Source organism: Salibaculum griseiflavum (assembly GCF_003129565.1).
In the GTDB taxonomy this organism is placed as follows: Bacteria; Pseudomonadota; Alphaproteobacteria; order Rhodobacterales; family Rhodobacteraceae; genus Salibaculum; species Salibaculum griseiflavum.
In genome coordinates this window covers 1-55673 of record NZ_QETF01000003.1, presented here as the reverse complement: position 1 = coordinate 55673, position 55673 = coordinate 1, and the positions used below count along the sequence as shown (strand labels likewise).

General features: G+C 62.9%; 57 protein-coding genes (1 of these 57 running past the window's edge). 31 read left to right on the top strand and 26 right to left on the bottom strand.

Features of this window, described 5'->3' with window-relative positions; translation table 11 throughout:
- Together DFK10_RS03770 and DFK10_RS03765 are read right to left on the bottom strand one after the other, a co-directional pair.
- Positions 1-725, bottom strand: partial view of an EcsC family protein gene (locus tag DFK10_RS03770; RefSeq protein ID WP_235866758.1) — the 5' portion only. The gene continues 88 nt to the left of window position 1, outside the view; only the first 725 of its 813 coding nucleotides appear in the window; it begins with the start codon at positions 723-725; its stop codon lies off the left edge, out of view.
- Positions 726-755: 30 nt separating this feature from the next.
- The gene (locus DFK10_RS03765; protein WP_109386759.1) at positions 756-1241 is read right to left on the bottom strand and encodes a GNAT family N-acetyltransferase; all 486 of its coding nucleotides are present in this window, start codon (positions 1239-1241) and stop codon (positions 756-758) included.
- Between the two features lie 76 nt (positions 1242-1317).
- Here DFK10_RS03765 and DFK10_RS03760 point away from each other — a divergent pair, with 76 nt between their 5' ends.
- From DFK10_RS03760 to DFK10_RS03750, 3 genes are all read left to right on the top strand, one after another.
- Complete coding sequence (locus DFK10_RS03760) at positions 1318-1926, top strand: flavin reductase family protein (RefSeq protein ID WP_109386757.1); 609 nt, start codon at positions 1318-1320, stop codon at positions 1924-1926.
- 165 nt (positions 1927-2091) lie between these two features.
- The gene (locus DFK10_RS03755; RefSeq protein WP_109386755.1) at positions 2092-2958 is read left to right on the top strand and encodes an S-methyl-5'-thioadenosine phosphorylase; all 867 of its coding nucleotides are present in this window, start codon (positions 2092-2094) and stop codon (positions 2956-2958) included.
- A 21-nt stretch (positions 2959-2979) separates the two neighbouring features.
- Complete coding sequence (locus tag DFK10_RS03750; protein WP_109386753.1) at positions 2980-3510, top strand: adenine phosphoribosyltransferase; 531 nt, start codon at positions 2980-2982, stop codon at positions 3508-3510.
- A gap of 1 nt (position 3511) precedes the next feature.
- Here DFK10_RS03750 and DFK10_RS03745 read toward each other — a convergent pair whose 3' ends face one another.
- The 3 genes from DFK10_RS03745 to DFK10_RS03735 form a co-directional block, all read right to left on the bottom strand.
- Positions 3512-3934: a DUF1178 family protein gene (locus DFK10_RS03745; RefSeq protein WP_109386751.1), complete on the bottom strand. Its 423-nt coding sequence runs from the start codon at positions 3932-3934 to the stop codon at positions 3512-3514.
- Positions 3935-3996: 62 nt separating this feature from the next.
- A complete protein-coding gene (locus DFK10_RS03740) occupies positions 3997-4464 on the bottom strand; it encodes an NUDIX hydrolase (RefSeq protein WP_109387108.1) in 468 nt (155 codons plus the stop codon).
- A gap of 101 nt (positions 4465-4565) precedes the next feature.
- Positions 4566-5480 carry a hydrogen peroxide-inducible genes activator gene (locus DFK10_RS03735; RefSeq protein WP_109386749.1) on the bottom strand — a complete coding sequence of 305 codons (915 nt, stop codon included), beginning with the start codon at positions 5478-5480 and terminating at the stop codon, positions 4566-4568.
- Between the two features lie 116 nt (positions 5481-5596).
- Between DFK10_RS03735 and katG the strand changes: the two genes are divergently transcribed.
- Positions 5597-7768: a catalase/peroxidase HPI gene (katG, locus tag DFK10_RS03730; RefSeq protein WP_109386747.1), complete on the top strand. Its 2172-nt coding sequence runs from the start codon at positions 5597-5599 to the stop codon at positions 7766-7768.
- A 51-nt stretch (positions 7769-7819) separates the two neighbouring features.
- Here the strand turns inward: katG and DFK10_RS03725 are convergent, their stop codons facing one another.
- The 10 genes from DFK10_RS03725 to DFK10_RS03680 form a co-directional block, all read right to left on the bottom strand.
- Complete coding sequence (locus DFK10_RS03725; RefSeq protein ID WP_109386745.1) at positions 7820-8803, bottom strand: cyclodeaminase; 984 nt, start codon at positions 8801-8803, stop codon at positions 7820-7822.
- A complete protein-coding gene (gene eutB / locus DFK10_RS03720; protein ID WP_109386743.1) occupies positions 8793-9797 on the bottom strand; it encodes a hydroxyectoine utilization dehydratase EutB in 1005 nt (334 codons plus the stop codon). Before eutB ends, DFK10_RS03725 begins: the two co-directional genes overlap by 11 nt.
- Before the next feature lie 38 nt (positions 9798-9835).
- Positions 9836-10717, bottom strand: a complete 882-nt coding sequence (locus tag DFK10_RS03715) for a 2-oxo acid dehydrogenase subunit E2 (protein WP_109386741.1) — start codon at positions 10715-10717, stop codon at positions 9836-9838.
- Between the two features lie 9 nt (positions 10718-10726).
- Positions 10727-12151 carry an NAD-dependent succinate-semialdehyde dehydrogenase gene (locus DFK10_RS03710; protein WP_109386739.1) on the bottom strand — a complete coding sequence of 475 codons (1425 nt, stop codon included), beginning with the start codon at positions 12149-12151 and terminating at the stop codon, positions 10727-10729.
- Between the two features lie 17 nt (positions 12152-12168).
- Positions 12169-13470 (bottom strand): biotin/lipoyl-containing protein, encoded by a 1302-nt coding sequence (locus DFK10_RS03705; protein ID WP_109386737.1) that lies wholly within the window; start codon positions 13468-13470, stop codon positions 12169-12171.
- Positions 13460-14455, bottom strand: coding sequence for an alpha-ketoacid dehydrogenase subunit beta (locus DFK10_RS03700; protein ID WP_109386735.1), 996 nt, complete (start codon positions 14453-14455; stop codon positions 13460-13462). The genes DFK10_RS03705 and DFK10_RS03700 overlap by 11 nt, the downstream gene beginning before the upstream one ends.
- An 11-nt stretch (positions 14456-14466) precedes the next feature.
- Complete coding sequence (locus DFK10_RS03695) at positions 14467-15444, bottom strand: thiamine pyrophosphate-dependent dehydrogenase E1 component subunit alpha (RefSeq protein WP_109386733.1); 978 nt, start codon at positions 15442-15444, stop codon at positions 14467-14469.
- A 98-nt stretch (positions 15445-15542) separates the two neighbouring features.
- Positions 15543-16853 (bottom strand): M24 family metallopeptidase, encoded by a 1311-nt coding sequence (locus DFK10_RS03690; RefSeq protein WP_109386731.1) that lies wholly within the window; start codon positions 16851-16853, stop codon positions 15543-15545.
- A 65-nt stretch (positions 16854-16918) separates the two neighbouring features.
- A complete protein-coding gene (locus DFK10_RS03685) occupies positions 16919-17728 on the bottom strand; it encodes an SDR family NAD(P)-dependent oxidoreductase (RefSeq protein ID WP_109386729.1) in 810 nt (269 codons plus the stop codon).
- Between the two features lie 24 nt (positions 17729-17752).
- A complete protein-coding gene (locus DFK10_RS03680; protein ID WP_328589336.1) occupies positions 17753-19459 on the bottom strand; it encodes an extracellular solute-binding protein in 1707 nt (568 codons plus the stop codon).
- Between the two features lie 330 nt (positions 19460-19789).
- Here DFK10_RS03680 and DFK10_RS03675 point away from each other — a divergent pair, with 330 nt between their 5' ends.
- From DFK10_RS03675 to DFK10_RS03640, 8 genes are all read left to right on the top strand, one after another.
- A complete protein-coding gene (locus tag DFK10_RS03675; RefSeq protein ID WP_109386725.1) occupies positions 19790-20752 on the top strand; it encodes a sugar ABC transporter substrate-binding protein in 963 nt (320 codons plus the stop codon).
- Between the two features lie 73 nt (positions 20753-20825).
- A complete protein-coding gene (locus DFK10_RS03670) occupies positions 20826-21623 on the top strand; it encodes an SDR family oxidoreductase (protein WP_109386723.1) in 798 nt (265 codons plus the stop codon).
- 39 nt (positions 21624-21662) lie between these two features.
- Complete coding sequence (locus DFK10_RS03665; protein ID WP_109386721.1) at positions 21663-22637, top strand: ABC transporter permease; 975 nt, start codon at positions 21663-21665, stop codon at positions 22635-22637.
- A 14-nt stretch (positions 22638-22651) separates the two neighbouring features.
- Positions 22652-23653 (top strand): ABC transporter permease, encoded by a 1002-nt coding sequence (locus DFK10_RS03660; protein ID WP_109386719.1) that lies wholly within the window; start codon positions 22652-22654, stop codon positions 23651-23653.
- Positions 23650-25161: a sugar ABC transporter ATP-binding protein gene (locus DFK10_RS03655; RefSeq protein ID WP_109386717.1), complete on the top strand. Its 1512-nt coding sequence runs from the start codon at positions 23650-23652 to the stop codon at positions 25159-25161. The genes DFK10_RS03660 and DFK10_RS03655 overlap by 4 nt, the downstream gene beginning before the upstream one ends.
- A 1-nt stretch (position 25162) precedes the next feature.
- Positions 25163-26032 (top strand): NAD(P)-dependent oxidoreductase, encoded by an 870-nt coding sequence (locus DFK10_RS03650; protein ID WP_109386715.1) that lies wholly within the window; start codon positions 25163-25165, stop codon positions 26030-26032.
- Entirely contained in the window at positions 26029-26745 is a 717-nt protein-coding gene (locus DFK10_RS03645) for a ThuA domain-containing protein (RefSeq protein ID WP_109386713.1), read from the top strand. The genes DFK10_RS03650 and DFK10_RS03645 overlap by 4 nt, the downstream gene beginning before the upstream one ends.
- 23 nt (positions 26746-26768) lie before the next feature.
- Positions 26769-27389: a uracil-DNA glycosylase family protein gene (locus DFK10_RS03640; RefSeq protein ID WP_235866757.1), complete on the top strand. Its 621-nt coding sequence runs from the start codon at positions 26769-26771 to the stop codon at positions 27387-27389.
- Here DFK10_RS03640 and DFK10_RS03635 read toward each other — a convergent pair.
- Positions 27386-28000 carry a GcrA family cell cycle regulator gene (locus DFK10_RS03635; RefSeq protein WP_109386711.1) on the bottom strand — a complete coding sequence of 205 codons (615 nt, stop codon included), beginning with the start codon at positions 27998-28000 and terminating at the stop codon, positions 27386-27388. The two genes, DFK10_RS03640 and DFK10_RS03635, sit on opposite strands and share 4 nt — an antisense overlap.
- 134 nt (positions 28001-28134) lie before the next feature.
- Between DFK10_RS03635 and DFK10_RS03630 the strand changes: the two genes are divergently transcribed.
- The 5 genes from DFK10_RS03630 to argF all read left to right on the top strand — a co-directional run bounded on the left by DFK10_RS03630 (position 28135) and on the right by argF (position 32352).
- Complete coding sequence (locus DFK10_RS03630; RefSeq protein ID WP_109386709.1) at positions 28135-28938, top strand: ABC transporter permease; 804 nt, start codon at positions 28135-28137, stop codon at positions 28936-28938.
- A gap of 87 nt (positions 28939-29025) precedes the next feature.
- Complete coding sequence (locus DFK10_RS03625; RefSeq protein ID WP_109386707.1) at positions 29026-29526, top strand: ClbS/DfsB family four-helix bundle protein; 501 nt, start codon at positions 29026-29028, stop codon at positions 29524-29526.
- 189 nt (positions 29527-29715) lie between these two features.
- The gene (locus DFK10_RS03620; protein WP_109386705.1) at positions 29716-30894 is read left to right on the top strand and encodes an aspartate aminotransferase family protein; all 1179 of its coding nucleotides are present in this window, start codon (positions 29716-29718) and stop codon (positions 30892-30894) included.
- The gene (locus DFK10_RS03615) at positions 30887-31369 is read left to right on the top strand and encodes a GNAT family N-acetyltransferase (RefSeq protein WP_217810050.1); all 483 of its coding nucleotides are present in this window, start codon (positions 30887-30889) and stop codon (positions 31367-31369) included. The genes DFK10_RS03620 and DFK10_RS03615 overlap by 8 nt, the downstream gene beginning before the upstream one ends.
- Before the next feature lie 56 nt (positions 31370-31425).
- On the top strand, positions 31426-32352 hold the full coding sequence (gene argF / locus DFK10_RS03610; RefSeq protein WP_109386701.1) for an ornithine carbamoyltransferase: 927 nt from the start codon (positions 31426-31428) through the stop codon (positions 32350-32352).
- A 9-nt stretch (positions 32353-32361) separates the two neighbouring features.
- Here argF and DFK10_RS03605 read toward each other — a convergent pair whose 3' ends face one another.
- Both DFK10_RS03605 and DFK10_RS03600 read right to left on the bottom strand, forming a co-directional pair.
- On the bottom strand, positions 32362-33831 hold the full coding sequence (locus tag DFK10_RS03605) for an inorganic phosphate transporter (RefSeq protein WP_109386699.1): 1470 nt from the start codon (positions 33829-33831) through the stop codon (positions 32362-32364).
- A gap of 109 nt (positions 33832-33940) precedes the next feature.
- Positions 33941-34390 carry an NUDIX hydrolase gene (locus tag DFK10_RS03600; RefSeq protein WP_235866756.1) on the bottom strand — a complete coding sequence of 150 codons (450 nt, stop codon included), beginning with the start codon at positions 34388-34390 and terminating at the stop codon, positions 33941-33943.
- Between the two features lie 132 nt (positions 34391-34522).
- Here DFK10_RS03600 and gndA point away from each other — a divergent pair, with 132 nt between their 5' ends.
- Positions 34523-35929: an NADP-dependent phosphogluconate dehydrogenase gene (gene gndA, locus DFK10_RS03595; protein WP_109386695.1), complete on the top strand. Its 1407-nt coding sequence runs from the start codon at positions 34523-34525 to the stop codon at positions 35927-35929.
- A 93-nt stretch (positions 35930-36022) separates the two neighbouring features.
- On the opposite strand, the gene hrpB is transcribed toward gndA, so the two are convergent.
- Positions 36023-38431: an ATP-dependent helicase HrpB gene (gene hrpB, locus DFK10_RS03590; protein ID WP_109386693.1), complete on the bottom strand. Its 2409-nt coding sequence runs from the start codon at positions 38429-38431 to the stop codon at positions 36023-36025.
- 107 nt (positions 38432-38538) lie between these two features.
- Between hrpB and meaB the strand changes: the two genes are divergently transcribed.
- The 4 genes from meaB (at position 38539) to DFK10_RS03570 (ending at position 40965) form a co-directional block, all read left to right on the top strand.
- The gene (gene meaB, locus DFK10_RS03585) at positions 38539-39519 is read left to right on the top strand and encodes a methylmalonyl Co-A mutase-associated GTPase MeaB (RefSeq protein ID WP_109386691.1); all 981 of its coding nucleotides are present in this window, start codon (positions 38539-38541) and stop codon (positions 39517-39519) included.
- Between the two features lie 157 nt (positions 39520-39676).
- Positions 39677-39964, top strand: a complete 288-nt coding sequence (gene rpmB, locus DFK10_RS03580; RefSeq protein WP_109386689.1) for a 50S ribosomal protein L28 — start codon at positions 39677-39679, stop codon at positions 39962-39964.
- Between the two features lie 110 nt (positions 39965-40074).
- On the top strand, positions 40075-40422 hold the full coding sequence (locus tag DFK10_RS03575; protein WP_109386687.1) for a hypothetical protein: 348 nt from the start codon (positions 40075-40077) through the stop codon (positions 40420-40422).
- A 60-nt stretch (positions 40423-40482) separates the two neighbouring features.
- Positions 40483-40965 carry a copper chaperone PCu(A)C gene (locus DFK10_RS03570; protein WP_109386685.1) on the top strand — a complete coding sequence of 161 codons (483 nt, stop codon included), beginning with the start codon at positions 40483-40485 and terminating at the stop codon, positions 40963-40965.
- A 61-nt stretch (positions 40966-41026) separates the two neighbouring features.
- On the opposite strand, the gene DFK10_RS03565 is transcribed toward DFK10_RS03570, so the two are convergent.
- Positions 41027-41716 carry an NAD-dependent deacylase gene (locus DFK10_RS03565; protein ID WP_109386683.1) on the bottom strand — a complete coding sequence of 230 codons (690 nt, stop codon included), beginning with the start codon at positions 41714-41716 and terminating at the stop codon, positions 41027-41029.
- Positions 41717-41779: 63 nt separating this feature from the next.
- On the opposite strand from DFK10_RS03565, the gene DFK10_RS03560 reads away from it, so the two are divergent.
- The gene (locus DFK10_RS03560; RefSeq protein WP_109386681.1) at positions 41780-42220 is read left to right on the top strand and encodes a low molecular weight protein-tyrosine-phosphatase; all 441 of its coding nucleotides are present in this window, start codon (positions 41780-41782) and stop codon (positions 42218-42220) included.
- Here the strand turns inward: DFK10_RS03560 and DFK10_RS03555 are convergent.
- From DFK10_RS03555 to DFK10_RS03545, 3 genes are all read right to left on the bottom strand, one after another.
- Positions 42189-42521 carry a hypothetical protein gene (locus tag DFK10_RS03555; protein WP_235866755.1) on the bottom strand — a complete coding sequence of 111 codons (333 nt, stop codon included), beginning with the start codon at positions 42519-42521 and terminating at the stop codon, positions 42189-42191. The genes DFK10_RS03560 and DFK10_RS03555 overlap by 32 nt on opposite strands.
- 137 nt (positions 42522-42658) lie before the next feature.
- Positions 42659-43366, bottom strand: coding sequence for a UTRA domain-containing protein (locus tag DFK10_RS03550; protein WP_109386677.1), 708 nt, complete (start codon positions 43364-43366; stop codon positions 42659-42661).
- Positions 43363-44727, bottom strand: coding sequence for a formimidoylglutamate deiminase (locus DFK10_RS03545; RefSeq protein ID WP_109386674.1), 1365 nt, complete (start codon positions 44725-44727; stop codon positions 43363-43365). The genes DFK10_RS03550 and DFK10_RS03545 overlap by 4 nt, the downstream gene beginning before the upstream one ends.
- Positions 44728-44806: 79 nt before the next feature.
- Here DFK10_RS03545 and hutI point away from each other — a divergent pair, with 79 nt between their 5' ends.
- From hutI to hutU, 4 genes are read left to right on the top strand one after another with little or no spacing between them, the layout of a single operon-like run.
- Complete coding sequence (gene hutI / locus DFK10_RS03540) at positions 44807-46000, top strand: imidazolonepropionase (protein WP_109386672.1); 1194 nt, start codon at positions 44807-44809, stop codon at positions 45998-46000.
- On the top strand, positions 45997-47520 hold the full coding sequence (gene hutH / locus DFK10_RS03535) for a histidine ammonia-lyase (RefSeq protein ID WP_109386670.1): 1524 nt from the start codon (positions 45997-45999) through the stop codon (positions 47518-47520). Before hutI ends, hutH begins: the two co-directional genes overlap by 4 nt.
- On the top strand, positions 47517-48311 hold the full coding sequence (gene hutG / locus DFK10_RS03530; protein WP_109386668.1) for an N-formylglutamate deformylase: 795 nt from the start codon (positions 47517-47519) through the stop codon (positions 48309-48311). The genes hutH and hutG overlap by 4 nt, the downstream gene beginning before the upstream one ends.
- A 3-nt stretch (positions 48312-48314) precedes the next feature.
- Positions 48315-49982, top strand: coding sequence for a urocanate hydratase (gene hutU, locus DFK10_RS03525; protein WP_109386666.1), 1668 nt, complete (start codon positions 48315-48317; stop codon positions 49980-49982).
- Between the two features lie 440 nt (positions 49983-50422).
- Here hutU and DFK10_RS03520 read toward each other — a convergent pair whose 3' ends face one another.
- Positions 50423-50689, bottom strand: coding sequence for a hypothetical protein (locus DFK10_RS03520; RefSeq protein WP_146193221.1), 267 nt, complete (start codon positions 50687-50689; stop codon positions 50423-50425).
- A 267-nt stretch (positions 50690-50956) separates the two neighbouring features.
- On the opposite strand from DFK10_RS03520, the gene DFK10_RS03515 reads away from it, so the two are divergent.
- Together DFK10_RS03515 and DFK10_RS03510 are read left to right on the top strand one after the other, a co-directional pair.
- On the top strand, positions 50957-51430 hold the full coding sequence (locus DFK10_RS03515) for a YbjQ family protein (protein WP_217810049.1): 474 nt from the start codon (positions 50957-50959) through the stop codon (positions 51428-51430).
- Entirely contained in the window at positions 51427-51729 is a 303-nt protein-coding gene (locus DFK10_RS03510) for a hypothetical protein (protein WP_109386662.1), read from the top strand. Before DFK10_RS03515 ends, DFK10_RS03510 begins: the two co-directional genes overlap by 4 nt.
- Positions 51730-51901: 172 nt before the next feature.
- Here DFK10_RS03510 and DFK10_RS03505 read toward each other — a convergent pair whose 3' ends face one another.
- Positions 51902-52453 (bottom strand): recombinase family protein, encoded by a 552-nt coding sequence (locus tag DFK10_RS03505; protein ID WP_109386660.1) that lies wholly within the window; start codon positions 52451-52453, stop codon positions 51902-51904.
- A 747-nt stretch (positions 52454-53200) separates the two neighbouring features.
- On the opposite strand from DFK10_RS03505, the gene DFK10_RS03495 reads away from it, so the two are divergent.
- On the top strand, positions 53201-54454 hold the full coding sequence (locus DFK10_RS03495; protein WP_146193220.1) for a hypothetical protein: 1254 nt from the start codon (positions 53201-53203) through the stop codon (positions 54452-54454).
- 152 nt (positions 54455-54606) lie between these two features.
- Here DFK10_RS03495 and DFK10_RS03490 read toward each other — a convergent pair whose 3' ends face one another.
- On the bottom strand, positions 54607-55140 hold the full coding sequence (locus DFK10_RS03490) for a YecA/YgfB family protein (RefSeq protein ID WP_109386654.1): 534 nt from the start codon (positions 55138-55140) through the stop codon (positions 54607-54609).
- A gap of 53 nt (positions 55141-55193) precedes the next feature.
- Between DFK10_RS03490 and DFK10_RS03485 the strand changes: the two genes are divergently transcribed.
- Positions 55194-55577, top strand: coding sequence for a hypothetical protein (locus DFK10_RS03485; protein ID WP_109386652.1), 384 nt, complete (start codon positions 55194-55196; stop codon positions 55575-55577).
- Positions 55578-55673: the final 96 nt, after the last annotated feature.

The following is a 55673-nucleotide window of genomic DNA, read 5'->3' as shown; positions in this document are numbered from 1 at the left end:
GCGCGCAGACCGAAATGCACCTGGGCGATCTGGGTATAGTAATCCATGAAGGCATAGTTGGTTCCGGCCCCGGCGGCCGCGCCCAGCACGGGCACCGCCTGACCGGCCAGTTTCTGCCCGATCACCGTGGCGAAGCGCGGCGCGATCCGCGCCAGCAACTTGTTGAGCGCCGCGCCTGTGAGGCTGAGCCGTGCCCCGATGAAGGACGTGTCGATACCGTCATCACCGGTGCCGGGGCCGCCCGCACCGAAGACCTGCAGGCATTGCAGGCGGGTTTCCTCGGATCGAGCGTCCTCGCCATGGATTTCAGCCACGGATTGAACCGCGCGGAAGATCACGGTCGTCGCGATGGGAAGTTCCGCCAGCGCCGTTGGCAGCCCGCCGATGCCGCCGAGGGCACCCGACAGCGTGGCCAGCGCCTTGTGCCCGCGTTCCGAGTTGGCAATCCGCGCCATGGACCCCTGACGACTGCGCCCCGCCAGGTCATAGGAGTGGCGCAGCGCCGACCTCGCGGCGTTTTCGATCTGGGTGCGCGATCCCTTGGGCAAGAGTTTCAGCCCGTCTTCGACCTGCCCGCCCACGAAGGTGATGGCCTGCATCAACAGTGTATTGGCCCCATGCTGGCGCGCGGCAAGCGCAGCTATGGCCGCGCGGGCGCCGTCATCGAGCGGGACGGGGGCCGGGTCGGGATTGACCAGGCGCATGCTTTCCGGTTCGGTCGTCATGGATAGAAGATGGGAAGGCGGGACGCCAATTCAATCTTTGTCGCGTTCCACCTGCCCGGCGATTCCCGACCAGGCCCCCGGTTTCAGCGCCAGGCCGAGCACCCGGTCGGGATTGGTCGGGGGCGGCATCCGCACGTCTGGCAGCCGTTCGAAACCGAAGCGCGCGTAATAGGGCGCATCGCCCACCAGCATGACCCTGTCCCATCCCTGGCGCGCGGCTTCCGCGACCTGGGCCCGGATCAACAGGCCGCCCAAGCCTTCGCCCTGCCGGGTAGGGTGCACGGCCACGGGGCCAAGCAGGATTGCGCGCGCGGCGCCGATCCTGACCGGCCATCCGCGGATCGCGCCGCCCAGGATTCCGTCATCGTCGCGGGCGACAAGGCAGAGCGGGCCGACCGGCGGCACGTCATCGCGCAGCCGATAGGAGGACAGGGCCTCGCGCCCCGGCGCGAAACACAGATCGAAGAGCGCCTCGACCTCCCACCAATCCTCGTCGCGTTCGGGACGCAGCTTCATGTCCCGGTCTTTCTTGTTGTTTCCGCATAGCTCGGTAGCATGGCCGCAAAACCACGGCAAATGCTTGGAGAGATTGATGTTCTACCGACCCGGCGATGGCCATGGCCTGCCGCACAACCCGTTCAGCGCCATTGTGACCCCCCGGCCCATCGGCTGGATTTCGACGCGGGGTGCGGATGGCGTCGACAACCTGGCACCCTATTCCTTCTTCAACGCCGTGGCCTACGTGCCGCCGCAGGTGATGTTCGCATCGACCTCGGCCAAGCCGGACCGTGACGGCACCAAGGACAGCGTGGCCAATATCCGTGACACAGGCGTTTTCGCGGTGAACGTGGTGGAATACGCAGCGCGGGAGGCGATGAACCAGACATCCGGCGCCTGGGACAAGGGGGTGGATGAGTTTGACGATGCGGGCATCGCCAAGGCCGAGTGCGAGACAATCGATTGCCCCCGCGTCGCAGATGCGCCTGCATCCCTGGAATGTCGGCTGACCCGGATCATCGAGTTGCCCGGTGCAGCCAATATCGTGGTTTTCGGGGAAGTGACCGGCGTGCACATGCGCGACGATTGCCTGGTCGACGGGCGCTTCGACGTGACCCGCTACACGCCCCTCGCGCGTCTGGGTTATCGTGACTACACCGCTGTACGCGAAGTTTTTCCGCTGGTGCGCCCCGATGACGCGTGACGGCCATGCGCCGCTCGTGTCCGGCCCTTCGGCCCGACAACAGCGCCCCGCCCGCCGTCCCGCCTGCCCAGGATTTGCGCAGGTTTTCAACGCGCTCGGGTAGAACTCGGCTTCACAACCGGGGCGGGTTTCGGCAAGGTGACAGGGAAAGACACGGAGGGCGCGATGACTGCGATGCTCGGGATAATCGGCGGGTCCGGACTGTATCAGTTGCCGGGACTGGAAAAGGCAGACTGGCATCCTGTCGCAACGCCCTGGGGCGCGCCGTCGGATGACATCCTCGTTGGAGAAATGGCGGGGGTCAGGCTGGCCTTTCTGCCGCGTCACGGGCGCGGCCATGTGCATTCGCCCAGCACCGTGCCCTATCGGGCCAATATCGACGCGCTCAAGCGGCTGGGCTGCACCGACGTGGTCTCGGTCTCGGCCTGCGGTTCTTTCCGCGAGGAGATGGCGCCGGGGGATTTCGTTGTCGTGGACCAGTTCATCGACCGCACCATCGCCCGCGAGAAGAGTTTTTTCGGAACCGGCTGTGTCGCCCATGTCAGCGTGGCGCATCCGGTCTGTGACCGGCTGGCAAGAACCTGTGCCCAGGCCGCGACCGCCGCCGGCGTGACGGTCCACAAGGGCGGGACCTACCTGGCCATGGAAGGCCCGCAATTCTCGGCCATGGCGGAATCGAAGCTTTACCGCGATGTCTGGGGTTGCGACGTGATCGGCATGACCAACATGCCCGAAGCCAAGCTCGCCCGCGAGGCCGAGCTCTGCTATGCCTCCGTCGCGATGATCACCGATTACGACAGCTGGCATCCCGATCATGGCAGCGTCGACATTTCCGAGATCATCGCCACGCTGGGCGCCAATGCCGACAATGCGCGCAAGACGGTGGCGGGGCTGCCCGAACGGCTGGACCATGACGGCCCGTGCCCTTGCGGCTGCGACCGGGCGCTCGATCATGCCATCCTGACCGCGCCCGAGGCGCGCGATCCCGACCTGTTACGCAAGCTCGACGCGGTGGCTGGCCGCGTTCTCTGACCCTTTCGAAAGGACCGTTCCATGAAGACCGTGAAGGAGTATATCCGCACGATCCCCGATTTTCCGCATGAAGGGATCATGTTTCGCGATGTCACCACTCTCTTTGCCGATGCCCGCGGATTCCGCATGGCGGTCGACCAGTTGCTGCACCCTTATGCGGGCCAGCCCATAGATGTGGTCGTGGGGCTGGAGGCGCGTGGCTTCATCCTGGGTGGAGCCATCGCGCACCAGCTTGGGAAGGGGTTCGTGCCGATCCGCAAGAAGGGCAAGCTGCCCGGTGCGGTGATCGAGCAGCCCTATCAGCTGGAATACGGCGAGGCGGTGATGGAAATGCACGACGACGCCATCTCTGCGGGTCAGACGGTCCTTGTTGTCGATGATCTGCTTGCCACGGGCGGCACGGCCGAGGCGGGTATCAAGCTGATCGAGCGGCTGGGCGGCGAGGTCGTGGGCTGCGCTTTCGTGATCGACCTGCCCGAGCTGGGCGGGCGCAAACGGCTGGAGGCGCTGGGCATGGAGGTCCATGCGCTGTGCGACTTCGAAGGCGCCTGAGCTAGTTGGCCTTGCGCTTGGGCAGGAAGGGCAGCGGGGCCACGGGAATGCCGTCCTCGATCAGGGCCTTGGCCTCGTCCGGCTTGGCCTCGCCGTAGATCGACCGTTCCGGCGCCTCGCCGGCATGCATAGCGCGGGCTTCGCGGGCAAATGACAGCCCGACATAATCGCTGTTTTCCTCGACCCTCCTGCGAAGGGCGGCCATGGCCTCTTCCGCCTCGGAGCGGGGTTGTGTCAGCGCCCCTTTCGGCGCCTCGGCGCCTTTCGAAATACTGGGCGCCATGGGGCTGCGGCGGACCTTGGTGGAACCGCAGGTCACGCAGGAGACCTGCCCCGCATCGCGCAGCTTTTCGTAGGCGGAAGAGGACTGGAACCAGCTGTCGAACTGGTGGTCCTGGTCACAGGTAAGCGTGTAGTGGATCATCCAAGACCCCGGCGCGCTGTTTCGGATCAACTTTAGATAGGGCTGTTCCCCAGCCTTGGCAATCAGACCAGTTTCGGATCGAACCGCAGGATCATCTGGCGCAGTTCAGGTTCGTCGACCATCTTGGCAGCCTTGCGCCGATTCACCCAGCGGCGCTTGCGTTCCTTGCGCTCTGGCCAACGGCTATGCGCCTTCTTGACCTTGAGCGGGAAGATCACCGCGACACAGGGCAAAGCATCGTCGCTATGGCTCTTGTAATAACTGTAGACGCCAAGAGGGCGGCTGCGCACACGTCCTTCCAGGCCGGCCTCTTCCCAGGCCTCGGTGGCGGCGGCCTCTGTTGGCGTTGCCCCATCCACCGGCCAGCCCTTTGGCACGATCCAGCGGCCGGTGCCGCGGCTGGTGATCAGGCAGAACTGCAATTCGCCGTTCTGGACGCGATAGCACAGGGCGCCGAACTGCGTACGCACATCTGTCTTGCCGGCCTCCCCAAGCCTGATCGCGTTCTGTTCGATCTCTAGTTTTGCCATGTCAGTCGCCCGAGGCCCGTTCGGGCCCATGCTTTGCCTCTTTACCAACAATACCTCAGCAGTGGCCTGGGCCAAAGCGTAATCCGCCGCCCGTCAAACGATTATTGCCGGATATCCACGGTTTTTCCGGCGTCCGCCGCACCGCGCACAAGGTCGGCGATCATCAAAAGCCGTTCGGCCAGGGGGTTCGTCTTGCGCCAGATCATTCCGATGGTCCGCGTGGGCCGGGGCGGCGCAAAGCGGGCGATCGACACCGGGGCCGACCGGGTCTCCACCGACACGGCCATTTCCGGAATCAGTGTCACGCCGATGCCCGCGCCGACCATCTGCACGAGAGTCGACAGGGTCGATCCGTCCAGCAATTCGCGCGGTTCCTTGGCCACGAGGTTGCAGAAGGACAAGGCCTGGTCACGAAAGCAATGCCCTTCTTCGAGAAGCAACAGCCGCATCTCTGGCAGGCGGTCGGGCGTCGGAACGGGTTGATCGGCCTCGGAAAGGGGACGCACCAGCACGAATTCCTCGTCGAAAAGCGCAACTTCCTCGAAAGCGGGCTCCGACACAGGCAAGGCCACGATTGCCGTGTCGATCCGGCCCTGGGTCAGCTCCTCGATCAGGGTCGAGGTCTGGGTTTCGCGAACCCGGATGTCCAACCCGTCATGAAGCCGTGTCAGGTCACCGATGATACGGGGCAGCAGGTAGGGTGCGATTGTGGGAATGACCCCGATCCGCAAGGGGCCGGACAGGTGATCGCGCGAGGCCCGCGCAAGGTCGTCCAGTTCTTCGACAGCGCGCAGGATGTCGCGAATCCGGGCCGCGACGCTTTCTCCGAAGGCGGTCAGCCGGACATGGCGCGGTCCCCGCTCGAAAACCGGCGTTCCCAGCGAGTTTTCCAACTCCTTGATTTGCATGGACAAGGCAGGCTGGCTGATGGCGCAGGCATCTGCCGCATGGCCGAAATGACCATGCCGGGCCAGGGCTTCGAAATAGCGCAACTGTTTCAGGGTCAGATTTTTCATAAGACAGGTTTATCAAGCTTATCAGAATATTCAACTTAAACTAATTCTAAGAAGTGCCTATCTTGACGTGCAATGACGCTGTTGTCAGTGAATCATCTGAACAATCGGAGGACAAGATGGACGGAAACGACATTGATACGAAGGGCAAATGCCCAGTGATGCATGGCGGGCTGACGTCCACCGAAACGACGGTCACGGACTGGTGGCCCAAGACGCTCAACCTCGACATCCTGCACCAGCATGACAGCAAGTCGAACCCGCTGGCGGACGTGGATTATCGCGAGGCCGTGAAAGAGCTGGATTTCGAGGCCGTGAAGGCAGACGTCAAGGCCCTGATGACCGAGAGCCAGGACTGGTGGCCGGCCGATTGGGGCCATTATGGCGGCCTGATGATCCGTCTCGCCTGGCACTCTGCCGGCTCGTACCGGCTGGCCGACGGGCGTGGTGGCGGTGGCCACGGCAATATCCGTTTCGCGCCGCTGAACTCCTGGCCCGATAACGGCAACCTCGACAAGGCGCGCCGCCTGCTGTGGCCGGTCAAGAAGAAGTACGGGAACAAGCTCAGCTGGGCCGACCTGATCCTTCTGGCTGGCAACATGGCCTATGAGTCCATGGGTCTGAAGACGTTCGGCTTCTCCTTCGGCCGCGAGGATATCTGGCACCCGGAAAAAGACACCTACTGGGGTGCCGAGCGCGAATGGCTGGCCCCTTCGGACACTCGTTACGAAGACGTGATGAAGCCCGACACGATGGAAAACCCGCTGGCCGCCGTGCAGATGGGTCTGATCTACGTGAACCCCGAGGGCGTGAACGGCGAACCCGACCCGATCAAGACGGCCGGGCAGGTGCGCGAGACCTTCGCCCGCATGGCGATGAACGACGAGGAAACCGCCGCTCTGACCTGTGGCGGCCATACCGTCGGCAAGGCGCATGGCAACGGTGACGCTGAGACGCTGGGTGCCGAACCGGAAGCCGCCGATGTTGAAACCCAGGGCTTTGGCTGGATGAACCCGAACCTTGACGGCAAGGCGACCAATGCCATCACCAGCGGGATCGAGGGCGCATGGACCACCAACCCGACCAAGTGGGACATGGGGTATTTCGACCTGCTGTTTGGCTATGAATGGGAGCTGACCAAATCGCCCGCCGGCGCCAACCAGTGGCGACCGATCGACATCAAGGAAGAAGACATGCCGGTCGATAGCACCGACCCGACCAAGCGTGTCATGCCGATGATGACAGATGCGGACATGGCCATGAAGATGGACCCGACCTATCGTGCCATCTGCGAGAAGTTCATGGCCGACCCGGCCTATTTCGACGATTGCTTTGCCCGCGCATGGTTCAAGTTGATCCACCGCGATCTGGGTCCGCGCACCCGCTACATCGGTCCCGATGCGCCCGCCGAAGACCTGATCTGGCAGGATCCGGTGCCCGCTGGTGCCACGGACTACGACGTGGACGCGGTCAAGGCGAAGATCGCCGATGCCGGTCTGTCGGTCTCGGATATGGTCGCGACCGCCTGGGACAGCGCCCGCACCTTCCGCCAGTCTGACCTGCGCGGCGGCGCCAATGGCGCACGCATCCGGCTTGCCCCGCAGAAGGACTGGGAAGGCAACGAGCCCGAACGACTGGGCCGCGTGCTGGCTGCGCTGGAACCGATTGCCGCCGAAACCGGCGCATCCATTGCCGACGTGATCGTTCTGGCCGGCAATGTCGGGATCGAACAAGCGGCCAAGGCCGCCGGTGTCGACGTCGAGGTGCCCTTCGTCCCGGGCCGTGGCGATGCCACGGACGAGATGACCGATGCCGAAAGCTTCGAGGTTCTCGAGCCGCTGGCAGACGGGTTCCGCAACTGGATGAAGAAGGACTACGTCGTCACGGCCGAGGAAATGCTGCTGGACCGCGCGCAGCTCATGGGCCTGACCGCGCCGGAAATGACCTGCCTGATCGGTGGCATGCGGGTGCTGGGCACCAACCATGGCGGTTCTGCCCATGGTGTCTTCACCGACACGCCCGGCGCGCTGACGACGGACTTCTTCACCAACCTGACGGACATGTCCTTCAAGTGGGATCCGACGGGGAACAACGAATATGCCATCGTTGACCGCAAGTCCGGCGAGACCAAGTTCACGGCCACGCGTGTGGACCTTGTCTTTGGTTCCAACTCGATCCTGCGGGCCTATGCCGAGGTCTATGCCCAGGACGACAGCAAAGAGAAGTTCGTCAACGACTTCGTTGCGGCCTGGACCAAGGTCATGAATGCCGATCGCTACGATCTGGCCTGATCCGACCAGAAGCTGAAAAAGGAAGGCGGCGCCCCTCGGGGCGCCGTTTTCTTATGTCTGGATGATCTGCCCCGCCCTGGGCAGGCTGGCGCGCACATGGGTGGCGATGGCCGTGTCCTGCGCGCCTGTTCCCGTCAGGTCGCAGATCGTGATATCGCTGTCGTCGATGCGGCCCGACGCCGTGCCCGCGATGATCTGGCCAAGCTCCGATGGCATGCCCGTCATGAGGCCTGCCGCGCGCGCCGCCTCAAGCTCGCCCGAAACCTCGCACTGGCTGACCCGGTCGCAGACATAAAGATCGGCCCTGGCCAGCGCCTTGGGGTCGATTTCGTTCTTGCCTTCCTGGTCCGATCCCATGGTGGTGATATGCAGGCCCGGGTGCAGCCATTCGGCCATCAGCACCGGGTCGCGTGCCGGCGTCGTGGTGACGACAAGCTGGGATTGCGCCACGAGGTCGGCGGCATCCGTCATCACTTCGGCCTCGACGCCCAAAGCCTGCCCCAGATCGGCAGCGCATTGTGCGGCCTTGGCCGGGTCGCGGCCATGCACAAGAACACGCGTGAAAGGCCGGACCAGATGTGCGGCCTGCATTTGCAGCCGCGCTTGCACGCCGGTGCCGATGACCCCCGCGGTGTCCACCTTTTTCGGGGCCAGATGCCGCGCGGCCACCGCGCCGGCGGCGGCGGTGCGGATATCGGTCAAGTAGCCATTGTCGAGATAGACCGCCTCGACCAGCCCGGTCTTGGCGGAGAACAGGATCATCAGCCCGTTCAGGCTGGGCAGGCCCAGCCTGGGATTGTCGAAAAAGCCGGGGCTGACCTTGATCGCGAAGCCATCGAAACCGGGGATATAGGCGGTCTTCACATCGACCTCCCCATTCACCATCGGCAAGTCCATCGACAGGATCGGCGGCATCACCACCTCGCCCCCGGCCAGCGCCGCGAAGGCCCGTTCGATCACGTCGACCGTGGTGAGGTCCAGCTGCACGGCTTCCTTCAACTCGGCCTCGGTGACGATCTGGATATCATGCGCCATAGGGTTTGCCTTTCACGATGGTATCGCCCAACTGGATATCTTCGCCCGCCATGATGCGATGGAACATCTGCATGTCGAGGTTGCGCCCGGTGATGATGGTGGCCGTCGGACCGGTCAGGGTGATCTTGCCCGAGAGACAGGCGGCAAGACCCACCACGCAGGCACCCTCGGCCACGATCCGGTCTTCGTAGAACAGCACCTGCATGGCGTGGTAAATCTCTTCCTCAGAGACCAGCAGGATAACGTCCAGCAGATCCCGGCAGAGCGGGAAGGACAGCCGGTTCTGCATGCCGATTCCACCGCCGAGACTGTCCGCAAGGCTGGGCACTTCTTCGACCTCGACAGGGTGGCCCGCCTCGATCGAGGCCTTCATCGCCGCGCCGTGCTCCATGGTGATGCCGATCACCCGGATATCGGGATTGATCGCCTTGGCCGCCAGCGCCACCCCGGCTGCCAGCCCGCCGCCCGAAAGGGGGACCAGCAGGGTGTCCAGGTCCGGACGCGCCTCCAGCAGTTCCAGGCCGATCGTGCCTTGGCCGGCGATCACCAACGGGTCGTCAAAGGGCGAGATCTCGACCAGCCCGTCCTGTTCCACCAATCGGAGGCTTTCGGCCAATGCCTCGTCCTGACTGGTCCCGCAGATGCGCACCTCTGCGCCGAGGGCCTTGATCCCGTCCACCTTGGCCTGCGGCACCAGTTCAGACATGCAGATGACCGCGCGGATGCCTCGCCGGGCGGCGGCAAAGGCCACGCCGCGCCCATGATTTCCGGTCGAGCAACAGGTCACGCCCGCCGTGCCCTCGGGCAAGGACATTACCGCATTCATCGCCCCGCGCAGCTTGAAGGCGCCGATGGGCTGCATGTTTTCCAGTTTAAGAAGGAAATCCTGCCCCGTCTGTGCCGCCATGAAGGGCGAAGGGACAAGCGGCGTGGCATCGGCCGTGCTGCGCAAGGTCTGCCGGGCGGCGAGGATATCGGACAGGGCAAGTCTCATTGCCCCAGATCACCGCGCCGCCCGGCCTGTTTCAAGCCCTAAACCATCATGTTGCGGGGATCGCCGATCAGTTTGGCGTAATGCGTCAGGAACCGCGCGGCGTCGGCCCCGTTGATCACGCGATGATCATAGGAGAGGTCCAGCGGCACCATGGGCACGGGCCGGGGGGTGTCTCCGTCCCAAACGGTCACGGTCTCGGTCCGGGTGATGCCAAGGATCGCCACTTCGGGCGGGTTGACGATAGGCGTGAACGCCGTGCCGCCGATGCCGCCCAGGTTGGTGATGGTCATGGAGGCGCCGCCCATTTCATCGGGCCCGATCTTGCGGGCCTGGGCGCGGGCGGCGAGATCGGCAATCTCGGCCCCGATCTGCCAAAGGCCCTTGGTGTCCGCATCGCGGATCACAGGCACCATCAGGCCGTGCGGCGTGTCCACGGCGATGCCGATATGGACATAATCCTTCAGCACCAGCGTTTCGCCATCGGACGTAAGCGAGGCGTTGAAGCGCGGAAAGGCGCGCAGGGACCGGGCCAAGGCGGCGACGTGAAAGGCCAGCGCGGTCAGCTTGACGCCGCGGGACTGGGCCTCGGGCTTGAGGGCCTTGCGGAACGCCTCGATCGCGCTGACATCGGCGCGGTCGTGATGGGTCACCGCCGGGATCAGGGCCTGCGCGGCGGCAAGGTTCTTCGACGCCACCTGCGCGAAGCGGCTCATCGGTTCCTCGGTCACCGGGCCATATTGGCTGTGGTCCACATCCCAATAGGAGGTGTCGCCGCCGCCCCCGGAAGGGGCGGGGGCGCTGCCGGTGATGTCCTCGGGGCCGATCGTGGTGCGACCGAGGCGCTTGGCCAACGCGTCGATATCCACGTCATTGTCCCGGGCAAGGCGGCGGGTTGAAGGGCTGGCGATGATCTCTGACATATCCGCCCCCTACCAGCTGGCCGAGATATACTGGGTCTCCATGAACTCCAGCATGCCTTCGTGTCCGCCCTCGCGGCCAAGGCCCGATTGCTTGACGCCACCGAAGGGCGCGGCGGGGTCGCTGACCAGACCACGGTTCAGGCCGACCATGCCGTATTCCAGCCGTTCGCAGACCTGCATGGCGCGCTTGAAGTCCTCGGAGAAGACATAGGCGACCAGCCCGTATTCGGTGTCATTGGCGCGGGCGATGACCTCTTCCTGATCCTTGAAGGTCTGGATCGCGGCGACGGGGCCGAAGATCTCGTCCTTCACGCATTCGGCCTCCGGGCTGACATTCGAGAGGACCGTCGGCGGGTAGAAGTAGCCTTTACCGTTCGGCGTGCTGCCGCCGCATTCGACATTGGCGCCCTTGGCGACTGCATCGGCCACGAAATCGGCCACCTTGTCGCGGGTATCGGCATTGACCAGCGGGCCCACGTCAACCGACGGGTCGGTGCCGTCACCCACCTTGAGCGCGGCCATACGTTCGGTCAGGCGCTTGGTGAATTCCTCGGCCACGTCTTCATACACGTAGATGCGGTTGGCCGCGGTGCAGGCTTCGCCGAGGTTGCGCATCTTGGCCAGCATCGTGCCCTCGATCGCGGTGTCCATGTCGGCGTCTTCAAAGACGATACAGGGCGCGTTGCCGCCCAGTTCCATGGCCGGTTTCAGAACCTGGTCGGCAGCGCCCTTCAGCAGCTTGCGGCCGACGCCGGTGGAGCCGGTAAAGCTGACGACCCGAACGCGCGGATCATGCAGCATGTGATCGACCAGCGCACCGGTGCGGCGCGAGGGCAGAACGTTGACGAGGCCCGCCGGCACGCCGGCCTCTTCCAGGAGCGGCATCAGGGCCAGCATGGTCAGCGGCGTTTCCGAGGCCGGCTTGATGATGACACCGCAGCCGGCGGCCAGCGCCGGGGCGATCTTGCGGGTGCCCATGGCCGCCGGGTAGTTCCACGGCGTCACCAGCACGGCAAGGCCGGCGGGCTTGTGCTGCACGACGATGCGCGCACCCGAGGAAGGCGCGTGGGTGATCAGCCCGTCGGCGCGCACGGCTTCCTCGGCGAACCAGCGGAAGAACTCGGCGGCATAGGTTGCCTCGCCCTTGGCATCGACGCCGGCCTTGCCGTTTTCCAGCGTGATGAGGTTGGCGAAGTGATCGAGCCGCGCGGTCATCAGCTCCCATGCCTTGCGCAGCACTTCGGAGCGTTCACGCGGGGTGCGTGCGGCCCAGTCGGCCATGGCGGCTTCGGCGGCGTCCAGCGCGGCATCGGCATCGGCGATATCGGCCGACGCGACCGAGGCCAGAACCTCTTCGGTGGCGGGGTTGATTACGTCGAAACGGTCGTCTGTCTTGCGCCATTCGCCGTTGATGTAGAGATCGGTGTAGTCCATGTCGGTCTCCGGTCAGGTCAGAGCAGGTGGCGGAGCGGCTGCTCCACCCGGCCTGCGAAGTCGGAAAGAAGCTGGATCGCGGCCGGGGCGTCCATTTGGGACGGGGCGCATTCCAGCGTGATTGTCAGCCCGGTGCCATTCGGCGTCAGGGTCAGGACGGGGGTGGTTTCGCCGCCCATCTCGACGCTGCTCAGCCGCGTGCCGCGCAGATCGCGCAGGATCAGGGCCGGGGTCTCTTCGGTCTCAGTGGTGCCGGACAGAACGCGGCTGGCGGGCAGGGCGTAGGTTTTCGCCTTACCATGCCGCTCCACGGCCACGGGGCCGGGCGACGCCATCGAAGACGCTGCCAGTGCGGCCAGAATGGCATCCGCATCGGTCAGGCCATGGGCCTCGGCCGCCCAGGCAGCAAAGCCCGGCACGCCATCCTCGGCGGTCTCTGCCACAAGCCTCCGGCTTGCGGTGCCGGCCTCGGCCGCGGGCGCGGCGGCGGGCAGGCTGCGAAGCGTGTCCAGGTCACTGACATGGAACGGCTGCGCATAGCCGGCCTCGGCCAGGCGGCCCAGATCCAGCCCCTGCTCCATCGCCAGTCGCCGTGCCTTGGGCGAGGCAAGGATGCGGCCGCCGGTCGGCTGCGGGGCCGCAGCGGGTGCGGCGGGGGCAGGCTTGGCCTTGGGCGCGGGGTCGGCCTTGGCCGGTTCCGCCGGTGCCGCGGGTGCGGCGGCAGGGGCCGCGGCGGCCGAGGCGACCGACCGGGCCACGGGATTGGCCGGGGCCGCGTCGCTGATGATGGCCACCGGGTCCCCCACGGGCACCTCTTCGCCGGCCTCGGCCAAGGTCGCGGCCAGATAGCCATCTCGACCGGCCTCGACCTCCATCGTGCTCTTGTCGGTCTCCACCTCGAACAAGACATCGGTGGCCGACACCGCGTCGCCCGGGGATTTCTGCCAGCTGACCAGCAGCCCGGTATCCTGCGCCATGCCCAGCTGCGGCATGGTTACGCTATGACCTTCGGGCAGATCATCGGCCGGGGCCTCGACCGCGGGGGCCGGGGCGGCTTCGGCGGCGGGGGTGTCGTCATCGGCGCTGTCGCTGATCCGGGCGATCACGGCGCCCACGGGCACGTCGTCGCCCTCGGCCGCCGTCACGCCGGTCAGGAAGCCCGCGGCTTGCGCCTCGACCTCCATCGTGGCCTTGTCGGTTTCCACCTCGAACAGGGCATCCCCCTTGGCGACCTCGTCACCGGGGGATTTCAGCCAGGATACGATCTTGCCCGCGTCCTGTGCCATGCCCAGCTGAGGCATTGTCACGTCATGCGGCATGAATAAGCTCCCCGGAGCAAAGCTTGCGAGCGTTCTCGGCCACGCCTTCGGGCGTCGGCACGGTGATATCCTCCAGCGCGGGGCTGAAGGGCACGGGCACATCCATCGCGCCCATGCGCAGCACCGGCGCATCGAGGTGGTAGAACGCTTTTTCGTTCAGACGAGAGGCGATTTCCGAGGTCACGCCATAGCTCTGGTGGCCTTCGTCGATGACGATGGCGCGGCTGGTCTTCTTGACGCTCTCGATCAGGGTCTTCTCGTCCAGCGGCACGATGGTGCGCGGGTCGATGACCTCGGCCTCGATACCCTCTTTGCTGAGGATTTCGGCGGCTTTCTCGGCAACCTGCACCATCGAGGACGTGGCGATAAGCGAAATGTCCTTGCCTTCGCGCTTCACGTTCGCCTCGCCGAAGGGGATCAGGTATTCCTCTTCCTGCACCGGGGCCTTGTCCTGGTACATCAGCTTGTCTTCGAAGATCACGACCGGGTTATTGTCGCGGATCGCGGTCTTCATCAGGCCCTTGGCCTCGTAGGCCGAGGACGGCATGGCCACCTTGAGTCCCGGAATATGCGCGACCAGCGCCTGCAGAGACTGCGAGTGCTGCGCAGCCGAGCGGCGGGTCGCCCCCATGTTCGTGCGCACCACCAGCGGCACGTTCAGCTTGCCGCCGGACATGTAGTGGATCTTGGCCGCCTGGTTACAAAGCTGGTCCATGATCAGGAAGATGAAGTCGCCGAACATCAGGTCGACGATCGGGCGGGCGCCGGTCATTGCCGCGCCCACGGCCATCCCCATGAAGCCGGGTTCTGCAATCGGCGTGTCGATGACGCGGTCAGTCCCGAACTCCTCGACCAGGCCGGACAGAACCTTGAACGGCGTGCCGGCCTCGGCGACGTCCTCACCGATGATGAAGGTCGTGGGGTCGCGGCGCATTTCCTCGGCCAACGCCTCGTTCACGGCCTGGGACAGTGTAATATTTCGCATTTTATCTCTCCTCAGTCCGCGTAGACATGCATGTCGACTTCGGACACGTCAGGGTATTTGGCTGCCTCGGCATAGGCGACGGCCTCGGTCGCGTCCTTCTCGATCTCGGCATTCATCGCCTCGATCTCTTCCTCGGAGGCGATGCCCTGCTCGACCAGCCATCCACGGAAGCGAATGATCGGATCGCGGTTTTCCTTCCAATCCTTCTCTTCGTCCTTGGACCGGTAGTATTCGCGGTTGATGTCGCCGACATGGTGACCGTGATAGCGATAGGTTTCCAATTCTATGAAGAACGGGCCCTCGCCCTTGCGGCAGCGAGCGACCAGTTTCTGGGTCAACTCGTTGACGGCGAGCACATCCTGCCCGTCGATCTTGAAAGCTTCGATGCCAAAGGCCTCGGCCCGCGCGGTGATCGACCCGGCGGCGATTTCCTCGGTCTTGGTATATTCGGAATAGCCGTTGTTTTCGCAGGCATAGATGACCGGCAGGTTCCAGAGCGCGGCCATGTTCATGACCTCGTAGAGCAGGCCCTGCGCGGTGGCGCCGTCGCCGAAGAAGCAGACGGTCACATCATCATGGCCCAGCATCTTGGACCGCAAGGCCGAGCCGGTGGCAATCCCCATGGAGCCGCCGACGATGGCGTTGGCGCCCAGGTTGCCGTGGCTCTGGTCGGCGATGTGCATCGAGCCGCCCTTGCCGCGGCAATAGCCTTCTTCCTTGCCCAGCAGTTCGCAGAACATTTCCTTGAACTCGGCGCCCTTGGCGACGCAGTGCCCGTGGCCACGGTGGGTCGAGGTGATGCGGTCATCGTCGGTCAGGGCCTCGCAAATGCCCACGGCGACGGCTTCTTCGCCGGAATACATATGGGTCAGGCCGGGCATCTTGGCCGACAGGTACAGCTGGTTGGCATTGTCCTCGAAGGTGCGGATGCGCACCATCTGGCGGTACATGCGCAGGTAATCTTCGGTATTTGTCTTGGCCTTGGCCATGGTGAGTGTCCTTTGCGGGGCGGCGCGCATCTTTTGGGCGGCACCGCGTGTATGCGTGTGGCAGGCGAGGGGGGCATGCGGCCCCCCTCGCCAGTGGTTCAGTAGCGGTTGGCGATCGGCAGTTCCTCGGCCGGGAAGAGGCTGATGACCTCGCAGCCCGTCTCTGTCACGACGACTTCCTCTTCGATCCGCGCTGCGGAATAGCCATCTGCCGCCGGGCAGTAGGTTTCCAGCGCGAAGACCATGCCGGTCTGGATCTCCATCGGGTGCTCCATGCTGACCGCGCGCGAGATGATCGGACGCTCGTGCAGCGCAAGCCCCAGCCCGTGGCCGAATTGCAGGCCAAAGGCCGCATCTTCGTTCGGGAAGCCAAGGCTTTCGGCCGTCGGCCAGACCTCGGCCACCTTGTCGGTGGTCACGCCCGGTTTGATCATCGCGATCGAGGCGTCGATCCATTCGCGGGCCTTCACGTAAGCGTCGTTCTGCGCGGGTGTGGCGCGGCCGACATTGAAGGTCCGGTAGTAGCAGGTCCGGTAGCCCTGGTACGACTGGAGAATATCAAAGAAGGCCTGGTCGCCCGGGCGGATCAGACGGTCGGTGAAGTTGTGCGGGTGCGGGTTGCAGCGCTCGCCGGAAATGGCGTTGATCGCCTCCACATCGTCCGAACCCATCTCGTAGAGCAGCTTGTTCGACATGGCGACGATGTCATTTTCGCGCACGCCGGGTTTCAACTCTTCGTAGATCATGTGATAGACGCCATCGACCATCGAGGCGGCCTGGGTCAGAAGCTGGATTTCGTCCCAGTTCTTGATCTCACGCGCGGCAAGCATGATCTGCTGACCGTCGACCACGTGAATGCCTTCTTCCTGTAGCGCGTGGAACATCGCCGTTTCGGCATAGTCCACACCCACCGGCATATCGGCCATGCCCGCATCCTTGATCAGCTGGGCGATCATCTTGGCGTATTTCTTCATCAGGCCGAATTCCGGCGGGATGGTGCCGCGCATGCCGACAACGCCGGCCAGGCAGTGATCGGGCTCCAGCCAGTCGGAATAGCGCTGGTGGTGAACGGCGGCCGACCCGAAGTCCCAGACGTAAGGGGAATCGTCACCGGTCAGCAGGCAGAAACGGCACATCTTGTCCCGTTCCCATTCACCGATCTTGGTGGCCGAGACATAGCGGATGTTGTTCACGTCAAAGAGCAGCAGCGAACCCGCGGGCGAATTCTGCAGGCTCTGGCGGGTACGGGCCAGGCGATAGCGGCGCAGCCGGTCATGATCGACTCGACGCTCAAAATCGACCGAAGAGTGACCCCAGGCCGGGATCTTGTCGCGCCATTCCCAGTTGGTTTCGAGGTCCTGCGGGGTAAGCAGGTTTGGCATAAGGGCGTTGCCCGGACGTTCTGACATTTGAAACTCCTTTCGGGTGCGACCGTGCGCACCCGGTTCATGATGTGATTTCGGGGGTTAGCCGGTTATTTCGTGACCCAGCCACCATCGATGGAAATCATCTGGCCGGTCATGTAGTCGCTGTCGTCCGAGGCGAGGAACGAGGCGGTGCCGGTGATGTCATCGGGGTAGGAAACACGTTTGATGACCAGGTTGTTCTCGACGATGTCGTCGTAAGCCTGACCGGCGCGTTCCTTGAAGCCGATCTCGACGAGGTCCTTGTCGAGCTGTTCCCAAAGCGGGGTTACAACGACACCGGGCGCGTAGCCGTTCACGGTGATGTTGTGTTCGGCCAGACCGAGCGCGCCGCATTCGGTCAGCGCGAGACAGCCGTATTTGGAGGTGCAGTAGACGGTGACGTCGACCAGCGGCTTGCGGCTGGCGATCGAGCCGACATTGATCAGCTTGTAGGGGTGATCTTCCATCGGCCCCTGGGCGATCATCTGCTTGGCCACTTCCTGCATGCCCAGCCACATCGCCTTGGTGTTGACGTTCATGATCATGTCCCAGTTGTCTTCATCGATATCCATGAAGAACCGGGGCTTGTTCAGGCCGGCATTGAACAGGCCGACATTGATCGAACCGAAGGCCTCGACCGTGGCGGCGACGGCGGCGGCGTTGTCTTCGCGCTTGGTCACATCCATCTTGACCGCGATCGCCTTGCCGTTGCCGGCATCGTTGATGCGCTGCGCAACCTGCTGCGCTTCGTCCAGATCAAGATCGCCGATACAGACATTGGCGCCTTGCGCGGCAAAAGCCTCGGCATTGGCGGCGCCCATGCCGCGCGCGGCACCGGTGATCAGGATGTTCTTACCTTTAAGGCGATTGGGGTCCATGGTCTTTCCTCCCTAAGTGACGGTCTAGTTGTCAGTTTGTTGCAAGAGATCGGTGGCGCGGGCCTGCACCCGTTCCAGCGCGTTGCGCGGGCTGACGATCCCGCGCAGCATGTCGTGAAGTTCGTGGCCGCAGATGCTGATGATATCGGAGATCTGCGGGATCGGCGGGCGCGGCCAGAATTGCAGCTCGTCACGCCACGACATCTGGTCCACGAGCTCGAAAATCGGCGACAGGCGGCGCACTTCCGGGTCCGCGCCAACGGAATAGCGGGGCGCGGTCCGGCTGCCATTCTGCGCATAAAGCTTTTGTGCCCCTGGCGACGTGAAGGCGACAAGCGCTTCGGCTGCCTCTTCCACCCGGTCTTCGGCCAGGTTCGATGGGATGCACAGCACATAGCCGCCGACCGGTGCGATGGGCACCCCCTCAGGGCCGTGTGGGTGTGGCAGGTAGCCGGTATTGCCGTGTGCCGAACAGCTGGGATCCAGCTCGAAATACGGAGCCAGCAGGGTATACCCATAGGCCATGGCGACCTTGCCCTCGGCATAGGGCCTGACGCGTTCGTACCAGGACATCGACAGGATGTCGGGCGGCGAATACTGCATCAACTGCATCAGGTAATCAGCCGCCGCATGAGCGCGGTCGGTGTCGAAACAGGGCGCGAAGCCTCCATCGGCGAGGTGATCGGCGTCGAAACCGCCGGCGATCGCGGGCAGGTCGACGATGGGCTGACCGAATGCGGCGCAGGTCATCATGAAGGTGTGCCCCAATGCTGTGCCGCGGGCCGCATTCCAGGCCACGCCATAGCGACCCTTGCGCGGATCGTGGAACTGACGCGCGGCCGCAATGACGGCTTCGGTCGTTGCCGGGGGCTCAAGCCCTTCCTGCGCGAACCAGTCCTTGCGGTAGAACATCAGCTCCGGCGTGGTCTGGCTGGGCACGCCATAGGGCTGCCCGCCCCAATGGGCGGCGCGCCAGCCCGCGGTGTGAAAGTCGCTGGGATCGAGCCGGTTCACATCCATGACCTCGCCCAAGGGGCGGATCACACCCTTTTTGACGAACTCACCCAACCAGGGCAGGTCCACGGCGATCAGATCATAGCGGCTTTTGGGACGGTCCGCGTTGCGCAGGGCTTCCTCGCGCAACCGGTCGATCGAGAACGCGCGCTGGTGAATGCCGGTCCCAACGATCTGTTCGAATTGCCGCTTGAGCGTTTCCATGACCATGAAGGTCGGGTCGCCATGCACCAGGATGCGCAGGCCGCCCGGCAGCTTGAGTGGCTGGGGCAGGGCACTGGGCGGGGCGATTGCGGCCAGCCCGGGCTGGTAGGACCCGCCGAAATAGTAGTCGCTATCGCCGGCTTCGTTTGCCCGGCGCAAGAGTGTGGCCCGAGCCATCCGGTCGACACGATCGGCCAGCTGGTGGAAGCTGCCCAGAAGCTGTGGGCTGGGGTGCAGTGAAAAGCTCTTGCCGGTTTTGGTGCGTGGGCGTTGCTCGATCAGTCCAGCCTCGCGCAGGTCGGCCAGTTTGCGCGTCGCGGTCGCATAGGGCACACCAGAGGCCGCGACCATCGACGAGGGCGAGATGACCCGGCCTTCGAGATGACCCCGCAGAAGGTGCAGAATCATGTTGAGATGCGGGTTCGGTGTATTCGGATCAAGCGCGGTATCGACCTCGACGCAGAAGTCCTGCAAGAAGTGCACGATGCGTTCCAGCTCGGCGCCGGTTTCCATCATGGACAAATTTTCCGCCGCGGGAACGGCGGAATGTCCGGAATGGATAGTTTTTGCGTCGGGCTGCTGCATGACTCGATCAGTTCGGGTGAAAACGGGGTGACGCTCCGATTCGCGCATCGTCGCTCTCCTGAAAAATGTTCAATTTGGGCGGGCATCAGTATCTATAATAAATCCAAAATGGATACCAAAAAGTTCAAAATGAACTAAATGGCCGATCACAAGCGGCCGAGAATCGCGCGTCATACAGCAGGGATTGCGCCGGATTCGGTCCGGGCTGAGAGGACAGCTGCAATTCACAAGAGAACATCCAATGGGAGGACCCCGGAAATGAAGAAGACCATGAAATTCGCCCTTGCCTGCACGACGGCCATGATCGGCACGTCGGCACTGGCCGAGGCTCACGCCAGCTACACGATCGGCATCACCCAGAACAACGTCGGTGTCGACAGCTACCAGACCACCTACGAGCAGGCCTTCATTGCTGCCGCCGAAGCGAATGAGAACGTCGAAGTCGTCGTTCTGGACGCCGGTGGTGACGTCGCGCGTCAGATCGCCCAGATGGAAGACCTGATCCAGCAGGAAGTCGACGCCATCATCATCTGGCCGACCAACGGTGAGGCCGTGATCCCCGCCGTGCGCAAGGCACATCAGGCCGATATCCCGGTGATCGTCACCAACTCCAACATCGCCGAAGCAGGCTTCGATTTCGTCGCGTCCTTCTCGGGCCCCGACAACGTGACCCAGGGCGCCCGTTCCGCCGAGATCATGTGTGACCGTTTCAAGGATCTGGGCATCGAGAACGAAGCCAAGGTCGTGCACATCACCGGCCAGCCGGGCTACACCACCGCCATCGAGCGGGCCCAGGGCTTCAACGATCGTCTGCCCGAGGTTTGCCCGAACGTCGAACAGATCGACGAGCAGCCCGGTGACTGGAACCGCGAAAAGTCGCAGCAGGTGATGGAAGCCTTCCTCGTCAAGTACGACGACATCGACGGCGTCTATTCCGGCGATGACAACATGGGCGTTGGCGCCATGAACGCCGCGATCGCCGCTGGCCGTGCCGATGGCATCACCTTCGTCGGTGCCACCAACTTCGCGGTTGGCTACGAAGCCATGGCCGAAGGCACCTACTGGGGTTCGATCTACCAGTCGCCGGTTGATGACGCCGAAGCCGCGCTGAAGACCGCGATCGACGTGCTCAGCGGTGAAGACGTGCCGTTCCTGAACTACTTCGACACGCCGAAGATCACTCAGGAAAACATGGACGAGTTCTCCAAGCCCGTCTTCTAAGACACTCCCGGAATGCGCGGGGCGGCACGTCTGCCCCGCGCATTTTCGTATCCAGACATCGAGGGGGTGAGAGATGACCCGAGTCTCGGGGCGGTCCTGTATCGTCACTGGCGCGGCGCAAGGTATCGGCCGCGCAATCGGAGAGGCGCTCTTGGATGAGGGCGCGAATGTGTGTTTCGCGGATATCAACGCCGAAAAGATTGCCGAAGTGGCCGACGCCAACGCAGAACGTGCAGCGCAGGCCGGGGCGAAGGTGACCCATGCTGCGGTTGACGTGGTCGATCGCGAACAGGTCCGGGCGATGATCGCCCATACCGTCGAAATCTTTGGCCGGCTGGATGTGAAGTTCAACAATGCGGGCGTCAACAAGCCCATGAACTTCCTTGATGTGACCGAGGAAAACTGGAATTTCATTATGGGGATCAACGGGCTGGGCTGCATGATCGGCATGCAGGAAGCGGCCCGGCAGATGATTGCCCAGGGCGGCGGCGGAAAGATCATCAACACCGCCAGCATCGCCAGCCGGCAGGGCTTTGACAATGTTGCGCCCTACTGCGCAAGCAAGTGGGCCGTGGTCTCTCTGACACAATCGGGCGCGCGGGACCTTGCCAAACATGATATCACGGTGACAGGCTTCGCCCCGGGCGTTGTTGCCACCGAGATGTGGGAACAGGTCGATCAGGACCTGATGGAGATCGGCGCCGCCGAGCGCCCGGGACAGGCCATGGAGGAATTCTCGGCCGAGATCCTGAAGGGCCGGGTGGCCAAACCCGAAGACATCACCGGGACCACGACGTTCCTGGCGTCACGGGACAGCGACTACATGACCGGACAGATCGTGATGATCGACGGTGGGATGACCTTGGTGTGACCGAACCGCAGGCCGCGGCGCACCAACAGGGAGGATGACATGGCGGAATTGACGAAAAAGGGCATTGGGGGGTTCCTTGCAAGGCAGGGTATTCTTGTGGCCTTCGTGATCTTCATGGTCGGCTTCGCGCTGGCCAATCAGCGGTTTCTCGCAATGGACAACATCTTCGGGGTGATCCGGTCCTCGGCGATCCTCGGCGTGATGGCGCTTGGCGTCACCTTCGTGGTGATCGGCGGCAACCTGGACCTCAGCGTTGGGTCGATGATGTCGTTCTCGACCATCGTCGTTCTGGACCTTCACGACAAGATCGGCCCGACACTGGCCATTCCGGCCATGTTCGGCCTGACCCTATTGCTGGGGGCGTTCATCGGATTTCTTGTGGGGTATCTCAAACTCAATTCGCTGATTGTGACATTGGGGATGTTATCGGCAATCCACGGTCTCACCCTGACATGGTCGGGGGGCAAGAACATGGACATCGCCGACAAGCAGGGCACCTGGTTCAGCATCTTCGGGCAGGGCGATATCGTCGGCATTCCGATGCCGATCATCATCTTCGGGCTGCTCGCCCTCGTCCTTGGCCTGATCCTGTCCAAAACACCTTTCGGGCGAAAGATCTACGCCGTGGGCGGGAACGGGCAGGCGGCAACCTTCTCGGGTATTCCGCGTGCGAGGGTTGTCTTTTTTACCTATCTGGTCTCGGCCTTTTGTGTGGCCACGGCCGGTCTGTTGCAGGCCAGCCGCAGCCTTGGCAGTCAAAACACGGTGGGTCAGGGCTACGAGCTGGAGGTTCTGGCCATGGTCATTCTTGGTGGCGCCTCGCTGCTTGGGGGATCGGGCACCATTCTCAAGACCCTGATCGGCGTTCTGATCTTCGGCTTCATCGAGAACGGTTTGCTGCTGGTTGGCCTGGAGTTCTACGTGCAGGACATCGTGGTCTGGGCAGTCATCATCTTGGCGGTCTGGCTGGATATCGCAGCCAAGCGTGGCCGGCTCTGGTCGCCGATTGCTTGAGGGAGGTTTAAGACATGGCACCTGAAAAAAGAAAAGACCTCCTCAAGCAAGGTGGGATCTGGGGCTTCATCGTCCTCGAACTGGCCTTCTTCTCGATCGCCGGGGAATACTGGGCGGTCACTGACAAGGCCTTCATGGATTTCGAAAACATGCTGCTGCTGCTCAAGCAGTCGGCGCCGATCGGGATCATCGCCCTGGGCATGACCATCGTCATGATCAACGGCAATATCGACCTGAGCGTCGGGGCGACCTTCGCGCTGGCCGCCATTGTCTTGCTGGACAGCATGACATGGCCCTTCATGCAGAACCTCGGTGACTGGGCCATTCCGCTGGCATGGTGCTTTGCTCTGCTGACGGGCGTTATCCTTGGGGCAATCAATGGCTTGATCGTCTGGAAGACCGGTGTCGATGCGTTCATCGTCACGCTGGGCTCGATGCTGGGCTTCCGTGGTCTGGTCTTCATGTATAACGGCGAACAGCCGACCAGCCACCTGAACTGGACGCTTGTCGATTTCGCCGAAGCGCAGTTCCTCGGGCTGCACACTGCGACCTGGTTCCTGTTCGGCGCGGCGGTGATCCTTTGGTTGCTGATGACCAAGACCCTGCATGGCCGCAACGCCTATGCCATCGGCAACAACCGCGAAGCGGCCGTGAATGCCGGTATCCGAGTTGGTCCGCACTTCCTGTGGAACTTCATGCTGATCGGCTTCCTGGCCGCCCTGTCTGCGGTGGTTTTCTATTCCGAAAGCGGCTCGGTGAACCCCAATGATGGGATGTTGTTCGAGCTTTGGGCCATCACTGCAGTCGTTCTTGGCGGCACCAAGCTGACCGGCGGCTACGGCTCGATCGTATCGACCATGGGCGGGGTCATCGCAATCCAGCTGCTTCGCAAGGGTCTGGGCCATATCGGGGCCGATACATCGACCGTGAACCTTGTCATTGGCCTGATCCTGATCGCAGTGCTGTTCATGGATCGTCAGTTGAACCGCAAGGGCAAAGAGGAGTTGAAAGTATGACGGATCAAACCCCCGTTCTGCGCCTGGAGGGGGTCGTCAAGACCTTCCCCGGCGTCCGCGCCCTCGACGGTGTTTCCTTCGATCTCCGCCCCGGTGAAGTCCATGCCCTGATGGGCGAGAACGGCGCCGGAAAGTCGACGCTGATGAAAGTGCTGGGCGGCATCTACGACCCGAATGAGGGCCAGATCTACATTGCCGAGGAACCTGTCACCATCGCTTCGCCCATGCAGGCCAAGGCCCGTGGCGTCGTGTTCATCCACCAGGAACTCAGCCTTGCGGACGAGTTGTCCGTGGCCGAAAACATCTGGCTGGGCGAGCTGCCGCACAAGTCCTTTGGGCGTGTGGACTGGAAGAAGCTCTATGACGAGACGGACGCGATCCTGAAAACGCTGAACGTCGGCTTCGACGCCAGAACGCGCGTGGGCGACCTGTCGATTGCGAACCAGCAAATGGTCGAAATCGCACGTGCCCTGACGGTCGATCCTCGCGCGGTGATCTTCGATGAGCCGACAGCCTCGCTTACGGACGCCGAGAAGGTCGTGCTGTTCGAGGTGATCGCGGATCTGCAATCCAAGGGGGTGGGGATCATCTACATTTCCCACCGGATGGAAGAAATCTTCAAGATCACGGACCGGATCAGCGTTCTGCGCGATGGTGGCTATCGTGGCACGCTCAACACCGCGGAGACCAACGAGGAAGAGGTCACACAGCTTATGATTGGCCGTAAGCTGGACCTGTCGCGTAACGAAAGCCACCACGAGTTGGGTGATGTCGCGTTGGAAGTGCGCAACCTGTCCTGTGGCAAATTGTTCGAGGATGTCAGCTTCTCGGTGCGCCGGGGCGAGGTTGTCGGCTTTTATGGGCTGGTCGGTGCTGGCCGCACCGAGATCGCCGAGACGATTTTCGGCCTGCGCGATCCGTCTGCGGGGCAGATCCTCTTGAATGGCGAAGAGGTCCGTATCCATTCGCCGATGGAGGCCATCGCTCGGGGCATCTCGTTGGTGCCCGAGGATCGCAAGGGGCAGGGGCTGGTTCTGGGCATGAACTGTCGTGACAACATGACCCTGCCGCAGGTCGATGACCTGACCGCCGGACCGTTTGTCAGCGACGGTGCGGAAGTGGCGATCTTCGACCAGTATCGCGACAAGCTGGACATCCGCACCCCGGGCTGGCGGCAGATCGCCGGCAACCTGTCGGGCGGCAATCAGCAGAAGATCGTCATCGGCAAGTGGTTATCCATGCATCCCGAGGTGCTGATCGTGGATGAACCCACGCGCGGCATCGACGTCGGCTCCAAGTCCGAGATCCACAACCTGATCCGCGACCTCGCGGCACAGGGCTATGCGGTCATCGTCATCAGCTCGGAAATGCCCGAGGTGCTGCATGTCTCGGACCGGATCGTCGCCATGTTCTCGGGCAAGGTCATGCGCACCTTCACCTCCGAAGAGGTGACCGAGGATAGCCTGATCCAGGCGATTTCCGGCCTCGAAGGTGACAAGGTCGCCTGACATGCGCGTGGGTTTCGCGGGGCTGGGTCGTATGGGTGCTCATATGGCCGGCAATCTCGTCGGGGCCGGGTTTGATGTGACGGTCTGGAACCGTTCCTCCGCCAAAGCACGCATGCTGGCCCAGCATACCGGGTGTGGTCTCGCTGAGACCCCCCGCGCGCTGGCCGCGTCCTGCGATGTCGTTGTGACAATGCTGGCCGATGACCCGTCCTCTGAGGCGGTGCATCTTGGCGAAGAGGGGTTGTTCGCGGCCAACGGCGCGAAGCTTTTCGTCGAGATGGGCACGATGTCGCCCGACCATATCGCCGCGCTTGTGCAGGCCGCACCCGAAGGCACCCGCGTGATCGACGCGCCCGTGTCCGGGGCCACGCAGGCAGCGGCAGATGCGCAATTGCTGATCATGGCCGGCTGCACCGAGGCCGAGGCAGAGTCGCTTGGCCCGCTTTTCGATGCAATGGGGCGGGCCACGATATGCCTTGGTGCGGCGGGGGCCGGTTCGGTCATGAAGCTGGCGGTGAATTCGCTGATCCATGGCCTCAACCAGACCCTCGCCGAGGCCATGACGCTAGCCGAGGCCGCGGGCATCGCCCCCGAGGCCGCGTTTGACGTGATCGAGAACAGCGCCGCCGCGGCGCCGATGCTGAAATACCGCCGCCCGCTCTATCTCGATGAGGATGCGCATGACGTGACCTTTACCGTCGCGCTGGCGCGCAAGGATATGGAAGTCACCGCCGCGCTGGCCGATCGGCTGGGCACCGCCATGCCGCAGGGCCGGGTTACACTGGACAAGCTGCTTCAGGCCGAGGCCGAAGGCTATGGTGCCCGCGACATGGCCTCGATCCTGCAATTCATGAGGAAGGACACGCAATGAAAGCCGCGCTTTTCGTCGGCGGGTGGGAAGGCCACACCCCGACCCATTTCGCCGACTGGTACAAGGACCTGCTGGAAGCGAACGGGTTCGAGGTCGCTGTCTACGACACGCTGGAGCCCCTGGAACGCCCCGAGGAACTGGCCGATCTCGACCTGATCACGCCGATCTGGTCCTCGGCCCGGTCGGGCCACCAGGAAGAATTCGGCAACATGACCAAGCCGCAGGAAGACGGTTTGCTGAAGCTGATCGGGAACGGCTGTGGGCTGGCTGGGTGGCACGGGCATATGGGCGACGCCTTCCGCGACCGCCCGACCTATCACTTCCTGATCGGGGGGCAATTCGTGGCGCATCCGCCGGGCTGGCCCGACAACCTGCAACCGGCCGAGGATTACATCGACTATGACGTCACGATCTGCCAGCCCGACCATCCGCTGGTCGAAGGCATCCGCAGTTTCCGCATCCGGTCCGAGCAATATTACATGCTGACCGATCCCTCGAACAACGTGCTGGCCACCACCACGTTCAGCGGCGACCACCTGTGGTGGATCGAGGGCACGGTGATCCCGGTCACATGGACAAGGCGCTGGGACAAGGGGCGGGTGTTCTACTGCTCCATCGGGCATGAGCTGGACGATCTGAAAGTCCCGCAGGTGACCGAGATGATCCGTCGCGGTGCGATCTGGGCCGCCGAGGGCAAGGCGGCCGCACGCTGACAAGCGGGTCGGGCGGCGCTACGGTGATCCCCGAAAGGAGCGCCGCCATCGACGCCGAAACCCTCAAGGCCCAGGTGCGGGCCTGCACCCTCTGTGCGGACCAGTTTGCCGAAACGCAGACGGCGCATGCGCCCCGTCCGGTGCCATGGTTCCGACCATCGGCACGGCTGCTGATCGCGGGCCAGGCGCCGGGAATGCGGGTGCATGAAAGCGGCGTGCCCTTCGATGACCGGTCCGGGGACAGGCTGCGGGACTGGCTGGGCCTGAGCCGGGCGGAATTCTACGACAAGGACCGGGTGGCCATCGTGCCGATGGCGTTCTGCTTTCCCGGTTATGATGCCAAGGGCAGTGACCTGCCGCCGCCGCCCCGATGCGCCGAGACCTGGCGCGCGACGGTAATGGCGCAGCTTCCCAGTATCGCCACGACGATCATCATCGGCCGCTATGCGCAGGCTTGGCACCTGGGGCGCGAGGCGGCACGCGCCGGCGTCACCGAAACCGTCCGCAACTGGCGCGACCATGCGCCGGAGACTTTCGTGCTGCCGCACCCGTCCTGGCGCAACAACGCGTTCCTGCGAAGAAACCCCTGGTTCGAGGCCGAATTGCTGCCGGTTCTGAAGGCGCGTATCCGCGAGATCGTCTAGCGCTTGCGGTCTCGGCGGCTGGACATCGGCTGGAACGCCACGCCCACATGCGCCTCGCAATAGGGTTTACCCTGCTGCACCGGCAGGCCGCAGAACCAGAATTCCTCGGTCGCGGGGTCACCGATGGGCCATTTGCAGGTCCGTTCGGTAAGCTCCATGAGGTTCAGTTTCTTGGCGCCCTTTTCAACCTCGTTGACCTTGGCCAGGGCCGCAGGGTCGATCTCGTTGGCACTCGGCTGGGGCGGCAGGGGCTGCCCGGCGGGAATGATCGCGCGGCGCGCTGGCCCTGCCGGACGAGCGGATTCGGTCGCCGGCGCGGGATCGGCGGACTCGTCGGCCTTGGGGTTTTCGGTCGCCGGGCTCTTGGCCTTGGGCTTGGCTTTGACGGCCGGCTTGGCCTTGGCCGCCGGCTTCGTCTTGGGCTCGGCCTTGGGCGCAGCGGCACCAGCCCCCCCGCCGGATCCTGCCCGGTTGGACAGGCCAAGGCGGTGCACCTTGCCGATCACCGCGTTGCGGGTCACGCCGCCCAGTTCCTTGGCGATCTGGGAGGCCGACTGGCCCTCGCCCCACATCTTCTTCAAAATCTCGACGCGTTCGTCGGTCCAGGACATCTGCTTCCAATCCGCTTGGTCTGGCCCCGGATGCCGGATCGGCACCGCGCGGGGGGTTGTATCTCGGGTCAGCGTCCTATTCTAAGCACGCATGCGGCGGATACAAGCGGATGTGATCCAAAAGGACCCCGAACATGGCAGAGAATCTTGAAATGGGCGTGCGGCGCTTCGGCACCGTGAACTGGTTGGGAACCTGGACGCTGGCACGGCGCGAGGTGCTGCGCTTCATGAATGTCTGGACCCAGACGATCATGGCACCGCTGATCAATGCGGGGCTGTTGCTGATGATCTTCACCATCGCCATCGGCACCCGCCGGGGCGATGTCATGGGCGTGCCGTTTCTGGAGTTCATCGCACCGGGCATACTGACCATGACGGTGATCCAGAATGCCTTTGCCAATACCTCGTCCTCGATCGCGTCGGCCAAGGTGCAGGGCAATATCGTGGATACGCTGATGCCTCCCCTGTCCCCGGCCGAGCTGGTCGTCGGCTACATGGCCGGGGCCGTGGCGCGGGGGATGCTGGTCGCCGTTGTCATCGCCATGGGCGCGTGGCTCTTCCTCGATGTGGCCTGGCCGCATCCGCTCTGGTCGCTGACCTTCGTGGTGGCGGGGTCGGTCGTCCTTGGCGGGCTGGGCATGATCGGTGGCATCTATGCGAACAAGTTCGACCAGCTGGCCGCGATCACCAATTTCCTGATCACGCCGCTGGCCTTCCTGTCGGGCACCTTCTACTCGATCGAGGCCTTGCCGCCCGCGCTACAGACCTTCAGCCACCTCAACCCCTTTTTCTACATGATCGACGGGGTGCGGTTCGGCGCCATCGGCGTCTCCGACAGCTCGCCCTGGCTGGGGCTGGCCGTGGTTCTGGGATCCGCTGTCGTGGTCTTGGGGATCGTCTGGCTCATGCTGCGCCGCGGATACCGGCTCAAGGCCTGACAGCGGCGTGCTCCGTTGCGCGGGATCAAGGCACAATAAGGATAGCTATGCTATCGAGGGACGTGATGACCCGATAGGAGCCTGTCCATGCCCGCCGCCACGACTCGTGCTGACCTCATTGCCGTCACCGAAAAGGACTATACCAAGCTGGCGCGCCTGATCGCCGGGATTCCGGAAGAACAGGCCATGCGGAAACGGGACGAGGGCACGTCGATCAAGGATGTGATCGCCCATCGAGCCCATTGGATCGACCTTTTCCTGGGCTGGTACCACGACGGTCAGGCCGGCAAGGACGTGGCCTTTCCCGCACCGGGCTACAAGTGGAACCAGCTCAAGCGCTACAACGCCGATCTTCGCCAAAGACAGGCAAACATGGACTGGGACTCGGCGCGCGCTATGCTTGCCGATCGTCATGGGCGATTGCTCGCCTTCATGACCGAAAAGGACGATGCGACGCTCTATGGCGGACCGATGAAGGGCGCCAACAACGACTGGACGGCCGGACGATGGGCCGAGGCCGCGGGGCCGTCGCATTATCGCTCGGCCGCCAAATACATCCGTGCCTGTTTGCGTGCGGATGCCGAATAGGGGTTCCAACGGTCGGTGAATTGCCCTAAGGGCAACGCCATGATTTGCGTGCTGAACTCTGCCCAGACTCGACGCCGACGCTGAAGCTGCGTCCGGCGCGCCACGCGTGCGCATCATTTCCCTTTGACATCGTTGACCAATGCCCGACCATTCGGCATCACTCGGGCTTTCCAGACAAGGACCACCAAGATGATCCCTACCGTTCTTCCCACCTATAACCGCGCGCCGCTCAGCTTTGTGTCGGGCGAAGGCAGCTGGCTGGTGGAGCAGGACGGGCGACGTTTCCTCGATTTCGGGGCGGGGATCGCGGTGAACGCGCTGGGCCATGCCAACCCCGATCTTGTGCAGGCCCTGACCGACCAGGCGGGCAAGCTGTGGCATGTCTCGAACCTCTACCAGATCGCGCCGCAGCAGAGGCTGGCCGACATGTTGGTGGACGCGACGTTCGCCGACACGGTGTTCTTCACCAATTCGGGCACGGAAAGCTGTGAGCTGGCCGTCAAGATGGCCCGGAAGTACCGCCATGACCGAGGCGAGGACCGTCCCGTCATCCTGACCTTCGAAGGGTCATTCCACGGCCGGTCGAGCGCGGGCATCGCTGCAGCCGCGTCGGAGAAGATGACCAAGGGCTTCGGCCCGATCTTGCCCGGGTTCCGGAGCCTGCCCTGGGGCGATCATGACGCCCTGACGGCGGCCGCCGCGCAGCCTGATGTCGGCGCGATCCTGATCGAGCCGGTGCAGGGCGAGGGCGGTATTCGCCCGGTCCCCGATCATTGCCTGAAAGGGCTGCGGGACTTGTGCGACGAACATGGCCTGTTGCTTATCCTCGACGAGGTGCAATGCGGCGTGGGCCGGACCGGCAAGCTCTTCGCCCATGAATGGGCAGGCATTTCGCCCGATATCATGATGGTGGCGAAGGGTATCGGTGGCGGTTTTCCATTGGGTGCCGTGCTGGCTACGGAAGCGGCCGCACAAGCGATGACCGCCGGCACCCACGGGTCGACCTATGGTGGCAACCCGCTTGCCTGTGCCGTGGGCTGCAAGGTGATGGAGATCATCGCCGATGACGCCTTCCTGGCCGAGGTAATCCGCAAGGCGGGCCAGCTGCGGCAGGGGCTGGAAGGACTGGTTGCCAGCCATCCCGACATCTTTGAAGAGGTGCGCGGGGCGGGGCTGATGCTGGGCCTGAAATGCAAGGCCGCCAATACCGATGTCGTGCAGGCAGGCTATGGTCAGGAACTGCTGACCGTGCCGGCCGCTGACAATGTGGTGCGCCTGTTGCCACCGCTTAACCTGAGTGACGCCGATATGAAGGAGGCACTGACCCGGCTGGATGCGGCCGCGTCGGCGCTTGAGGCCGATGAGTGACTACAGCTTCAGACCGATCACGCGTGATGACCTGCCGATGTTCAAGGCGTGGCTCGATGCGCCGCATATTGAGGGTTGGTGGGGCGACAGCGCGACCGAGGCGCGGCTGGTCGAAGACGTTTTGGACAAGGACATCGTGGACATGCGCATCGTCTGCCATGACGGCACGCCCTTCGCCTTTATCCAGGATTACAACGCCCATGCCTTCGGCGCGCCGCAATATGCCGGGCAGGACCCCGCGGCGCGCGCAATCGACACGTTCCTCGGTGATCCGGCTTACCTGGGGCAGGGGCACGGGGCCGGCTATATCGCGGCACGTCTGGCAGAGCTTCGACGATACGCGCCGGTCGTCCTGACAGATCCCGACCCCGCCAATGCCCGCGCCATCGCGGCCTATCGCCGGGCCGGGTTCCGCCCCTTGAAAATCACCCCCTGCGAAGACGGTGATCCGGTGCAGGTGATGATCCATCCCTGACGCGACGCCGCCCCCTAACGCCTGGCTTTGCCAGCCACAGAACAAAGCAGACTGACATGACCCACTTCCTCGACATCAACAAGACAAGCGCCGCCGAGCTGCGGCAGATCATCGACAGCGCCGCCGCCATGAAGAGCAGCCGCAATGGCCGCCCCAAGGGCATGGCCGATGACCAGACCCCGCTGGCCGGGCATATGGTGGCGCTGATTTTCGAGAAACCCTCGACCCGGACGCGCATTTCCTTCGATGTGGGGGTGCGCCAGATGGGCGGCGAGACCATGGTTCTTTCGGGGTCCGACATGCAGTTGGGCCATGGTGAAACCATTGCCGACACCGCCCGCGTGCTGTCGCGCTATGTCGACCTGATCATGATCCGCACCTTCGAAGAACAGACCCTGCTGGAAATGGCCGAATATGCCGATGTGCCGGTAATCAACGGCCTGACCGACCGCAGCCATCCCTGCCAGATCATGGCCGACGTTCTGACCTACGAGGAACATCGCGGCCCCATCGCGGGCAAGAAGGTTGTGTGGTCCGGTGACGGCAACAATGTCTGCGCCAGCTTCATTCACGCCGCAGGGCAGTTCGGCTTCGATCTGACCTTCACCGGGCCGGAACCGCTGGACCCCGAGCAGGTTTTCGTTGAAGAGGCCCGTGCCAAGGGCGTCAAGGTCGAGATCGAACGGGATCCCCACAAGGCCGTTCAGGGTGCCGATCTCGTCGTGACCGATACATGGGTCAGCATGCATGATCCGCAATCGGCCCGCGAACGCCGCCACAACCAGCTGCGCGGCTACCAGGTCAATGCCGAACTGATGGCCCAGGCCAACCCGGATGCGTTGTTCATGCATTGCCTGCCGGCCCATCGCGATGATGAGGCCACCTCCGAGGTCATGGATGGCCCGCATTCCGTCATCTGGGACGAGGCCGAAAACCGCCTGCATGCGCAGAAGGCGATCATGCGGCACTGCCTGGGCGTATGATCTCTCTGGTCAGAAGACGACCGACGAGAGTCCCAGGAAGATCAGGCCGGACAACAGCGCCGCTGCGGGCACGGTAATCACCCAGGCCGCCACGATGGTCATGAAATGTGACCGGCGGACCAGCTTGCGCCGGCGCCTTTCCTCGACCGGCAGCCGTACACCATTGGCCGCGCCCCGGTCACGGGCGCGTCGTTCGTGATGCCATTCCCGGTAGAACCCGACGCCGAAGACCGCGCCGACGGCGATATGCGTCGAACTCACCGGCAGGCCCAGCCAGCTGGCCACGATCACCGTGATCGCCGCGGACAACGCCACGCAATAGGCCCGCATCGGGTTGAGTTTGGTGATCTGGCTGCCGACCATGCGGATCAGCTTTGGGCCGAACAGGACGAGGCCGAAGGAAATCCCGAACGCGCCGATCACCATGATCCATGTCGGGATGCTGACCTTGCCGGCGAATTCGCCAAACTCCTCGGCATGGACGATGGCGGCCAGCGGCCCCACCGCATTGGCCACGTCATTGGCACCATGGGCAAAGCTGAGCAGCGCGGCGGAAAAGACGAGGGGCAGGGCGAACAGCGCCTTGAGCGACTTGTTGCGGTTCTCCATCCCCTCGGACTGGCGACGGATCAACGGGGCGGCGATCACATAGGCTACCGCGCCGACGGCCAGCCCGATCAGAAGTGCCGTGCCGATATCCAGCTCGATGATCCGCTTCAGCCCCTTCACCGACAGATACGCGGCAAAGGCCCCGGCCATGATCGCGATCAGCACTGGAACCCAGCGCCGCGCGGCGGCGATCTTGTCGTCCTGGTATATGATATTGGCCTTGATGAAGGCCAGGAAACCGGCAGCGATCACACCCCCCAGGACCGGGGAAATGACCCAGCTGGCGGCGATCGCGCCCATGGTGGGCCAGTTGACCGCCGTGATGCCGGCGGCCGCGATCCCCGCCCCCATGACCCCGCCCACCACGGAATGGGTCGTGGAGACGGGCGCACCCACCCAGGTCGCCAGGTTCACCCAGAGTGCCGAAGAGATCAGCGCCGCCATCATCGCCCAGATGAAAACGGTGGAATCGGCCAGGCTGTCCGGCGTGATGATCCCCTTGGAAATGGTCGAAACCACATCGCCGCCCGCCAGCAGCGCCCCGGCGCTTTCGAAAAGCGCCGCGATGACGATGGCGCCGCCCATTGTCAGGGCGTTTGCGCCCACCGCCGGCCCCATGTTGTTGGCCACGTCATTGGCACCGATATTGATCGCCATATAGGCCCCGAAGATCGCGGCCGCGACGATGACCAGCGATGTCGGCTGCCCGCCCCAGAGGAACCCGGCCAGCAATCCGACGACCACCATGAAGGCCAACGCGATGCCAAGCCCGACCATCGGCCGAGCGACGTAGTTGGACGCGTATTCAAGCTGGCTGATCCGCCCCAGATCCTTGTCCAGGGTTGTCCATTGGGTCTTGTCGTCGGCCATGTCCGCGTCCCCCGTGCCACGCGGTGTCGGCCACGTGTCACAAAACTGTTACATTTCTGCTATGGCGCGGGGTAGTGCATCGCGCTCCGCGATGCAATCGGGCCTGTGATCAAGCCGCGTTCCTGCGTTCGAACAGGTCGAGAATCTCACGCAGCCCGGAATCGTCGATCACGGCGCGGGCTTCCGAGACTGGCAGCCATTTGCGTTCCCGCTCAACGGCTTCGGGATAGTCATCGGCCAGTTTGCGGACCTCGATCGGGTAGACATAGGTTGTGCACGGCACGTCCGGCCCGGTCTCCAGGACTTTCACGGTCTGGAAGGTGCCGATTGCCTTGTTTTCGGCCTTGCCGCGCTTCACGCCCGCTTCTTCCCACGCTTCGGTCAAAGCCGTGCCGGCGCCATCCGTGCCTTCCATCGGCCAACCCTTGGGCAGGATCCAGCGGCCGGAACTGCTCTTCACCAACAGCACCTCGGGGCCCGATGCGCCGGTGCGATGGCACAGCGCGGCCACCTGCACCGCGTTCGGGCGTCGAAAGAGCGGCGCAACGTAGTCGCGCAAGTGTGTAAGGCTTTCAAAAGTCATTAAGATGCCTGCCGATTTTCTTTTTATTAGTCGCCTCTTATAAACAAGTTAATAAGAACACGCAAATCAGGGGCCGCCGCCCATGCAGGGCCTGCCAGGGAAATCGACATGACCGACATCGCGACACTTGGCCTCTACGGGCTTGGCACCATGGGCAGCGCGCTGGCGCTCAATATCCTTGAAAAGGGCTTCGGCCTGCATGTCTCGAACCGCAGCGATGACGTGGTCGATGCGTTTCGGGACGAGGCGGAACAGGCCGGGCTTGCCGATGCGCTCAGCCCCCATCATGATCTGGAAGCGATGGTCCGGCAAATGCCAGCCCCCCGTGCGATCATCCTGATGGTGCCGGCCGGTGGACCGGTCGACGCGACCATCGAGCGGCTGATGCCGCTGCTCGACAAGGGCGACACGATCATTGATGCCGGCAACGGCGATTTCAATGATACCCGCCGGCGCACCAGGTCGGTCGAGGCGGCGGGCCTGACCTATATCGGCATGGGCGTGTCCGGCGGCGAAGAGGGCGCGCGAAATGGCCCATCGATCATGGTGGGCGGCACGACGGACGCCTGGACAGCGATCCGCCCCGTGATCGAGGCCATTTCGGCCAAATATGAGGGCCAACCTTGCGCTGCGCATCTCGGACCTGACGGGGCCGGCCATTTCGTCAAGACGGTCCATAACGGCATCGAATATGCCGACATGCAGATGATCGCGGAAATCTACGGCCTTATGCGGTATGGCATGGATCAGCCGCCCGGCGCGATCGGCAGGACATTCGAAACCTGGGATAACGGGTCTCTGAAAAGCTACCTTGTGGAAATCACCGGCAAGGTGCTTCAGGCAGAGGATGCGCCAGGCGTCCCGGCAGTGGACGCGATCCTCGACATGGCTGGCCAGAAAGGGACAGGCCGCTGGACCGTGATCGAAGCGGTGAAGATGGGCCAGTCCGCCACGACGGTCGAGGCGGCCGTCGCCGCGCGCAGCTGGTCGGCCGAAAAACCATTGAGGGAGACCGGCGAGGCCCTTTTCGACAGCGAACCGGACCCGGTCAACCTGACCGAGGCACAGATGGAACAGGCGCTTCTGGCCGGCCGGATCATCGCCTATGCGCAGGGGTTCCGTATCCTTCTGGCCGCCTCCGAGGAATTCGAGTGGTCGCTTGATCCCGCCCGTATCGCCGAAATCTGGCGCGCGGGCTGCATCATCCGCTCGGCCCTGCTCGATGACATCGCCGAGGCCTTTCGCGGGGCGCCACCCCATGATCAGCTGATCTTTGCCCCGGCTTTCAAACCCATGTTGAAAGACAGCCTGACCGCCCTGCGCTCTGTGGTTGCCCGCGCCATGGAAGCCGGCCACCCTGTGCCCGCTCTCGCCGCGGCGCTGGGCTTCCTCGATACGATGACCCGCGCCCGTGGCACCACCGATCTGATCCAGGCCCAGCGCGATTTCTTCGGCATGCACGGGTTCGAACGGGTCGATGGCGGCAAAGATCGCCACGGCCCCTGGTGGCGGTAACCCCAAATCAAGGTTAACGCGCCCCCGACTTCTTTGGGTCGAAAATACCGCGGGGGAGTCGGCCCACCGGGCCGACGGGGGCAGAGCCCCCGGCTATCGCTTCCGCTTGGCGCGCAAGGTTGGATCTGCTTGTGTCGGGTCCTCGGGCCAGGGGTGCTTGGGATAGCGTCCGCGCATGTCCTTGCGCACGTCGGCATAGGAGCTTGCCCAGAATCCCGGCAAATCCATGGTGGTCTGCACCGGCCGTCCGGCGGGCGACAGCAGGGTCACGCGCAGGGGGCGCCCGGCCACTTGCGGGTGGGTGGTCTGGCCGAACATCTCCTGCAGGCGCAGGGAAATCTCGGGTGCCGCGCCGCTGTAGTCGATCGGCACCTTGCGCCCCAACGGCGTTGTGAAGTGACCGGGCACCTCGCTGTCCAATCGGCTGCGCTGGGGCCAATCCAGCATTGCCTGAAGGGCGGGCAGTTTGTCGAATGCTTTCCAGTCGCCGGCACTGCGCACATCCGCAAGGTGCGGAAGAAGCCAATTGTCCAGCCCAGCCAAAAGCGCCGCGTCCGACATGTCCGGCAGGCTGTCGTCCTGCGCGCGCAGCAGCATCACGCGGGTGCGAAAACGCTCGGCGGCGGGCGACAGGTGCAAGCCGAGCTCTCGGATGCCCTCCAGCATGGCGCGGGCCACGGCTTCGGGCGGGGCATCGGGCCATCGGCGGTCATCCAGGACAAGCGCGCCATAGACCTCCTGTCGCCGTGTCTGAACCCGACCGTCGCGGCGGGACCAGCTGCAGCTTTCCTGCCACGCGATCCGGTCTCCATACACCTCGCGCAACTCCGCTTCCGTAAGGGGAAGGGCGGCGCGTATACGGGCTTCGCGCGGGTTGCCATCCGTGTCGGTAACCACCAGCAAGCGCTGACCGGCTAGCGGATCCTCGGTGTCCAGAACGGCGCCCTTGCCGCCCGACAGGACATAGCGCGGCGCATCGCCCGCTCGGCGCATCCCGACACGGTCGGGGTAGGCCAGCGCGGCCATTTGGGCGGGGCTCAGCTGTGTGGCCTGCGCTGCCCCCTTGGCCAGTCGCTTCGCCTCGGCGCGCGCACGGTCGCGGGCAGGAAGATTGACCTCTCCGGGGCCGTCATAGCGCCCCTTGAGGGCAGCCAGCCGCAACGACAGATCCGCCGGCGCGCCGCGCAGGATGTCGCGCTCTGCCAGCAGCGCGGCCAGTGGTGCCGCGTCCTTTCCGGCCACCTGCAGCATATGGGCCAGCCTTGGATGCAGGGGCGTCCGGGCCAGCTCGCGGCCATGGGGGGTGACCCGATCCTCGCTATCCAGCGCGCCGAGGCTTCGCAGCAGGGCCTTCGCCTCGTCCAGCGCGGCCTCTGGCGGCGGGGTCAGAAACGGCAGATCGGCGCTGCCCCAGACCGCCAGTTCCAGTGCCAGCCCGGCCAGGTCAGCGGCCTCGATCTCGGGCGGGGCAAAGGCCGGCAGGGCGCCATCGGCCCCCTTCGTCCAAAGCTTGTAGCACACCCCCTCGGCCACGCGCCCGGCGCGTCCCGCCCGCTGGGTCGCTTCGGCGCGGCTGACCGGCTCTGTCACCAGCCGGGACATGCCAGAGCCGGGATCGAACCGGGCCCGCCGCGCGCGCCCCGCATCCACCACCACGCGGATATCTTCGATTGTCAGCGAGGTTTCGGCGATCGAGGTGGCCAGCACGACCTTGCGACCTGAGACAGTCGGGGCGATGGCTGCGCGCTGCTTGGCAAAGGGCAGGGCGCCGTAGAGCGGTCGCACCTGGCAATCGCCGGGCATGGAGAGCTGCGCTGCCGTCCGCCGGATTTCCCCCTCGCCGGGCAGGAAAACCAGAACGCCGCCCTCTGTCTCGGACGTCGCTTTCTCGATCAGACGCGCCGTTGCGGTTTCCAATCGTATGCCCTTGGCGACCGGTGCATCCAGAAAGCGGGTCTCGACCGGGTAGCTCCGGCCTTCCGAGGTAATGACCGGCGCGTTGTCCATCAGGTCGGCGACCGGGCCCGCGTCCAGCGTCGCCGACATGGCCAGCAGCATCAGGTCCGGGCGCAGCGCCGCGCGCGCTTCCAGCGCCAAGGCCAGGCCCAGATCGGCATTGAGCGAGCGTTCGTGGAATTCATCGAAGATCACAGCGCCGATGCCGGGCAGATCCGGGTCCGACTGGATCATGCGGGTCAGGATGCCCTCGGTCACGACCTCGATCCGTTTGCCGGGAGCATTCGCACCGCGCATCCGGTAGCCGACGGTTTCGCCGGGGCGTTCGCCCAGCCCTTCGGCCAGCCGTTCTGCCGCGGCGCGGGTCGCCAGGCGGCGCGGTTCCAGCATGACGATGCGGCCTTTGGTCAGGCCGGCCTCCAGCATGGCCAGCGGCACGCGGGTGGTCTTGCCCGCACCCGGGGGCGCTTGCAGCACGGCGCGGCCCTCGGCGCGCAGGGCGGCGATCAGCTCGGGCAGGCAATCATCAATGGGCAAGCGTTGCATCGGCCCAGTTGCAGCCCGCCCGCGCGCCGAGGTCAAGGGCTTGCTTGGAAGGAGTGCACCGCCCCCGGCTATGGACAGTGGCGCCATACCGGGCCACAAGATGCGCCATGGAGACGACCGAACTGGCAGAGAAGATCGCCCGCGGCGATCGCCGCGCCCTGGCCCGGGCCATCACCCTGGTGGAAAGTGCGCGACCGGACCACCGCGCCCAGGCCGCCGAGGTGCTCGCGGCGCTGGATCCCTCGCGTCAGGCGCTGCGCATCGGCCTGTCGGGCACGCCGGGGGTCGGCAAATCCACCTTCATCGAAAGCTTCGGCCTGATGCTGACCGGGCAGGGCCTCAAGGTTGCCGTGCTCGCGGTGGATCCGTCCAGCGCGCGATCCGGCGGGTCGATCCTGGGCGACAAGACCCGGATGGAACGGCTGTCGCGCGACCCAAAGGCCTTCATCCGCCCCTCGCCCAGCCAAAGCCAGCTTGGCGGTGTGGCCCGCCGCACCCGCGAGGCCATCGCGCTGTGTGAAGGGGCGGGCTTCGACGTGGTCCTGATCGAAACCGTGGGCGTGGGCCAGTCGGAAACCGCCGTGGCGGAAATGTCGGACCTGTTCCTGTTGTTGCTGGCCCCGGCGGGCGGCGACGAATTGCAGGGCGTGAAACGCGGGATCATGGAAACCTGCGACATGATCCTCGTGAACAAGGCCGATGGTGAGCTGCGCGGACAGGCGATCCGCACCTGTTCGGACTATGCCGGGGCGCTGCGCCTGTTGCGCCGCCGTCCGCAGGACCCCGATGGGTTTCCCAAGGCGCTGACCGTCTCGGCGCTGGAAACGGGCGGAATCGCGGAGGCGTGGGAGCAGATGCAGGCCCTGGTGCGCTGGCGCCGCGACAACGGGATATGGGATCAGCGCCGCGCCGCCCAGGCCATGTTCTGGTTCCGTGAGGAAGTGCGCGCGGGTCTGCTGGCCGCGCTCGAAGAGGACACGGAGATTGCCGGAATGCTGCACGATCTTCAGGACAAGGTCGCCAGCGGCGAGCTTCTGCCGGCCCTGGCCGCCGATCGATTGGTGCAGCGGTTTCGCGGCACGGCCTAGATCGGCGCAGAATCTGGCGCTGGCGGGTTGACTGCACCGCGGAATCCGCCTAATTCCCGCGAACCGAATTCGAGGCCCTGCCCAGCCGCGGGGCCTATGCTGTTTGAACGAGGGGCTCGCCCGTCCGCTGGGCCCTGTCTGGACAAGGAAGAAGAACATGTCGCGTCGTTGCGAATTGACCGGTAAAGGCCCGATGACTGGCAACAATGTCAGCCACGCCAACAACAAGACGAAGCGCCGCTTCCTGCCGAACCTGCAGGACGTGACCCTTCAGTCCGACATTCTGGGCCGGAGCTTCAAGTTCCGCGTGTCCTCGGCAGCCCTGCGCACCGTTGACCATCGCGGCGGCCTGGACCAGTTCATGGCCAAGGCGAAAGACATCGAGCTGTCCGCCGATGCCCTGAAGGTCAAGAAGGATATCCTGAAGGCGCAAGCCTCGGCCTGATCCTGGCCCGATCCATTGCCAAAGCCCGGTCGCGCCGCGTCCGGGCTTTTGTCTTATGCGCGGCGCTTTGTCCGATTCCGGTTGGTTGGCCCAAGGCATAGCTAGGGATTATGACGTCGATCCGATCCTTCTTCACGGTCACCCTCGCTCTGCTGGTCGCCCTGACCTCGCAGCAGCTGGCGGTGGCGCGTGGCCAGCCACATGCGGCGGGCCAGGTCGAGATCTGTTCCGGCGACGGCGTGATAGTTGTGGCCATCGACAAGGATGGCAATCCGGTCGGGCCTGCACATATCTGCCCTGACGTGGCTTTGGCCTTCATGGCGGCGCTGGACCTGCCGCCGCCCGGCGCAATGCAACCTGTCCACATGCAGCGCGTGGGCTATGCAATTGACAGTCATGATGCGGTTTCGCTTGTCCACATCACGACCTTGGCCCGTGGCCCACCCCTGTCGGTCTGAAATACGCCTTTTCAGAATTCAACATAGCGGGGGAACCCGCGACCAGACAGGAGAGCAGACATGACGCTCAGATCCGCAACCCTCGGCCTCACGGCCGCTATCGCCTTTGCCATGCCCGCATGGGCCGATGGCATCACTATCGAAGACCCCTATGCCCGCGCTGCGGGCGCGACCGCCATGGCCGGGGCGGCTTTCATGATCATTCACAATGACAGCGAAACCGACGATCGCCTGATCGCGGCCAGTTCCGATGTCTCGGCCCGGGTCGAACTGCATACCCACATCGCCGATGGCGACGTCATGCGAATGGTCGAAGTCGAGGAAGGCTTCGCCATCCCTGCCGGCGGAATGCACAGCCTCAAGCGCGGTGGGGACCATGTCATGTTCATGGGCATCAACACGCCTTTCGTGCAGGGTGAATCAATCACGGTTACGCTGACCTTTGAACAGGCCGGTGACATCACCCTAGACATCCCTGTCGACAATGAACGCAATGACATGATGATGGGCGAGGGCATGGGCCACGGCGCCGACGATAACTAGGCCGGGTAGAGCCTGACCAGTCGTTCCACGGCCCGGCGCGTCCGGGCCGTTTTTTTCTTTGTCATGCTGACAATATCTCGTCGACCCAGGCCGGGACGACTTCACTTGCGGGGCCGAAGCGTGCCGCGTCGAAGGCGCTGGCCCGGTAGCTGGGTTCCAGGTTGAGTTCCAGTGTCTCGGCCCCGGCCTCGGTCGCCAATTCGACGAATCCGGCGGCCGGATACACGACCCCGCTGGTGCCGATGGCGACGAACAGATCGCTTTCGGCAATGGCGGGCAGGATTTCATCCAGATGATACGGGGTTTCGCCGAACCAGACCACGTCCGGCCGGGCAACGCCGTCACTGCAAGCCGGGCAGCGATCCTGCGGCCGCATCTCTTCGGGGGCGGGCCAGCGGTGGGCGCACCCGGCGCAAAGCGCGACCAGATGCGTGCCGTGCATGTGGATCACCGGATCGGACCCGGCCCGTTCGTGCAGGTCATCGACGTTTTGCGTGACCAGGGTCACGGCATACCTCTTGTCCTTCTGCAATCTGGCCAGCGCATGATGTGCCGGATTCGGTTGAGCGTCCCGCACCGTCCGGCGCCGCATGTTGTAGAAATCATGCACCAGCGCCGGGTTGCGCGCGAACCCTTCGGGCGTGGCGAGATCTTTCAAATCATGGCGCTCCCACAATCCGCCCTTGTCGCGGAACGTGCCGAGTCCGCTTTCGGCGGAGATACCGGCCCCGGTCAGGATCACGATCCGCATCTTCCTCTCCTCTCGCGAGCGTCGCCGGTTTCCAAGACCCGGCAACGGCGTTACCATTTCAACATGAAGTCTATTCTGTTCGTCTGCCTGGGCAATATTTGCCGCTCTCCCGCGGCCGAGGGCGTTGTGCGCGCGCGCCTGCCGGGCCTTGTGCTGGACAGCGCGGGCACCGGGGGCTGGCATGTGGGCGATCCGCCCTATGGGCCGATGCAGGCGGCCGCTAGCATGCGGGGCTATGATCTGTCGCAGCTACGTGCGCGCCAGTTCGGCCCCGCGGATTTCGACGCGTTCGACCTGATCTTTGCCATGGACGCGGCCAACCTGCGCGACATCGAGGCCCAGAGGCCTGCAGGCAACACCACCCCGGTCGAGAATTTCGCGGCGCTGGCCGACGCGCAGGAGGTGCCCGATCCGTATTACACGCGCGATTTCGAGGGCTGCCTGGACCTGATCGAGGCCTGTGCCGACGCGCTTAGCTGCAGGTTCGACGCGCAACGCCAATGAAATCGCGGTAGCGGTCCCAGAATGCGTCATTGGCGGATGTGTCGGATATCTTTACGGCGTGCGCCTCTTCCGGGTCGTTGAAGAACCCGGCGATCCGGTTTTCATCCCGGCTCGACAATTCGCGGTCGGCAACGGCCTGGATGCAGCCGCAAAGCTGGCGATTCGAGGCCTCCCGGTCCGAGGCGCGGCAGGCGCTGTAGATCGGTCCTGTGGCAAAGGCTGCCTGCACCGGCGCGCTGACCACACGTGCGTCGCGGTGGCTGCTGCCGCCGCAAGCCGTCAGCACAAGAGGAAGCGTCAATAGAAAGAATGCCCGCATGTCGATCTCGCCCGAATGACTGCCCGTGCCCGGTTGGCCGGGTCACTGTTTCTTGGGCCTAATTATGTGCCCACGCAGGCAAAAAAGCAATCTTCCAATGTGGATGTGGCGCGTATCCGCTAGGCTGTGACCGAGGACCGGATCACGTGATCGGCGCCGTGCAGAAGTCGCACGAAGGTCACCGGTCGCCCCTCCAGCCAGGTGGCGCGATCCAGGGTCAGTATGGCTGTTCCTTCGGCGACATCCAGCGACCCTGCCGTGTCCGGGTCGGCCGGCAGGGCGCGGATGGCCAATTCGCTGCGCGTAAAGGGCACGTTTTCCAGCAACCATTCATTCGGACTTTTCGTGCTGAAATCAGCCGTGGCCGCGTCGGGCACGCTGGCAGGATCGATCCAGCGGTCTTCAAGCACATGGGGTCGTTCGTCGGCCCTGTGCAGCGCCACCACATGGACGAGGTGTGCCGCGTCCGACCGCTCCATCCCCGCCACCACGTGGGGCGGTGCTGCGTCCAACGCTTTGGACAGCAATTCATAGCCATAGGCCTGCCCCGCGGCTTCGACTTCTTTGCGAATGAGGGGGATGTCCAGCACCGCCCGTCCGGTCGGGTGCAGGGCAACGCGGGTGCCCGAGCGGCGCTTGCGTTCCAGCAGGCCCGCCTCGGCAAGGTCGCGAAGGGCGCGGTTTACAGTGGCCCGTGCACAGCCAAATTCGCGGGCGAGATCCGCCTCGAAGGGGATCGCATCGCCGGGTTTCCAGGCCCGGCTTCGGATGCGGCGCTGAACCTCCGCGCGCACGCCTTGCCAGGTTTTCGTTTCGAGCTTGCTCATACACCCTGTCTAAGCTGTTTCGTTGCCTTGCGGTAGGCCTCGGTCAGCCGGTCACGGTCGATATGGCGACCCTCCCGCACCAGGTGCCGCCCCGCCGACCAGACATCGCGAACGGAGCTGTTATCGCGGGCGAATATGAAGCTGTCGAGCAATGGGTCGCCGTCAAGATCGGCCAGGTCCGGATGGCCCGTGTCGAGCGACAGGATGTCGGCCCATTGGCCGGGTGCGAGGCTGCCCGAGGCCCGACCGGCGGCCCGCGCGCCACCAGTCGCAGCTGCTTCCAGAAGCCGCCGCCCCGTCGAGCGTTCCTCATCGGCCAGTGCGGCGCGGCTGTGATCGCGCAGACGCTGGGAATACTCCAGCTGGCGCAGCTCTTCGGTGAGCGAGATGCGGATGTTGCTGTCCGAGCCGATGGCCAGCCGTCCGCCATGGTCAAGCCAGCGCGCCCCGTCGAAGATCCCGTCACCCAGATTGGCCTCGGTGATCGGGCAAAGCACCGCCTGGGCCCCGGTTCTGGCCAGGGCCTCGGTCTCGCGCGGCTCCATGCGGGTGCAATGGATAAAATTCCAGCGGACGTCTGGCTCGACATTGTCCAGCACCCATTCCACCGGCCGTGCGCCAAGCGCCGCGCGGACTTCGTCGACCTCGGCCTGTTGTTCAGCCAGATGCATGTGGACCGGCCCGCCACGGGCCAAGTCGGCAATGGCGGGCAGGTCATGCGGCGCCACCGCGCGAAGGGAGTGCGGAGCGGTGCCGAAAACCCAGTCCGCCGGCCCGGCCTTGACGGCCTGCCGCGCCTTTTCGCAAAGGGCGGCGAAGCGGTCAAAGTTGTTGCCGAAACGGCGCTGGCCACCTTCCAGCGCGCGGGCGTCGCAGCCTCCGAACTGGTACTGGACGGGCAAGAGCGTCAGCCCGATCCCGGTGTCCCGGGCGGCGGCGGCGATGCGGTGTGCCATCTCGGCGAGATCGTCATAGGGCTGCCCGTCAGGGCCGTGATGCAGGTAGTGGAATTCGGCGATGCAGGCATAGCCGGCCTCGAGCATCTCCATCTGGACGAAACCGGCGATGGCCTGCACCTGGTCGGGGTCCAGCCGGTCGAGAAAGCGATACATCAGCCGCCGCCAGGTCCAGAAACTGTCCTGCCCGCCGGGGCCGCGCGCCTCGGTCAGCCCGGCCATGGCGCGCTGAAAGGCGTGGGAGTGGGCGTTCACAGGGGCCGGGACCAGGCAGGCGTGTGGCTGCGCGCCGGGCGTCCGGCCCGGTGCCAGCGTCGCGATCCGTCCATCGTGCCCGATGGTCAACGTCATGTCCCGACGCCAGCCATCGTGGGTCAGTATCCTCTCGGCCCAGAGCGTTTGCATGACATTTCCTGCATTGACTCGAAAATATGTGCAGACATAATTGCGGAACAGAAAGAGCAAGACAAGTGCGGATTCGAGAATGCTGCTGACGAATATCCAGGTCGCGACGATGGAGGGCGAAGGCTGCGGCTTGATCCCGGATGGCGTGATCGCGCTGAGGGGCGGGCGCATCGGCTGGGTCGGCCCGCACACCGATTTGCCCGACGACATGGCGGGGCAGGACAGCCGCGATCTTGGCGGGCGGCTGGTCACGCCGGGGCTGATCGACTGCCACACCCACCTTGTTCATGGCGGGGACCGGGCCCGCGAATTCGAGATGCGCCTGGAAGGCGCCAGCTACGAGGACATCGCTCTCGCCGGGGGCGGGATCCTGTCAACTGTGCGCGATACCCGTGCAGCCAGTGTCGAGGATCTGGTCGCGGCGGCCCTGCCGCGCCTTGATGCGCTGTTGGCCGAGGGCGTTTGCACGGTCGAGATCAAGTCCGGCTACGGTCTGGACATCGAGACCGAGCTCGACATGCTGCGTGCCGCCCGTGCGCTGGAACGGCACCGCAAGGTTCGCGTCGTGACCTCCTTTCTCGGGGCCCATGCCGTCCCGCCGGACTATGACGGGCGGGCCGATGACTATCTCGAAGAGGTGTGCCTGCCGGCCCTGCGCGCCGCCCATCGCGAGGGCCTCGTCGACGCGGTGGACGGCTTCTGCGAGGGCATCGCCTTTACCCCGGCCCAGATCGAACGGGTCTTTGAGGCCGCGCAGGCGCTGGGCCTGCCGGTCAAGCTGCATGCCGAGCAACTGTCGCATCTTGGCGGTACGGCCCTCGCGGCGCGTCACGGCGCGCTGTCGGCCGATCACGTGGAATACGCCACCGCGGACGACGCCCGCGCGCTGGCCCGGTCGGGTAGCGTCGCGACACTATTGCCTGGCGCCTTCTACACCTTGCACGAGTCGCAGCTGCCCCCGGTCGCGGCCTTCCGCCGTCACGGGGTGCCCATGGCGCTGGCCACCGATGCCAATCCGGGTTCGTCGCCGCTGTTCTCCTTGTTGCTGGCCATGAATATGGGCTGCACCCTGTTCCGCCTGACCCCGCAAGAGGCCCTTTCGGGGACCACGCGCCACGCCGCCCGGGCGCTGGGGCTGGCGGATGCTGGCCGGATCGCGCCGGGGATGCGCGCCGACCTTGCGGTCTGGGACGTGGGCCACCCGGCAGAGCTGTCCTATCGCATCGGGTTCAATCCGCTGCATCAGCGCTGGTTCAACGGAGAAATCGCATGATCCTTGTTCCCGGTCAGGCGACCTTGTCGCAACTGGAAACCATCTGGCGCGATGGCGCAGCGGCCCGGTTGGACCCCGCTTCGGCCCCGGTGATATCTGCTGCGCGTGACCAGGTGGCGCAGGCCGCGGCGGGCGAAGATGCGATCTATGGCGTTAATACCGGTTTCGGCAAGCTCGCCTCGGTCAAAATCGCCGCGTCTGATACGGGCCAGTTGCAGCGCAATCTGGTGCTCAGCCACAGCTGCGGGGTGGGCGAGCCGCTGGACCCCGCCACGACCCGGCTGATGCTGGTGCTGAAACTGCTGTCGCTGGGGCGGGGCGCCTCTGGCGTCGCGCCGGAAACCGTTGCCTTGATCGAGGCGATGCTGGACAGGGGCGTGACCCCGGTGATCCCGTCGCAAGGGTCGGTCGGGGCCTCGGGCGATCTGGCACCGCTGGCCCACATGGCGGCGGTCATGATCGGTGAGGGCGAGGCGGTCTTCGAGGGCCGGACCTTGCAGGGCGCTGCGGCGTTGAACGCGGCCGGCCTGACCCCGGTTGCACTGGGCCCCAAAGAGGGGCTCGCACTGATCAATGGCACGCAGTTTTCCACCGCCTGTGCGCTGGCGGGGCTTTTCCGGGCCTGCGACGCACTGCGGGCGGCTGTCGTTGTCTCGGCCCTGTCCACCGATGCGATCATGGGGTCGACCGCGCCGCTGGCCGAGGAAATCCACGCCTTGCGCGGCCAGCCGGGGCAGATCGAGGTTGCCCGCGCCATGCGGGGCCTGCTGGCCGGGTCCGAAATCCGCGAAAGCCATCGCGAGGATGACGCCCGCGTGCAGGATCCCTATTGCATCCGCTGCCAGCCGCAAGTCACGGGCGCCGCGCTCGACCTGCTGCGTTTCGCCGCCCGCACACTGGAGATCGAGGCCAATGCTGTCACCGACAACCCGCTGGTCCTGACCGGGGCGGGGCGTATCGTCTCGGGCGGAAATTTTCACGCCGAGCCGGTCGCCTTCGCCGCCGACCAGATCGCGCTGGCGCTGTCCGAGATCGGCGCGATTTCCCAGCGTCGCGTCGCCCTGATGGTGGACCCGACGCTCAGCTTCGACCTGCCGCCCTTCCTGACACCCGAACCGGGGCTGAATTCCGGCCTGATGATCGCCGAGGTCACGAGCGCGGCATTGATGAGCGAGAACAAGCACCTGGCCAATCCCTGTTCTACCGACAGCACCCCCACTTCGGCCAACCAGGAGGACCATGTCAGCATGGCGGCCCATGGCGCGCGGCGTCTGATGCGCATGGTCGGCAATCTTGACCGCATCATCGGGATCGAGGCCATGTGCGCCGCGCAGGGCGTGGAATTCCGCGCGCCATTGCGCACAAGCGTCCCCCTTCAGGGCGTTCTGACCCGTTTGCGGGCCCAGGTGCCGGCCGTGGCGCAGGACCGCTACCTTGCCCCCGATATCGAGGCCGCGGCTGCCCTGGTGGCTGATCGCGGACTGACCAAGGGGCTGGACCTGCCGGAGCTGTGTCCATGACCCCGGTGACCGTCACGCAAGGCAACGGTCCGGTTGTTCTGGGCATCCCTCATGCTGGCACCTGGCTCCCAGAAGATGTGGCGGCGGGGCTGAATGGCCGGGGCCAGGCGCTGGCCGATACCGACTGGCACGTCGATCGGCTCTACGCGGGGCTTCTGCCGGGGGCGACGACCGTGCGGGCGTGCTTTCATCGCTACGTGGTGGACGCCAATCGCGACCCGTCGGGGGCCAGCCTCTATCCCGGGCAGAACACGACCGGCCTTGTGCCGCTGACCGATTTCGATGGCGTGCCGATCTGGCACGAGCCCCCCGATGCCGCGCAGATCGAACATCGCCGCGCAACCTGGCACTTCGCCTATCACGCTGCGCTGGCGGAAGAAATCGACCGGGTGCGGGCATTGCACGGGGTGGCGATCCTCTATGATTGCCACTCGATCCGCTCGCATATTCCGCACCTTTTCGAGGGCCGCTTGCCGGATTTCAACATAGGCACCAATGTTGGCCGATCTTGCGCCCCGGGAATCGAAGCGGTGGTTGCGAAAATCTGCGCTGGCGCCGAGGGCCATTCGACGGTGACCAACGGCCGCTTCAAGGGTGGCTGGACAACGCGCCATTACGGCCGCCCGGACACCGGCATTCACGCGATCCAGATGGAACTGGCCCAGTCCACCTACCTGGCCGACGAGGCAGACCCCTGGACCTACGACGAGGACAAGGCCGCCCGGCTGCGTCCGGTCCTGCAAACCATCCTTGAAACCCTGGCCGACATGGCCCCGCGTCTGAAAGGCTGACCCATGAGCGATCCCCGACACAACCTGCGTGACATCTACCCGCCCACCGGCCCCGAGATCAGCACCAAGAGCTGGCTGACCGAGGCGCCGCTGCGGATGCTGATGAACAACCTGCACCCGGACGTGGCCGAAAATCCGCACGAACTCGTCGTTTATGGCGGGATCGGCCGCGCCGCCCGCACCTGGGAGGATTTCGACCGCATCGTCGAGACGCTGAAACGCCTGGAGGAGGACCAGACCCTTCTGGTGCAATCGGGCAAGCCCGTGGGGGTGTTCCGCACCCACGCCGACGCCCCGCGCGTTCTGATCGCCAATTCCAACCTGGTGCCGCACTGGGCCACCTGGGAGCATTTCAACGCGCTCGATCGCAAGGGGCTGATGATGTATGGCCAGATGACTGCCGGGTCCTGGATCTATATCGGGACCCAGGGTATCGTGCAGGGCACCTATGAAACCTTCGCCGAGGCCGGGCGCCAGCACTATGGCGGCGACCTTTCGGGACGCTGGGTGCTGACCGCCGGGCTGGGCGGCATGGGCGGGGCACAGCCCCTGGCCGCGGTGTTCGCCGGGGCCTGCTGCCTGGCGGTCGAATGCGACGAAAGCCGCATCGATTTCCGCCTGCGCACCCGCTACCTGGACGAAAAGGCCACCAGCCTGGACGAGGCGCTGGAGATGATCGACCGCTGGACCAAGGCGGGCGAGGCGAAATCCGTCGGCCTTCTGGGGAACGCCGCCGAGATCGTGCCGGAAATACAGGCGCGTGGCATACGCCCCGATATCGTCACCGACCAGACCAGCGCCCATGACCCGGTGAACGGCTACCTGCCGCTGGGCTGGACCATGGCGCAGTGGAAGGACAGGCGCGAAAGCGATCCGGCGGCGGTGGAACAGGCCGCGCGCGCCAGCATGAAGGCCCACGTGGGCGCCATGGTCGCCTTTCACGAGGCCGGGGTGCCGACGGTCGATTACGGCAACAACATCCGCCAGGTCGCGCTGGAGGAGGGGCTTCAAAACGCCTTCGCCTTCCCGGGGTTCGTGCCGGCCTATATTCGCCCTCTGTTTTGCCGCGGGGTGGGTCCGTTCCGGTGGTGCGCCCTGTCGGGCGACCCCGAAGATATCCGCAAGACCGACGCGAAGATGAAAGAGCTCTTCCCCGACCACGCCGATCTGCACCGCTGGCTGGACATGGCGGGGGAGAGAATTGCCTTTCAGGGCTTGCCCGCCCGGATCTGCTGGATCGGACTGGGCGAGCGCCACAAGGCCGGGCTGGCCTTCAACGAGATGGTCCGCACCGGTGAACTGTCCGCCCCGGTGGTCATTGGACGTGACCACCTGGACAGCGGCTCGGTCGCCAGCCCCAACCGCGAAACCGAAGCCATGGCCGACGGGTCCGACGCGGTATCGGACTGGCCATTGCTGAACGCGCTGCTCAACACCGCGAGCGGTGCGACCTGGGTCAGCCTGCACCACGGTGGCGGCGTCGGTATGGGCTTTTCCCAGCATTCGGGCATGGTGATCTGCTGCGACGGCAGCCAAGAGGCCGATAAGCGGCTGGAACGGGTGCTCTGGAACGACCCGGCCACGGGGGTCATGCGCCACGCCGATGCGGGTTACGACATCGCCCGGGACTGCGCCAGGGAACATGCCCTTGATCTGCCCGGGATCGGGTGAGGTCTATCCGGAAAGATATGGAGGCGAGTACCGGACTCGTTGATTAAAGTATAAGCTATTGTTTTACAATATTAATTAGTTTTTGTTAGTGCCCAATGATGTGCACTAGTTAGTGCCCACTTTTTGAATATTTTTGTTTTTCGTCCCTTTTGAGGTGGAGGTTAATCGGCGTATGATTTCTCCATGACCCGACTCGCTAGTGTCAAATTGATTGAATGTACGGGGTGGATGGTGAGCGGGTCGCGATAAATCGCTTGGGGACAAATCCATTCGAAATATAACTTGGGACAGCAAGTCTATAGACCCGCTCACCTGTCGGGATTATCTCGTCGATAATGAGCAAACCAACGAGTAAGACCCAAGGGAATGACTACATGCGTGAGCTGTCTGGTCATTGATGAAAATCAACGCAGAGTAAACCGTCAGCATATGCTTATTTGTCAGTTCAAAAGCTGCATTGCCACGTAATAATTTGGAATCACACCAACGATCGTAACGAGTAAAAGTTTCGAAAGTTTAACGGATTTAGCAAGCCATCCATTTTTTGTGATCGCCGGCTCAAATGTGTAGGCTGCAGCCATAACAGCGTACCCACCAGCGAGCTTACGGCGCTTCTCCATCTCAAGTTCGGTCATAGCACGCTCAAAAACTTGCTGCTGACGCAACGCCTCAGCCTGTCTGCGATCGCAAATTGGTTGTCCGTCCAAAGAAATTCTCCCCTAAACCTAATGCGACGTTTGTCGGTAACCTAGGGACATGTAGGACAGTCGACCAAAAAGTCAGTAAGTGAATGGAAAGGTGAGCGTAGACGCTCAATGCAAATAGACGGTTATATCCAGTGACCAGACTCTTCAGCATCTCCAACAACCACCTTGCACTACAGTGCGAACCGTGTGGACTTAACTCTATGGTTGCAGTGCAGCACTTGATTGCTAGTCTGGGCAAATAAACGACATTCAATATCAAGGTTATCAATGGCAAAATGCCCCTCATGCGGAAAGAAACTTGGCCTCTTTGATGATTACGAGGGCGGTGTCTGCAAAGCCTGTTATCACGCCGCTGCTGAAGAAAAGGCGCAACATGTTTATGCTGAGCAAAATCAAAGGGATGCTGACATAGATGCAGTCACTCTGACCACTGAAACCTACCCAGAAGGGCTGAAGATTACCAAACGGATTGAGGTGGTCACGGCTGAGTGTGCCTTTGGGATGAACATATTCAAAGACCTGTTTGCCGGAGTCAGAGATATTGTTGGTGGGCGCTCTGAGGCTGTCCAGAAAACGCTAAGGGATAGCAGGCGGGTTGCCCTATACGAACTGAAAAGGGAAGCCTACGAGGTCGGTGCAAACGCTGTGGTGGGCGTTGACTTGGACTACGTGGAATTGGTCGCTGCTGGTAATATGGTTTTGCTTGTTGCTAGTGGTACAGCTGTAAGGATTGAAGAATGAAGCTGAAACCATCTGTTACTATCGCGGCTCTTAACTTGCTGGCATTAGGGGGCTGTGCAGCGGAACACGGAACTAAGCAGCTCGTTGTGGTTGAGGGCGTTGAACATGCGGTCAAATCAATCCGAGAATCCGAAAACAGCTTTGTAGCACACGAAGTTGATCTTGCCGGGGGCGTAATCGACCCCAATGACTACCGCCAAAATGTCGTGGCTATCGAGATGGCGACAGGTTGTGTTGTTGATACACGTACAATCGTAAACAGCGGATTGCAGACTATGGCGCTTGTTGTATGTGATTAGGGCAGGGCAACGAAAGTTAAGAAAGTCGAAAGTAAATCTTTTTGCCCGAGTTTAGGCTGGCTTACCGGCTGGGCGCAATCTATAGCGGTACAATTCCTTGGGGCCCCGCGTTTAGGTAGAGCCCCTCAAAGGTTAATCTGACCGAGTTCCAGAGACCAACTGCGCTATCCGCTTACGCGTTTAATCTGTCCAACGCCTTGTAGACTGCCGACCGAGTGCAACCCAACTCACGCGCGATATGAGTGGCCCCTAGGCCCTGTTCCTTCAGTTCAATCAGCTTGTCGGTATCAATGCTGGTGGGTCTACCCTTATACTTGCCTTCAGCCTTTGCCTTGTCGATACCGGCGCGTTGGCGTTCCTTGATAAACGACAGTTCCATTTCAGAGACCATCGACAGCACAGTGAGGATAAGACGGCCCTCAGGCTTGCTAGTGTCAATGCTACGGTCGAGAACGCGAAGGAATGCGCCCTTCTGGTCCAATTCATGAACGATATTGAGTACATCACGGGTAGAGCGTCCGAGCCTATCCAGCTTGTAGACCACCAGTGTGTCGCCCTCAGTGATGAAGTCTAGCAGGTTGCGAAGTTCGTCCCTGCCATCAACTGAGGCACCTGAGACCTTCTCCATCCTGATAACACTACAGCCAGCTTCCTTCAGTTTCTGTTCTTGCACATCTGTAGACTGGGAAAGTGAACTGACGCGGGCATATCCATAAACAGCCATGACTGTATCCTATGATTCTTAGACTAGGTACACATTACTGTAGAATAACCCTGAATCCAACCCTAATTCTACGCTATTTTAGACGATATTGCCTGTGTCCTGAGGGTATACCCAAATTCTACGGTGACGTCTTCAATGAAGGTAAGCATTATTTGAGACGCCAAAGGGGTTAAAAGCAGGTAACCACAATAGAAATTCAGGGGCTTCGTCCATTCATGGGGGTAACCTACCCAAAGTCCTGCAAGCGAAATTTTCCCACTAAACAAAAAGGAAAAAGAAGGTCTTTAAGGTGTGCCTATGACGGAATAGCGATAAGTCGCCACTACCCCCTAGAGTAGGAATACTGAACCAGAACGCGGTGAAAGCCCTAAGTAACTGTTTTTATTACATAAAGCATAATGGGCGTTTTGCTATGACGGGAAAGCGCGAGAACGACAGATAAGTCGTTGGAAACTAGCAATTTAAAAATCATTTAAACCATTGAAAACAATAGGGATTACTGGCCTGTAGCGCGAATTTTCTTGACAAGACGTCAGCTTTCAAGGTAGAGACAGCTCCCGTGGTTGGAAATGCAGGCGGCATATTGGACCGCTGCTACGGCCAAACCCATTTCAAAATCGGCACAGGCGGCTTCGCCTAAGCCACAACCACAATCAACAGCGCAGAGCGTTTTCCCTTTGACAGAGCGTCAGAGGCTACAGCCCCAAGGGGCTTTTTTGCGTTGTATTTCAGCAAAAGGAATATCCGATGCCAGATGGCAATCCACAGATCATCCAAAACCAAGATCAAGAACTTGAACGCCCTGAGCCAAAGCATTTCACGCGCTTCAATTGTGAACCTGCTGACAGGCTTACAGCAGAGGCTGTAGAAGCCTTCAGGATTGAACATGGCATCAGGAGCGGCAAGGGGCAGACACGCGCCCTCTGTGGCTTCTTGATGACGTGCAAGGCGCTTGAGAAACGCACAGAACAAACATTCACTTGGCCTAGCAGCAAGACGGTTTTGACCAACTATGAGGCCAACCAACGGGTTCGCAACACACTTATGGGTCTATATTTCCATCAGGAAGGCCCAACAGGTTGTAACTGGACAAAGAAGGCTACCGTCTATCGGCTCGACGTAATGCCAGACACCTGCGGGCTACGCTTTCAAGAAACTAACCCTAGAAACCTAGTGGAAGTGAGAGACTTTAAGTCGGGGCAAGGGGGCCTGTTCTTCTATGAGCCGACCGGGGAAATACTTAAAGAGCAAACATGCCTTCACGAATTTGGTGAGCAGAAATTCAGGGGTGAGCTTCAGAGGATGCAAGACCTAAACGAATACCTTTCCAAGAACCCCCTGACCTTGAACGGTGATATTTACCGGTACCTTGTCCGCAAGTTCAACAATCGGAGTCTGAGCCATGGGGGTAGGCTTTATGGGGGGTATTCAGCCCAAGAAAAGTGCTATCGGGCTTCGGCAACTATTGCAGGCGAACCAATAGTGCAGCTGGACGTCAAGGCTTCTTTCCTCTTCATCCGTGCTGCACTTGGCAATGTCAATCTGGGGGAAGGCAGCGGCGATCCTTATGGGCAACTACCGTTCGTTGTGGATGAGCACAGCCGCAAGTTCGCCAAGGCCCTGCTGTCTGCCATGATCTCAAGCGGTGGCACTAAACAAAACATGCCGCCCAAAATCCGTAATAAGTTTCCGGAGATCGTGACCAAGTCCACAACGATGAGAACTTTTCAGGAACCTATTTTGCAGATATTCCCCTTTTTGGAAAAGGAAGTTGACGGGCTGCATGTGATGTATCGGGAATCTGAAGCCATTCTAAAGGTGCTCGAACTTGGTATGGAATGGAGCATCCCTGCATGGCCACTGCATGATTGTATTTTCGTTCGTAAGCGTGATCTGCACATAGGGGTAGAGATGATCAAGACAGGATTTGAGGAAGAAATTGGATTTAGGCCGACTATCAGTGTCAATCCTTTAGATGGATCACCAGAGTATGATATATAAACCCCTATAAATAATATATAAATACATAAGGAAGGTACATGGGTGGAGAAACTAGAAGGTAGTAAGAGTCCTACTTTTGTTCTCCACCTGTTCTTGTGCCAATGTTGCTTGTGTAGTTTTATAGAGTAACCTTCGAAAGCCTGTATCCCCCACTACCCTTTTTGTTGCCAGAACTGGTAAATACCCAGAATAGCATCAGGAATCTGTTCAGCAGACTCAGCTAAAGCCTGATCTAGTTCCTCTTGTGGTATGCCCAATACTGAGTTTCCGTTGTCGTCCAGCAGGTGCGCCATAATCGGTGTGATAAGATGGCCATGTGAACCGCTTTCAGTCAATCGCAGCCATTCCTTGGGGCGTAGGGCGACAGCATCCATAAAGCCCTCACACCAATCCATCGCAATCACATGACCTTCGGCTGCCTGCCAAAAAATAGGTTCGGCCAAAGGTGGCTCAGATGTGAGGTTGTTGCAAATGGTGGCGTATTGGCCGGTAAGGGTGGATAAGACTTTAGCCGGGACAGCTTTGAGAGTTCCGCCCATCGCGGTTGCTATCCATTCATTTGGCGGCACCAAAATGGGAGAGCAGGCAATACCGAACATGAACCCGTCGAGGTCCGATAGCATAAAGCAACCCTCGGGGCTGTCGTCTGACATCAGGTAGTTGTCGAGTTCTTCAAGGTTCAGCATAGGGGCTGGATTCTACTGTTTCGGTGGGTCAAAGTGGCCATATGCCTAATGCAATGACCAATGACCAACTACAAGACTTCATCCAGAACAAGATGCGCATGTCGGCCGTTTACCAGCCTGCAATGATCAAGGCGTTATTGGCGCGTGGGGGTGAAGCAACTGTTGAAGAAATTGCACAAGAGCTGCTGTCATATGATCAGTCTCAAGTCGAGTATTATGCGATCAGAACCAAGAATATGGTTGGCAAGGTGCTGTCACAGAATGGGGTGGTAACGCCTGTAATGAATGGAAGGGCCATTGTCGGCTACAGGTTGAACATTGAGGCCCTCACAGACGGCCAGAGAGACGCGCTGGGCGACCTTTGCGACCATAGGTTAAACGCATTCATTCAAAAGCGGGGCGATGGGAGTTATGCCCGAAAGTTGGTGATGGCCTGAAGTAGGCGGCATATCATGGCGGTGTTGAAAGACGCCGTCGATCTCACAGAGAAAGGATATGCCACCATGGCCAAATCTACCGTTGTCCCGTTCGAA

Bases quoted from the DNA above. Each gene is read 5' to 3' on its own strand.
- DFK10_RS03765 (WP_109386759.1), bottom strand. From the start codon at position 1,241: ATGAAGCTGCGTCCCGAACGCGACGAGGATTGGTGGGAGGTCGAGGCG.
- DFK10_RS03760 (WP_109386757.1), top strand. From the start codon at position 1,318: ATGTTCTACCGACCCGGCGATGGCCATGGCCTGCCGCACAACCCGTTC.
- DFK10_RS03755 (WP_109386755.1), top strand. From the start codon at position 2,092: ATGACTGCGATGCTCGGGATAATCGGCGGGTCCGGACTGTATCAGTTG.
- DFK10_RS03750 (WP_109386753.1), top strand. From the start codon at position 2,980: ATGAAGACCGTGAAGGAGTATATCCGCACGATCCCCGATTTTCCGCAT.
- DFK10_RS03745 (WP_109386751.1), bottom strand. From the start codon at position 3,934: ATGATCCACTACACGCTTACCTGTGACCAGGACCACCAGTTCGACAGC.
- DFK10_RS03740 (WP_109387108.1), bottom strand. From the start codon at position 4,464: ATGGCAAAACTAGAGATCGAACAGAACGCGATCAGGCTTGGGGAGGCC.
- DFK10_RS03735 (WP_109386749.1), bottom strand. From the start codon at position 5,480: ATGAAAAATCTGACCCTGAAACAGTTGCGCTATTTCGAAGCCCTGGCC.
- katG (WP_109386747.1), top strand. From the start codon at position 5,597: ATGGACGGAAACGACATTGATACGAAGGGCAAATGCCCAGTGATGCAT.
- DFK10_RS03725 (WP_109386745.1), bottom strand. From the start codon at position 8,803: ATGGCGCATGATATCCAGATCGTCACCGAGGCCGAGTTGAAGGAAGCC.
- eutB (WP_109386743.1), bottom strand. From the start codon at position 9,797: ATGAGACTTGCCCTGTCCGATATCCTCGCCGCCCGGCAGACCTTGCGC.
- DFK10_RS03715 (WP_109386741.1), bottom strand. From the start codon at position 10,717: ATGTCAGAGATCATCGCCAGCCCTTCAACCCGCCGCCTTGCCCGGGAC.
- DFK10_RS03710 (WP_109386739.1), bottom strand. From the start codon at position 12,151: ATGGACTACACCGATCTCTACATCAACGGCGAATGGCGCAAGACAGAC.
- DFK10_RS03705 (WP_109386737.1), bottom strand. From the start codon at position 13,470: ATGCCGCATGACGTGACAATGCCTCAGCTGGGCATGGCACAGGACGCG.
- DFK10_RS03700 (WP_109386735.1), bottom strand. From the start codon at position 14,455: ATGCGAAATATTACACTGTCCCAGGCCGTGAACGAGGCGTTGGCCGAG.
- DFK10_RS03695 (WP_109386733.1), bottom strand. From the start codon at position 15,444: ATGGCCAAGGCCAAGACAAATACCGAAGATTACCTGCGCATGTACCGC.
- DFK10_RS03690 (WP_109386731.1), bottom strand. From the start codon at position 16,853: ATGTCAGAACGTCCGGGCAACGCCCTTATGCCAAACCTGCTTACCCCG.
- DFK10_RS03685 (WP_109386729.1), bottom strand. From the start codon at position 17,728: ATGGACCCCAATCGCCTTAAAGGTAAGAACATCCTGATCACCGGTGCC.
- DFK10_RS03680 (WP_328589336.1), bottom strand. From the start codon at position 19,459: ATGGAAACCGGCGCCGAGCTGGAACGCATCGTGCACTTCTTGCAGGAC.
- DFK10_RS03675 (WP_109386725.1), top strand. From the start codon at position 19,790: ATGAAGAAGACCATGAAATTCGCCCTTGCCTGCACGACGGCCATGATC.
- DFK10_RS03670 (WP_109386723.1), top strand. From the start codon at position 20,826: ATGACCCGAGTCTCGGGGCGGTCCTGTATCGTCACTGGCGCGGCGCAA.
- DFK10_RS03665 (WP_109386721.1), top strand. From the start codon at position 21,663: ATGGCGGAATTGACGAAAAAGGGCATTGGGGGGTTCCTTGCAAGGCAG.
- DFK10_RS03660 (WP_109386719.1), top strand. From the start codon at position 22,652: ATGGCACCTGAAAAAAGAAAAGACCTCCTCAAGCAAGGTGGGATCTGG.
- DFK10_RS03655 (WP_109386717.1), top strand. From the start codon at position 23,650: ATGACGGATCAAACCCCCGTTCTGCGCCTGGAGGGGGTCGTCAAGACC.
- DFK10_RS03650 (WP_109386715.1), top strand. From the start codon at position 25,163: ATGCGCGTGGGTTTCGCGGGGCTGGGTCGTATGGGTGCTCATATGGCC.
- DFK10_RS03645 (WP_109386713.1), top strand. From the start codon at position 26,029: ATGAAAGCCGCGCTTTTCGTCGGCGGGTGGGAAGGCCACACCCCGACC.
- DFK10_RS03635 (WP_109386711.1), bottom strand. From the start codon at position 28,000: ATGTCCTGGACCGACGAACGCGTCGAGATTTTGAAGAAGATGTGGGGC.
- DFK10_RS03630 (WP_109386709.1), top strand. From the start codon at position 28,135: ATGGCAGAGAATCTTGAAATGGGCGTGCGGCGCTTCGGCACCGTGAAC.
- DFK10_RS03625 (WP_109386707.1), top strand. From the start codon at position 29,026: ATGCCCGCCGCCACGACTCGTGCTGACCTCATTGCCGTCACCGAAAAG.
- DFK10_RS03620 (WP_109386705.1), top strand. From the start codon at position 29,716: ATGATCCCTACCGTTCTTCCCACCTATAACCGCGCGCCGCTCAGCTTT.
- DFK10_RS03615 (WP_217810050.1), top strand. From the start codon at position 30,887: ATGAGTGACTACAGCTTCAGACCGATCACGCGTGATGACCTGCCGATG.
- argF (WP_109386701.1), top strand. From the start codon at position 31,426: ATGACCCACTTCCTCGACATCAACAAGACAAGCGCCGCCGAGCTGCGG.
- DFK10_RS03605 (WP_109386699.1), bottom strand. From the start codon at position 33,831: ATGGCCGACGACAAGACCCAATGGACAACCCTGGACAAGGATCTGGGG.
- gndA (WP_109386695.1), top strand. From the start codon at position 34,523: ATGACCGACATCGCGACACTTGGCCTCTACGGGCTTGGCACCATGGGC.
- hrpB (WP_109386693.1), bottom strand. From the start codon at position 38,431: ATGCAACGCTTGCCCATTGATGATTGCCTGCCCGAGCTGATCGCCGCC.
- meaB (WP_109386691.1), top strand. From the start codon at position 38,539: ATGGAGACGACCGAACTGGCAGAGAAGATCGCCCGCGGCGATCGCCGC.
- rpmB (WP_109386689.1), top strand. From the start codon at position 39,677: ATGTCGCGTCGTTGCGAATTGACCGGTAAAGGCCCGATGACTGGCAAC.
- DFK10_RS03575 (WP_109386687.1), top strand. From the start codon at position 40,075: ATGACGTCGATCCGATCCTTCTTCACGGTCACCCTCGCTCTGCTGGTC.
- DFK10_RS03570 (WP_109386685.1), top strand. From the start codon at position 40,483: ATGACGCTCAGATCCGCAACCCTCGGCCTCACGGCCGCTATCGCCTTT.
- DFK10_RS03565 (WP_109386683.1), bottom strand. From the start codon at position 41,716: ATGCGGATCGTGATCCTGACCGGGGCCGGTATCTCCGCCGAAAGCGGA.
- DFK10_RS03560 (WP_109386681.1), top strand. From the start codon at position 41,780: ATGAAGTCTATTCTGTTCGTCTGCCTGGGCAATATTTGCCGCTCTCCC.
- DFK10_RS03550 (WP_109386677.1), bottom strand. From the start codon at position 43,366: ATGAGCAAGCTCGAAACGAAAACCTGGCAAGGCGTGCGCGCGGAGGTT.
- DFK10_RS03545 (WP_109386674.1), bottom strand. From the start codon at position 44,727: ATGCAAACGCTCTGGGCCGAGAGGATACTGACCCACGATGGCTGGCGT.
- hutI (WP_109386672.1), top strand. From the start codon at position 44,807: ATGCTGCTGACGAATATCCAGGTCGCGACGATGGAGGGCGAAGGCTGC.
- hutH (WP_109386670.1), top strand. From the start codon at position 45,997: ATGATCCTTGTTCCCGGTCAGGCGACCTTGTCGCAACTGGAAACCATC.
- hutG (WP_109386668.1), top strand. From the start codon at position 47,517: ATGACCCCGGTGACCGTCACGCAAGGCAACGGTCCGGTTGTTCTGGGC.
- hutU (WP_109386666.1), top strand. From the start codon at position 48,315: ATGAGCGATCCCCGACACAACCTGCGTGACATCTACCCGCCCACCGGC.
- DFK10_RS03515 (WP_217810049.1), top strand. From the start codon at position 50,957: ATGGCAAAATGCCCCTCATGCGGAAAGAAACTTGGCCTCTTTGATGAT.
- DFK10_RS03510 (WP_109386662.1), top strand. From the start codon at position 51,427: ATGAAGCTGAAACCATCTGTTACTATCGCGGCTCTTAACTTGCTGGCA.
- DFK10_RS03505 (WP_109386660.1), bottom strand. From the start codon at position 52,453: ATGGCTGTTTATGGATATGCCCGCGTCAGTTCACTTTCCCAGTCTACA.
- DFK10_RS03495 (WP_146193220.1), top strand. From the start codon at position 53,201: ATGCCAGATGGCAATCCACAGATCATCCAAAACCAAGATCAAGAACTT.
- DFK10_RS03490 (WP_109386654.1), bottom strand. From the start codon at position 55,140: ATGCTGAACCTTGAAGAACTCGACAACTACCTGATGTCAGACGACAGC.
- DFK10_RS03485 (WP_109386652.1), top strand. From the start codon at position 55,194: ATGACCAATGACCAACTACAAGACTTCATCCAGAACAAGATGCGCATG.